This window comes from Mesorhizobium tamadayense (genome assembly GCF_003863365.1).
In the GTDB taxonomy this organism is placed as follows: Bacteria; Pseudomonadota; Alphaproteobacteria; order Rhizobiales; family Rhizobiaceae; genus Mesorhizobium; species Mesorhizobium tamadayense.
Genome location: NZ_RQXT01000060.1, coordinates 1 through 40,511 on the forward strand (window position 1 = coordinate 1; position 40,511 = coordinate 40,511).

The 40,511-nt window shown below is 63.0% G+C and carries 33 protein-coding genes and 2 pseudogenes; 17 read left to right on the plus strand and 18 right to left on the minus strand.

Translation table 11 applies throughout. From position 1 onward, the window contains the following. The 4 genes from EH240_RS31475 to EH240_RS31490 form a co-directional block, all read left to right on the plus strand. The coding region (locus EH240_RS31475; protein WP_281035188.1) for a TCP-1/cpn60 chaperonin family protein at positions 1 to 322 on the plus strand (322 nt) is incomplete at its 5' end. Between the two features lie 27 nt (positions 323 to 349). Next, positions 350 to 565 (plus strand): hypothetical protein, encoded by a 216-nt coding sequence (locus EH240_RS31480; RefSeq protein WP_125005870.1) that lies wholly within the window; start codon positions 350 to 352, stop codon positions 563 to 565. 46 nt (positions 566 to 611) lie between these two features. Then, positions 612 to 797: a hypothetical protein gene (locus EH240_RS31485; protein WP_125005872.1), complete on the plus strand. Its 186-nt coding sequence runs from the start codon at positions 612 to 614 to the stop codon at positions 795 to 797. A gap of 235 nt (positions 798 to 1,032) precedes the next feature. Further along, positions 1,033 to 1,215, plus strand: a complete 183-nt coding sequence (locus EH240_RS31490; RefSeq protein WP_125005874.1) for a hypothetical protein — start codon at positions 1,033 to 1,035, stop codon at positions 1,213 to 1,215. A 95-nt stretch (positions 1,216 to 1,310) separates the two neighbouring features. Here the strand turns inward: EH240_RS31490 and EH240_RS31495 are convergent. Continuing rightward, positions 1,311 to 1,526: pseudogene (locus EH240_RS31495) on the minus strand (HNH endonuclease); the annotation flags it as partial. A gap of 169 nt (positions 1,527 to 1,695) precedes the next feature. Beyond that, entirely contained in the window at positions 1,696 to 3,078 is a 1,383-nt protein-coding gene (locus EH240_RS31500; protein ID WP_125005876.1) for an FAD-binding oxidoreductase, read from the minus strand. A gap of 220 nt (positions 3,079 to 3,298) precedes the next feature. On the opposite strand from EH240_RS31500, the gene EH240_RS31505 reads away from it, so the two are divergent. From EH240_RS31505 to EH240_RS31520, 4 genes are all read left to right on the plus strand, one after another. After that, entirely contained in the window at positions 3,299 to 4,306 is a 1,008-nt protein-coding gene (locus EH240_RS31505; protein ID WP_125005878.1) for an AraC family transcriptional regulator, read from the plus strand. 531 nt (positions 4,307 to 4,837) lie between these two features. Continuing rightward, entirely contained in the window at positions 4,838 to 6,238 is a 1,401-nt protein-coding gene (locus tag EH240_RS31510; RefSeq protein WP_125005880.1) for a selenium-binding protein SBP56-related protein, read from the plus strand. 24 nt (positions 6,239 to 6,262) lie between these two features. Next, positions 6,263 to 6,928 carry a hypothetical protein gene (locus EH240_RS31515; protein ID WP_125005882.1) on the plus strand — a complete coding sequence of 222 codons (666 nt, stop codon included), beginning with the start codon at positions 6,263 to 6,265 and terminating at the stop codon, positions 6,926 to 6,928. A 218-nt stretch (positions 6,929 to 7,146) separates the two neighbouring features. Further along, entirely contained in the window at positions 7,147 to 7,701 is a 555-nt protein-coding gene (locus EH240_RS31520; protein ID WP_125005884.1) for a dihydrofolate reductase family protein, read from the plus strand. Positions 7,702 to 7,704: 3 nt separating this feature from the next. Here the strand turns inward: EH240_RS31520 and EH240_RS31525 are convergent, their stop codons facing one another. The 8 genes from EH240_RS31525 to EH240_RS31565 all read right to left on the minus strand — a co-directional run bounded on the left by EH240_RS31525 (position 7,705) and on the right by EH240_RS31565 (position 21,267). After that, entirely contained in the window at positions 7,705 to 9,045 is a 1,341-nt protein-coding gene (locus EH240_RS31525; protein WP_125005886.1) for an HlyD family type I secretion periplasmic adaptor subunit, read from the minus strand. Then, positions 9,042 to 10,736: a type I secretion system permease/ATPase gene (locus tag EH240_RS31530; RefSeq protein ID WP_125005888.1), complete on the minus strand. Its 1,695-nt coding sequence runs from the start codon at positions 10,734 to 10,736 to the stop codon at positions 9,042 to 9,044. The genes EH240_RS31525 and EH240_RS31530 overlap by 4 nt, the downstream gene beginning before the upstream one ends. Positions 10,737 to 10,820: 84 nt before the next feature. Beyond that, complete coding sequence (locus EH240_RS31535) at positions 10,821 to 14,585, minus strand: beta strand repeat-containing protein (protein WP_167484246.1); 3,765 nt, start codon at positions 14,583 to 14,585, stop codon at positions 10,821 to 10,823. Positions 14,586 to 15,026: 441 nt separating this feature from the next. Continuing rightward, positions 15,027 to 15,881: a patatin-like phospholipase family protein gene (locus EH240_RS31545; protein ID WP_125005890.1), complete on the minus strand. Its 855-nt coding sequence runs from the start codon at positions 15,879 to 15,881 to the stop codon at positions 15,027 to 15,029. Beyond that, positions 15,878 to 17,272 (minus strand): M16 family metallopeptidase, encoded by a 1,395-nt coding sequence (locus EH240_RS31550; protein WP_167484247.1) that lies wholly within the window; start codon positions 17,270 to 17,272, stop codon positions 15,878 to 15,880. The genes EH240_RS31545 and EH240_RS31550 overlap by 4 nt, the downstream gene beginning before the upstream one ends. 2 nt (positions 17,273 to 17,274) lie before the next feature. Continuing rightward, entirely contained in the window at positions 17,275 to 18,636 is a 1,362-nt protein-coding gene (locus tag EH240_RS31555; RefSeq protein WP_125005894.1) for a M16 family metallopeptidase, read from the minus strand. 119 nt (positions 18,637 to 18,755) lie between these two features. Continuing rightward, positions 18,756 to 19,310 carry a 16S rRNA (guanine(966)-N(2))-methyltransferase RsmD gene (gene rsmD / locus EH240_RS31560; protein WP_125005896.1) on the minus strand — a complete coding sequence of 185 codons (555 nt, stop codon included), beginning with the start codon at positions 19,308 to 19,310 and terminating at the stop codon, positions 18,756 to 18,758. Further along, positions 19,291 to 21,267, minus strand: a complete 1,977-nt coding sequence (locus tag EH240_RS31565; protein WP_125005898.1) for a pseudouridine synthase — start codon at positions 21,265 to 21,267, stop codon at positions 19,291 to 19,293. Before EH240_RS31565 ends, rsmD begins: the two co-directional genes overlap by 20 nt. A 182-nt stretch (positions 21,268 to 21,449) precedes the next feature. Here EH240_RS31565 and EH240_RS31570 point away from each other — a divergent pair, with 182 nt between their 5' ends. Further along, positions 21,450 to 21,902: a nucleoside deaminase gene (locus tag EH240_RS31570; RefSeq protein WP_125005900.1), complete on the plus strand. Its 453-nt coding sequence runs from the start codon at positions 21,450 to 21,452 to the stop codon at positions 21,900 to 21,902. 30 nt (positions 21,903 to 21,932) lie between these two features. On the opposite strand, the gene EH240_RS31575 is transcribed toward EH240_RS31570, so the two are convergent. From EH240_RS31575 to EH240_RS31585, 3 genes are all read right to left on the minus strand, one after another. Continuing rightward, positions 21,933 to 22,610: a hypothetical protein gene (locus tag EH240_RS31575; RefSeq protein WP_125005902.1), complete on the minus strand. Its 678-nt coding sequence runs from the start codon at positions 22,608 to 22,610 to the stop codon at positions 21,933 to 21,935. Positions 22,611 to 22,915: 305 nt separating this feature from the next. Further along, positions 22,916 to 25,900, minus strand: coding sequence for an isoleucine--tRNA ligase (gene ileS / locus EH240_RS31580; protein WP_206075354.1), 2,985 nt, complete (start codon positions 25,898 to 25,900; stop codon positions 22,916 to 22,918). Positions 25,901 to 26,204: 304 nt separating this feature from the next. Beyond that, positions 26,205 to 27,002: a MipA/OmpV family protein gene (locus EH240_RS31585; protein ID WP_125005904.1), complete on the minus strand. Its 798-nt coding sequence runs from the start codon at positions 27,000 to 27,002 to the stop codon at positions 26,205 to 26,207. Between the two features lie 363 nt (positions 27,003 to 27,365). Here EH240_RS31585 and EH240_RS31590 point away from each other — a divergent pair, with 363 nt between their 5' ends. After that, complete coding sequence (locus EH240_RS31590) at positions 27,366 to 27,818, plus strand: phasin (protein WP_125005906.1); 453 nt, start codon at positions 27,366 to 27,368, stop codon at positions 27,816 to 27,818. A gap of 184 nt (positions 27,819 to 28,002) precedes the next feature. Here EH240_RS31590 and EH240_RS31595 read toward each other — a convergent pair whose 3' ends face one another. Continuing rightward, positions 28,003 to 28,236, minus strand: a complete 234-nt coding sequence (locus EH240_RS31595; protein ID WP_125005908.1) for a hypothetical protein — start codon at positions 28,234 to 28,236, stop codon at positions 28,003 to 28,005. A gap of 202 nt (positions 28,237 to 28,438) precedes the next feature. Continuing rightward, the gene (locus EH240_RS31600; RefSeq protein WP_125005910.1) at positions 28,439 to 28,618 is read right to left on the minus strand and encodes a hypothetical protein; all 180 of its coding nucleotides are present in this window, start codon (positions 28,616 to 28,618) and stop codon (positions 28,439 to 28,441) included. Positions 28,619 to 28,797: 179 nt separating this feature from the next. Here EH240_RS31600 and EH240_RS31605 point away from each other — a divergent pair, with 179 nt between their 5' ends. Beyond that, positions 28,798 to 30,246 carry a CYTH and CHAD domain-containing protein gene (locus EH240_RS31605; RefSeq protein WP_125005912.1) on the plus strand — a complete coding sequence of 483 codons (1,449 nt, stop codon included), beginning with the start codon at positions 28,798 to 28,800 and terminating at the stop codon, positions 30,244 to 30,246. A gap of 334 nt (positions 30,247 to 30,580) precedes the next feature. Beyond that, a complete protein-coding gene (locus EH240_RS31610; protein ID WP_125005914.1) occupies positions 30,581 to 31,135 on the plus strand; it encodes an HdeD family acid-resistance protein in 555 nt (184 codons plus the stop codon). 127 nt (positions 31,136 to 31,262) lie between these two features. Here EH240_RS31610 and EH240_RS31615 read toward each other — a convergent pair whose 3' ends face one another. Continuing rightward, positions 31,263 to 32,246: a bifunctional riboflavin kinase/FAD synthetase gene (locus tag EH240_RS31615; RefSeq protein ID WP_125005916.1), complete on the minus strand. Its 984-nt coding sequence runs from the start codon at positions 32,244 to 32,246 to the stop codon at positions 31,263 to 31,265. A gap of 32 nt (positions 32,247 to 32,278) precedes the next feature. Next, entirely contained in the window at positions 32,279 to 33,139 is an 861-nt protein-coding gene (locus EH240_RS31620) for a TIGR01459 family HAD-type hydrolase (protein ID WP_125005918.1), read from the minus strand. Between the two features lie 304 nt (positions 33,140 to 33,443). Here EH240_RS31620 and EH240_RS31625 point away from each other — a divergent pair, with 304 nt between their 5' ends. The 4 genes from EH240_RS31625 to EH240_RS31640 all read left to right on the plus strand — a co-directional run bounded on the left by EH240_RS31625 (position 33,444) and on the right by EH240_RS31640 (position 38,699). Continuing rightward, positions 33,444 to 35,315, plus strand: a complete 1,872-nt coding sequence (locus EH240_RS31625) for a TadE/TadG family type IV pilus assembly protein (RefSeq protein WP_125005921.1) — start codon at positions 33,444 to 33,446, stop codon at positions 35,313 to 35,315. Between the two features lie 26 nt (positions 35,316 to 35,341). Beyond that, positions 35,342 to 37,303 (plus strand): TadE/TadG family type IV pilus assembly protein, encoded by a 1,962-nt coding sequence (locus EH240_RS31630; RefSeq protein WP_167484250.1) that lies wholly within the window; start codon positions 35,342 to 35,344, stop codon positions 37,301 to 37,303. 100 nt (positions 37,304 to 37,403) lie between these two features. Beyond that, the gene (locus EH240_RS31635; RefSeq protein ID WP_125005923.1) at positions 37,404 to 37,832 is read left to right on the plus strand and encodes a YybH family protein; all 429 of its coding nucleotides are present in this window, start codon (positions 37,404 to 37,406) and stop codon (positions 37,830 to 37,832) included. A 234-nt stretch (positions 37,833 to 38,066) separates the two neighbouring features. Beyond that, positions 38,067 to 38,699 (plus strand): LysE family translocator, encoded by a 633-nt coding sequence (locus EH240_RS31640; protein WP_125005925.1) that lies wholly within the window; start codon positions 38,067 to 38,069, stop codon positions 38,697 to 38,699. Between the two features lie 21 nt (positions 38,700 to 38,720). Here the strand turns inward: EH240_RS31640 and EH240_RS31645 are convergent, their stop codons facing one another. Beyond that, on the minus strand, positions 38,721 to 39,545 hold the full coding sequence (locus EH240_RS31645) for a DUF2189 domain-containing protein (RefSeq protein WP_125005927.1): 825 nt from the start codon (positions 39,543 to 39,545) through the stop codon (positions 38,721 to 38,723). 266 nt (positions 39,546 to 39,811) lie between these two features. Here EH240_RS31645 and EH240_RS31650 point away from each other — a divergent pair. Beyond that, positions 39,812 to 40,326, plus strand: a pseudogene (locus EH240_RS31650) (CAP domain-containing protein). Positions 40,327 to 40,511 lie beyond the last annotated feature (185 nt).

Genomic DNA, 40,511 nt, shown 5'->3' on the forward strand with positions numbered 1-40,511 from the left:
CGCCGGCATCTCCATCGTACTCAGGGCGCTCGAGGCTCCAATCCGGCAGATCGCCGAAAATGCCGGCGTCGAGGGGTCGGTCGTCGTCGGCAAGCTCTCCGACAGCAAGGATCACAATCGAGGTTTCGATGCCCAGAACGAGGTCTATGTCGACATGATCAAGGCCGGCATCGTCGACCCGGCCAAGGTGGTGCGCACGGCGCTGCAGGATGCCGGCTCGATCGCTGCGCTCTTGATCACCGCCGAAGCCATGATCACCGACATTCCGGCCAAGGATACCGCGCCTTCACCCGGCGGCGGCATGGGCGGAATGGGATACTGAGACCGACCGTGGCGTCAGGAGCAGCCCGTGCGTGAGCCCACGCTGCTTCCGGTATTCGGCAGGCTTGGGGTCAAGCCGCCGGTCGCCATTGCGGCGACGCCGGCCATATCCAGAAGAATGAAGAACGTGGTAGCTCGCATACGGGAGGGCCTCTCGGCGCACGGGGGCCTGGCTTTGAAGCTGGGCGTGGTGCTGTGGACAGTTGTTGTCCTGGCGGCGGTGTTTTTCATTCTGCAGGCCTGAACCGATCGATATCGTCGGTGGCGGGCGAAAACGAAAGGACGCGAATATGGCAAACCGCTACGCGCTTCGCATGGACCATCCGGACAGTTGGACCGTTTTCGATGTCTTCACCGGCCAGCCCGCCGAGTCCGATCACAAGATCATGGTCGGTATCAATGCCGGCGAAGCGGACGAGATGGTCGGCCGGCTGAACGATCAAGACGCCAAGCGGCGGGAAGAAGCCGGCCGCTGACTTGCATATCCTGCGCGACGCCTTCAGAACATCGGTCATCGAAAATCAGATCCCTGAGGATCCGTGGCAAGTATACGACCGCGCTTTTGATCCGCGACTATACCGGCAATTCCGATTTTGAATTGGCACTGCTGGCCTGGATCGTACGAAACTAACTTTATCGCCGTGCATAAGTTGCCGGAGCGGACATCCCCTCCGCGCCTGCCTTCATCTTTACCTGAAAGGGACAATGTCCATGAGATTTATGAAAACCCCGGACGCTCCGGTCGTAACGATCGAGCCGATCGTCAAGTCTCCGAAAGTCCTTTCAACGCGGCTGGCGATCAGAAGCGACGAAGCCGCAAGACGAAAGATCGCCGATACCGACGGCACAGTGCGGCGGGCGCGTCAACTTGCGGAAAGCAACCGCCTGATTTGATGCGCCTACGTCCGCTTTGTTGGCTATTATCGACCGCATCATCCGTTGCGCGGCGCCGAACATTGGGGTCGACCTAGGTCGGGTGCCGGGCTACCTCATTGCTTAAAGCAGTACTCGCGGTGCCATTGCAGGAAACGAGGGTGCGGGCGCTCAAACTGTCGGTTCGGCGAGAGCGCGCGGCGCGTCTTGTTTATGAACCCCTGCACGCTGTCGAGGTCGTTGACCTGTCGCGAGATCAGGATTTCCAGGTCGTCGGAAAGGCTGATCAATCCGCGATCGTACATCCAGTGCGCTGTGCCGGACAACGCAATCCTTAGCGAGCGCAGATTTTGCCGGCGCGTTCGCAACGAGAACAGCTCCCGCTCTTTGGAGTTGGCTGCTGCCCTAGGATCTAGAACGCGCCGAAGACATAAGATACTCCTAATATTACGGAGGGTCACTTAGGATGTGACGCCGGTCCGCCTGACGAGCGGCCGCCCGTCAGGCAGCCGGCCGGATGTTTTGGTTCACCCGGAAGAGGTTGTTCGGGTCGTATGTCTTCTTCAACGTAGCCAGGCGCTCGTAGTTGTCGCCATAAGCCGCCTTGAGCCTTGCATCGCCCTCGTCATCCATCATGAAGTTCAGGTAGGCGCCACCCAGATCGAACGGATGCACCGCCTCCCAATAGGCCTTGGTCCACCGCGTCACCGGCCCCGCTTTCTGTGGGTCCGGATCGATCCCTGCGATAACCATCGACCAGGTCGCATCACGGCAATTCCAAGCTGTCTCGTCTTTGCCGATGCGATGGACGGCGCCATCGATCGGGTAGAGATGCATGAGCGATAGCTCGCTCGGCGTCTTCGCCGCCTGCTTGAGATGAGCGTCAATCGCCGCGTCAGACAGTGTCTTGACGAAATCGCCCCGCCAATACCACTGCATCCCCTTCGGGTAGAGGCCGTCGAACATGCTCTGCACGGCGGGATAGGGCATCGTTCCCATCCAATTGAACCAAGGCGCGGGGAGCGCATCGATGAGCGGGGCTAGAGCCTCCCTCCCCTTTTCCTCCGGACCGCTATAGCAACACATCAGGAGACACATCCGCTTTCCCCAAAACTCTTCCGGAAACGGCGCGCTCGAGAGGATCGTCTTGAGCCCGAGGAAGATCCCGAGTTCCTCGGGCGCGTCCGGCAGGAACTCGCGATAACGCTGCATGATGGTGCGGGCGTTTTGTTGATCAAATGCGATCGGCCCCGCAAAGACCATGTTGACCCGGTGAAGCTGGAACACAAAACTGGTGACGACGCCGAAATTGCCGCCACCGCCACGCAGCGCCCAGAACAGATTGGGGTCCCGTTCCTTGCTGGCGGTGACGAAGCTGCCGTCGGCAAGCACGACATCGGCCTCGATCAGATTGTCGATGGTCAGGCCGTATTTGCGCGTCAGATAGCCGTGGCCGCCACTCAGCGTCAGTCCGGCGATCCCGGTGGTCGAGATGATGCCCGCCGGTACAGCCAACCCAAAGGCATGGGTGGCGTGGTCGACGTCGCCCTGAGTGCAGCCCGCGCCTACCCGCGCCGTACAGGCGTCCGGATCGACGCGCACGCCGTTCATCGCCGACAGGTCGATCACCAGACCGTCGTCGCAGCTTCCTAATCCCGGTCCGTTATGGCCGCCGCCACGTACCGCAACCAGCAACTTGTTGTCGCGGCCGAAATTCACCGCTGTTATCACGTCGGCGACGTCGGCACAGCGAGCGATAATGAGCGGCCGCTTGTCGATCATGCCGTTGTACAGCTTGCGGACCTCGTCATAGCTGGCGTCGCCGGTGCGGATGACTTCTCCCCGCAGGCTTGCCGCGAACTTGGTGATGTCTTCGTCGTTCATGATATTCCTCCCTACCGAACCTGTCGGCCGGTCGATGAACGCTAGTTCCCTGGGGTGTTCCCGCAAATGCCACATCGTCCAATTCTATTGCCCGATCGTTCAGAGTAGGATCACGCATATGCGCGCTTGCTCATATGGCCATATTGCTGGATAGTTGGAGATGTGCGGCCGAAAAACTCGTCATTAAGGGAGTAGTCGATCGTTTCCGGAGGTGTAGTGCATGGATGTCCTATCCGATGTGCTCCGAGCCGTTCGCCTGACGGGTGCGATCTATTTCGATATCGACGCCAGTTCTCCCTGGGTCGGTGAATCGCCGGGGACCGCCGAGATTGCCGCCGCCATCATGCCGGAGGCTGAGCACGTCATTTCCTTTCATGCCGTGATGTCTGGATCGTGCTGGGCCGCGCTGGGAGACGATTCTGTGTCCGCAGTACGCGTGAACGCCGGTGATGTTGTCGTCTTTCCTGGGGGCGCTCCGAATGTCATGAGTTCCTCGCCTGGGGCGCGGGGCGAACCCAACATGGCGATGTATTATCGGCCAATAGATGAGCACCTGCCGTTCGCAGTGGTTCATGGCGGTGGTGGAGACGAGCGGACCCGGTTCATTTGCGGGTACCTTGGCTGCGATGCGCGTCCATTCAATCCCCTGCTCGCCGCGTTGCCGGCCATATTGTGCGCCCGCAAACCTGCCGACGGCAGCAGCTGGGTTACTGACCTGTTTCGCCAGGCGCTGGCTGAGGGTGGCAGCGGGCGCGCCGGTGGCGAAACGGTCCTCGCCAAGTTGAGCGAATTGATGTTTGTCGAGGTCATCCGCGGCTATCTTGAGACCCTGCCAGAGGACTCGCGTGGGTGGCTGTCCGGCCTTCGCGATCCGCACGTCGGCGAGGCGCTCCGACTCATTCACGCACGCCCTACGGAGGAATGGACATTGGACCGTCTCGCCCGCGACGTAGGGCTCTCGCGCACTGCATTTGCGAGCCGCTTTAGCCACTACGTCGAGGTCTCGCCCATGCAGTATCTTGCTCGCTGGCGTCTGCAGCTGGCGGGACGCCTGCTCGAACGGCCCGATGTCAGCATCGCGCAGGTGGGAGCTGAGGTCGGCTACGAGTCGGAGGCCGCGTTCAATCGCGCCTTCAAAAAGTTCGTCGGCATTCCACCTGGTACCTGGCGCAAGGGACGTTCGGCTTTGCTGAAAGCTCAAAGGTTGCCCCCTGTCGTCGTTCAGTAGGCAAAAATGGCATGTGTTCACGCCTCAGGCTGCGTGCCGAGCCGACGTCGACGCAGAGCTCGAATGCCCGCTTGGCGGCAACCGCGACCTTTTGTCTAGCGTGATTGCGGGCAATGTCCGCTCTCGTGCAGAGGTAAAGTTGACCTCAACGGCCGACATCGGCGCAAAACCGCCGATCGCGGTTTGTCCTCTGACCATATGCGATTAGCAACCCTGACCCGCTGTTCCAACCCGCCCCGCTTCCTGCTTGGATCCAAGCCGCGCCACAATCGCCGGGTGCGTTGCCGACACCAATGTTGACGGCAGTCCCGTCCGCGGCTCGTCCATCCTCGGGCAACGCGCTCTTCACCCAGAGAGGCGTCGCGGAAGTCGAGATTGCAGTTCTCCAGAATCCGTGAGATTCTTCAAAAAGCCGCACCAAACAGCGTGCGAAAAACAAGGCGCCCCGACGATTTCGGCGGGCATCCAAGCGCATCACAGGTCTGCCCCTGATTGTCGGACGGGTTGCTCAATCCGCCAAGGGAGGACGACATGACCGTACGGCCAGACCCGACTTTTCACGCGACTGCCAAGCTCGCAATGCAAGCGCCAGTCGAAAACTTTGCCTACGCTTTGATGTTGAGTGCCGACTTCTCTCAGCCCGATGGACTAGCAATCGTTGACGTAAACCCGAAGTCGAAGGACTACGGCAAGGTCGTCCACAGCGTGATCATGCCGAACAAGGGCGACGAGTTTCACCATTTCGGCTGGAACGCCTGCTCTTCGGCCCTTTCGCCGCTGAGCGGCCACGCGTTTCTCGAGCGCCGCTTTCTGATCATTCCCGGCATGCGGTCCTCGCGCATCTACATAATCGACACCAAGGGCGGAGCGACCAAGGCCAAGATCCACAAGATCATCGAGCCGGAGGAAGTGTTCGCCAAGACGGGCTATTCCAGGCCGCATACGATTCACTGCGGGCCGGAAGGTATTTATGTTTCGACGCTCGGCGGCGGTGGCCCCGACGGCACCATTGGGCCTCCCGGCATTTTCGTCATGGATTGCCAGACGTTCGATGTCATCGGGCGCTACGAGATCGATCGCGGACCGCAGGACAAGCAGTATGATTTCTGGTGGAACCTGCCACGCGACTACATGGTGTCGAGCGAGTGGGCACTTCCGCCCCAGTTCGAGAACGGCATCGTCCCGGAAGACCTCCTGTCGAACAAATACGGACACCGGGTGCATTTCTGGAATTTGCGCGAACGCAGGAACGTGCAGACCATTGATCTGGGAGCCAATCACCAGATGGCACTGGAAGTCCGGCCCGCCCATGACCCGGTAAAGGAATACGGTTTCATTGGAGTGGTCGTCGACACGACAAACCTCGAAGGATCGATCTGGACATGGTGGCGCGAGGACGGCAAATTCCATTCCGAAAAGACGGCGACCATCCCGCCCGAGGCAGCTGTGAAAGATGACCTGCCCCCGCTTCTGCAGGGTTTTGAGGCGGTCCCGCCGCTGGTGACCGACATCGACCTGTCGCTCGATGACCGCTTCCTCTACGTATCCTGCTGGGGCACCGGCGAAATGCGCCAATATGATGTGACCGATCCGATGAAGCCCAAGCTTGCAGGGTCCGTCCATATCGGCGGCATCACGCGCAAGACCAGGCATCCCGGCGGCGGCGACTACAGGGGCGGACCGCAGATGGTCGAGATCAGCCGCGACGGCAAACGCGTTTACTGGACCAACTCGCTCTATTCGACCTGGGACGGTCAGTTCTATCCCGATGGCATCCCGGCAGCCATGGTCAAGGCCGATGTCGGCGAGAACGGTGGGATCACCCTGGACAAGGACTTTTATGTCAAGTTCCCCGAGGGGTATCGATCGCACCAGATTCGTCTGGAAGGCGGCGATTGCTCGACGGATTCATTCTGCTATCCGTCGGTGTAGCCGACGGCTCGGGTGAATGAAGCGATGAGCGAGTGGACGACGGCCGGCCTCTGGCTGGCCGTCATCGCCAGCGGCATTTATCACGGCGTCAATCCCGGCATGGGCTGGCCGTTGGCCGTCTCGGCCGGACTGTTGGACAGACGTACCGGCGCATTGTTCCGGGCGCTCGGCCTTCTGGCGACGGGACACTTTGCAGCAATGATCGGCATCCTGCTGCCCTTCGGCGCGATGCTGACGCTGATTGTCTGGGAACGACAGATCCGCATCGCGGCGGGGTTGATCGTGATCGCAGCCGGGATCTATCTCCTGATCAACCGGCGCCACCCGCGTGTTCTTGCCCGTATCCCGCCGGCGCAACTGGCCTTGTGGTCCTTTGCGGCCGCCACCGCGCATGGCGCCGGGCTGATGCTGGTGCCGATCTATCTGGGTCTGTGCCAGGCGGGGGAACCTGACGCTGGACACCAGGCGGCCGCCACGCTCATGACCGGCAATCTGATCACCGCCGGCACCGTCTCCGTGGTCCACACGGTCGCCATGATTGCAAGTGGCGGCATCCTCGCCATTGCCGTCTATCGATGGCTCGGACCCAAGTTCATCTCACAAAGCTGGTTCAATCTCGACATTGCGTGGGCCGTGAGCCTGATCCTGGTGGGGGGAATTGGGATCGCGAGTGTCGGATTCGCTCGGTGAGCTGTACGCATTTGGCAAAGGAATCCTCCTTTCTGCGAAGGTCTGGAAAAGGCCCAAAGGCGGCAGTTGTTGGCGATGATCGACACGATCATCAATTGGCGCATCAGGTCGACGCTCACCTCCGACATCGACCAACCAAAAACGCGGCGCGCTATTTTTCACGGAGCGTGTCGCAGAAGGCCCGCGCGGTTCGTCCTCTGACAAAGAAGGAGACCGCCATGGGAAAGCTTATCGTCACCGAATTCATCAGCGTCGACGGCATCGCCGAGGTCGAGAAGCTGCCGGGCGTGACCTGGAACGACGAGATGAACGCGTTCAAGGCGGACGAGCTTGCCGACAGCGGCGCCATGCTTCTCGGCCGCACGACCTACGAGATCTTTGCCGGCTCATGGCCCTCCGAAACCGGGGACTTCGCCGACCGCTTCAACGCGCTGCCGAAATATGTCGCCTCGACCAGCCTGAAGGCGCTCGACTGGCAGCCGGCGGAATTGCTTGCCGGCCCCCTGCCCGAAGCGGTCGCCAAGCTGAAGCAGGAGAGCGGCGGAAGCATCTATGTGCACGGCAGCTTGAGCATTGCCCGGCAGTTGCTCAGCCACGGCCTCGTCGACCGCCTGAGGCTGCTTGTCTATCCCGGCGCCGTCGGCCAGGGCAAACCGTTGTTCCCGTCCGACAAGCCGCTTGCGCTGGAGCTGGTCTCCGCCGCGCCGTTCAGCAATGGCGTGGTGGCGCTGGAGTATGCGCCTAAGAGGGCCGAAGATCTGGCTCGGGAATAACGGCTACTTCTGCCGGAACGCCGTATGCAGTGACGTTGTCAGCGGCCCCAGAATGTAATCCAGCGCGGTGCGTTCCTCGGTCACGATCATGACCTGCGCCGGCATGCCGGGATAGAGCTGGATCTGCGGAGCGGCGGCGAGTTCCTGCTGATCCACCGCAATGTCGGCGACATAATAGGGAAAGCCGGTCTTGGCATCGGTGACGCGGTCCGCGGAGATATGGGTAACCCGGCCGTGGATGACCGGCGTCGTGCGCTGCTTGTAGGAGGTGAAGCGGACCTCGGAAGTCATGTCGGCGCGCAGGCTGGATATGTCCTCGACCTTGACCTGCGCCTGGACGATCAGCGAATTCCTGGTCGGCACGATATCGAGGATGGTCTGGCCGGGGGCGACGATCGCGCCGGTCGAAAAGACCGTGAGGTCCATCACCTGGCCGTCATAGGGCGCGCGCACCTCGGCGCGGTCCACCGTGGCCTGCGCTGCAAACATTTTTGGCACCAGATCGGCAAGGCTTGACTGGGTCTCGATCAGCATGGCGGACAATTTTGCACGGCGCTCGTTGGTGAGCTGCGCAATCTGGCTTTCGAGCTCCGCCTTGCTCTGGCGGTTTCCGGCGATCTCGCCGAGCGCCTGGTCGATCAGGCCCTGCAGATCGGACGCCGAGCGGTCGAGTTCCAGGATGCGAGGTTTCGTCGTCAGGCCGGCCTTCAGCAACTTGTTGAGGCCCGCCTTTTCGTCGATCGTCGACTTGAGCTGCGCGCGGAACGATTCGACGCGCGCCTGCTTGCCGTCGATCTGCTCTTCCAGTTCGGCAATCCGCTTCTGCAGGATCTGCCTGGCGCCGGCCATCGAGGCGCGCTGGCTCTCGAGGTCGGCAATCTGGTTGGCCATCGCGTCCTGCAGATAGGCCTGGTGCTCGGCGGTGATATCCTTCGGAAAGGCGACCGCCTCATGGCCGTCGAGCTCCGCACGGATGCGGGCATCGGTGGCGCGCAGGAGCGCATATTGCTGGGAGTAGAGATTGAATTCGGAACGGGCGCGGGTGTCGTCGAGCACCACCAGCACATCGCCAGCCTTGACGATGTCGCCGTCCTTGATCCGGATTTCCTTCACCGTGCCGCCGTCGAAATGCTGGACGCTCTTGCGGTTGCCCTCGACCTTCACAATCGCGTCCGCGAGCACCGCTCCGTTGAGCGGCGCGATCGCCGCCCAGCCGCCGAACGCGCCGAAGAAGGCAGCGATGATGAGCACGCCGACCCAGACCGGTCCCCGGATCGAATCCGGGTTGGCGCCCGCGTCTTCGGTGCCGGACAGGCTGCGGTAAGTGGCGGCGATGTCGGTCATTGGGTTGCCACCGCCATGGGTGCTGCCCGCTGGTTGAGCAGCGCCACGATCTCGTTCCGCATGCCGAAGGCTTCGACCGCGCCATCCCTCAAGAGCAGGATCTTGTCGACATTGGCCAAAGTCGAGGGCCGATGCGAGACGATGATGACCGTGCTGCCGCAGCGCTTGAGCTCCAGCGCGCATTCGGCCAGCGCGCGATCGCCATCGGCATCGAGGTTGGAGCTCGGCTCGTCGAGCACGATGAGGTTCGGCATGCCGAACACGGCGCGCGCAAGCGCGATGCGCTGCCGGTAACCGCCGGACAGCACCGCCCCGCCCTCGCCGATCTGCGTCTCATAGCCCTGCGGCAGGCGGATGACCATCTCATGCACACCGGCAAGCCGGGCGGCCTCGATCACCTCGCGGTCGACATCGGTCTTGAAGCGGCCGATGTTGGCGGCGACCGTATCCGAAAACAGCTCGATATCCTGCGGCAGGTAGCCGATATGGTCGCCGAGCGCTTCCCTGCCCCATTGTGTCAGGTCGGCACCGTCCAGCCTGACCGTGCCGCGGCTCGGCTGCATGATGCCGGCGAGATGACGCGCGAGTGTCGACTTGCCGGCGCCGGAAGGCCCGACGATGCCCAACGCCTCGCCGGCCTCGAGCCGGAACGAGACATCGCGCAGCAGCACCTTCTGCAGGTTGGGAATGGCGAAGCTGAGCTGCTCCACGGCGATCTTGCCGGTGGGCTTCGGCAGGTTGAACAAACGTTCGCCTTGCGCGCCGCCATCGAGGAGCTTCTCGACCCTGCCAAGGGCGGCCCGCGCCAGGATCAGGCTGCGCCAAAGGCCGACGATCTGCTCGACCGGCTGCAGTCCCCTGCCCAAAAGAAGGCTCGCCGCGAACATCGAGCCGCCGGAGATCTGCCGCTCGATCACCAGATAGGCACCGAGGCCGAGGATCAGCGACTGCATGGTGAGGCGCATGAAGCGGATCAGCCCGGACATCAGCGCTGCCCGGTCGCTGGCCTGCCCCTGCTGGCGCAGCGCCAGGCCCCGGTCACGCCCCCACCGGCGGACGAGGCCGTCGATCATGCCCATGGCGCGGACAACTTCCGCGTTCCTGAGGCTCATCTCGGTGAAATTGTAGTTGGCCGTGGCAAGGTCGTTGGCCTGCTTCAGCGGCGCGCGAACGATGTATTCGTTGAGCACCGCCATGGCGATGAGAAGCAGCGATGAGCCCAGGGCGAAGAAGCCAAGCCAGGGATGCAGGAGGAAGATGATGCCGATGTAGATCGGCGACCATGGCAGGTCGAACAGCGCATGGATGCCGCTGCCGGTGATCACCTGCCGGAACGTGTCGAAATCGCGGATCGGCTGGCTTTGCGAGGCACCCTGCGACGGGGTCTCGACCGAAGCCGCGAGGATCTTCGCCGAAAGCAGCCGGTCGAGCCGCGCGCTGGCCCGCGTCAGTATCGCGGCGCGCACCAGGTCGAGACCGGCCAGCGCCAGAAAAGCGGCGAGCAGCACCAGCGTCAGCATGACCAGCGTCGTCTCGCTGCCGCTGGTGACCACCCGGTCGTATATCTGCAGCATGTAGAGCGGAGACGCGAGGTAGAGCAGATTGATCGCCAGGCTGAATGCCGCCGCAAAGAGGAAATAGCGGCGGCAGGCGCGAAGCGCTTCCTTCACAATTCTAGGCTTGGCGTTCAATTCCAAAACCCCACTCGATACTCGTCAGGTCATCAGGTCACAGAAGTAGGCGGGCCGCCGCTGCCGGCGGCCCGCCTGTCGGTTTCAGGCGAACTCGCTCGTTCCGCTGCCGATGCCCGTCAGCGTGAAGTCCGCCGGATTGTAGGTCACGACCGTATGGCCTTCGCCGTCATCGGCGAGCTTGAAGCCATTCGCATCGTAGGCGCCGAGCAAATGCAGCATGGCATTGTGCGCGCCGTCCGAGACGGTCAGCGTGCCGCCACTGCCATCCTGGCTCGCCTGGTAGCTGACCGTCGTGCCGGCGCCGAAAGAGATGTCGTTCAGGTCCAGCTTGTCGTCATTGGTAATGCCGCCGATCCGCCCGCGGTAGTCGAAGGAATCGTCGAGTTCCAGCGTGCCGGCCGCATCCTGCGCAAAGGTGACGTCCGTCGACGAGGCGCCGCCGAATTCGAGCTTAGACAGATTGCCGATCGTGGCATCGCCCTCGCCGGTAACTTCACCTTGAACGGCGATGTTGCCGCCATTGGCCCACAGCATGCCGGAGTTCGCCAGCCCGCCGGCGACGACCAGGCCGCCCGAGCCGGTCGCCTCCAGCATGCCGGAATTGGCGACGACGCTGCCGCCGGTGTCGATGACCAGTGCATTGGTGCCCGAGGCGATGATGGTGCCCCTGTTGTCGAGACTGAGCATGCCATCGCCCAGCTGGCCGGCGCCCGAGATGGTGTTGTCGACATTGGTCAGCGTGACACCCGGACCGGTGCCGGAGATGATGTTGAAGCCACTGTCGGAGAGGACAACCTGCCCGCCGCCCTGCAGCGTCACGCCATGCTGGATGACCTGCAGCAGGGTTTCGCTGCCGGTCGAATTCAGCGAGATGAGGCCGCTGTTGTTGACGGTGCCGCTCAGCGGCAGCAGCGCGCCGTCGCCGATCGTCATCGTGCCGGTGTTGTTCACCACTGGCGTCTGGTCGAAGGCGAAATTGCCGGCGCCGAGCGCTGAGGAATGCACGCCGTCCATCGTGATCGACTGTCCGTCGCCGAGCGTGATCACCGCGTTGCCGTTGGCGTCGTCGGCGGTATGCGCCTGGACGTCGGCGAAGCTCTGGAAGCCGGAGTAGCCGACGAGGTCGATCTGGTCGGCCGCCGCATCGAAGCTGTGCACGGTATCGTTGCCGATCGGCTGCGAGAACACGAACAGATCGTTGCCGCTGGAGCCGGTCAGCACGTCGTCGCCCGACCAGGCGAAGATCGGCGAACCCGGCGCATAGGCCTCGACATTGTCGGCGATCGAGACGCTGCCTGTCGTGCCGTCAGCATTGGTCCAGGTCATCGAGACATCGAGCACCACCGCGCCGGCGAAACTGGCGGGCGTGGTGACGGTTAGTTCGTGGACGGCATTGGTCTGCACCGTCCAGGATCCGTCGGCATTCTGCGTCGCGCCATCAATGGTCCAGCCGGAAGGCACGTCCTTTACCGTGACTGTGACGAGCGCACCGTCCGAGGGGTCGGTCAGCGCAAGATTGATCGGCTCGCCGGCCGTGCCGGCGGGCTTGAGGCCGCTTGTAGTTTTCACAGCGTTTGTGTGTCCTGCCGAATCCGAAAAGGCCCCACTGTCGATCGTAAGTGTATAGGATGAGCCGTTGTTGCTCCCGGCACCTTTATCCACCTGAAAGGTGTATTGGGTATGGGCTGCGTTGAAGGTTCCCGACCCGTCTATGACGCTGACATTCGGGAGGCCGGAAACGTGCATCACGTCTGAGAGGTTAACAAAGTTTGTGTTGACGGCCGAAGTGAACGTTATCGTTACGGTGCTTGGTGTAGCGTTATTTCCCTGCCTGCCGTCTACGACAGAGGAGATCAGCGTTGAACTGACATCGTCGGTGCCATTCACCGTGATCGTCACGGTTTGAGTGTCCGATGCGCCGTGGTTGTCAGTGCTTTGGACGGTATAGGTAAGCGTCAGGGACTGGCCTGCAGCAAGGTAATCGAAGGCCTGGGTGCCGGAGTTGAAAGTCCAGTTGAGGTTGTGGGTATCGGTCGGGTTGGCGGCCAAGCCCGATGTTGGTGCGACAGCCAGCATTGCGAGAAGCTGGGCGTTGGTCAGGCCGAGGCCAGCTGTCGTCCCCGATGCCACGACGGTTGTGACCGAGGAATTGACCGTGTCGGCAAGATCGGCGTCGGTTACCGTCAAGGTACCGTTGGCCGTCAATCCAGCGTTTGTCTCCGTCAGTGTCGTCGACGCGGTGTCCGGCGTCCCAGTTGCTACAACATGAACATCCGGCGCGTCGTTGGTGCCGGTCAGCGTGATGGTCAGCGTCGAGCTTGCCGATGCGCCGTGCTCGTCGGTGACGGTGTAGCTGGCGACCACGGGCAGCGTGGCGCCCTCGGCCAGGTGCTGATAGGCGGCATTGGAGGCGTCGAAGCTGTAGGAGCCGTCGGCATTGATGGTCAGGCCGGCGACCGAGCCGACCTGCGCATAAGTCAGCAGCGCGCCGTCATCGACATCGCCGTCGTTGGCGGCGACGCTGCCGGTGATGGTGCTGTCCTCAAGGCCGGCATTGGTGTCGGCGACCGCGGTCGGCGCGTCGTTGGTGCCGGTCAGCGTGATGGTCAGCGTCGAGCTTGCCGATGCGCCGTGCTCGTCGGTGACGGTGTAGCTGGCGACCACGGGCAGCGTGGCGCCCTCGGCCAGGTGCTGATAGGCGGCATTGGAGGCGTCGAAGCTGTAGGAGCCGTCGGCATTGATGGTCAGGCCGGCGACCGAGCCGACCTGCGCATAAGTCAGCAGCGCGCCGTCATCGACATCGCCGTCGTTGGCGGCGACGCTGCCGGTGATGGTGCTGTCCTCAAGGCCGGCATTGGTGTCGGCGACCGCGGTCGGCGCGTCGTTGGTGCCGGTCAGCGTGATGGTCAGTTGCGCGGTATCCGTCAGCCCGTGAGGGTCACGTACAGTATATGTAAACACCTCGGTGACAGTGACGCCCTGCGCAAGCGCGTTGGTGTCCGCATCGGTGTTGTCGAGCGTATAGGTATAGGTTCCGTCCGCATGCAGGATCAATGAGCCATAGGTGCCCACCAGTGCAGATCCGACTGTGCCCGCATTTCCAGATCCGGATTCAGTACCTGTCCGGACCGCCGACACGACGAGTGACGCCTGGCCGTCGTCGGCATCCGTATCGTTGGACAGCACATTGCCTATGGCTGTGGGATCCCCTGCAACGGGTGTATTGCCCGGGCCAACGCCGGCCTCGCGCACCTCGTCCGTGCCGTTGGTGTCATTAACACCGACAGGCGAGCCTGGATCGCACGCGACGAAGACCTGCTCGATCGCGGAGACTTTCAGATTGATGCTGGTGAAGGTGAATTCTGCCTGACCCGCTTGGCCGGTATTTGCGTTTGAATTGGCCACAATAAAAGCTTGAAACTGAGCTATTTCATTATTTAACGCCGTCATGAACGACGCATTATTCAGCTGATCATTGCTTAGATAGATGACAAGTTTATCGATCTCCGCGGTGCCTTTGGCAGCACTTCCGTTCCCGCCGTCATAGACATCGTAGCCGGAAAAGGTCGTTTGTCCGGCCGTTGTGCCCGTGCCGTAAACCTGGCCACCAATTTGGTACTGATTTTCCCATGCTCGATAGATCAGCGTGTCCGCCCCGGATCCGCCCAGGACTGTATCGAAACCACTGCCTCCATCGAGCGTATCTGCGCCTGATCCGCCATTCAGGCGGTCGCTTCCATCGCCCCCGGACAGCACATCGGCTCCGCTGCCGCCAACCAGATTATCGTTGCTGCTTGTGCCAACAGTCGTGGCCATCTTTTTTCCCCCGGCAGACGCACGCGGCACCTGCTCATTGGCCGTCCGACAGACGGCTGACTACCCCATGCCGAAACCTGGTTGGCATTCGGCGCTCAGTTACGTGAGGTGAGAGTGATCAGTGCACCAAGCCGCAACCCCTCGCTCCCGGCCGCGAATGGCCAGCGCAAGCGCGGCGATTCACAGACAGGTGGTGGCTCAATGATGATGGCTACGACGGCTATCGCCGCGTTGCGTTTCCCCTACCCCAGTAGCGCTGTGACTCGTTGTTGCCGGTCGGGAGACTGTTCACGCTACTCTTATATTAGGACATTATTAACTCTACCGCAGTGCGTCAACATCGAATTCGAAGAAGAGTTAATGACAATACGCGTACTTGTACGTGCATGTGGATAAATTGCATCCGCATAGAAATGCGGCCAACCAAGACCGACGCCTTTTTTGAAACGATCTGCCATGTTGGCTGTTCCCTCACACCGCCTTCTCGCCGGCGTTGGCGCCATGCACTTCCACCGCCTTCTCGACAGCGCGCTTCAGCTCGTCCTTGATCTCGACGGTGTCGGCCATCAGCGTCTCGATCTTCAGGAAATCGAGCACGCGATATTTCGAGACGGCCGGGCGGATCAGGATAGCCGGCGGGTGCTGCCGCAGCTTGTTGGCGGTGATCGACTGCATCATCAGTTGCGTGGCGCCATACATCAGGTCGATCGTGGTCGGGTGCTTGCGCTCGACGTCGCTCGGTGCCCCGACCACATCGATGGCGATGACGATGTCGGCGTCCCTCGCCACGAGATCGAAGGGCACGGGGTTGTAGATGCCGCCGTCGATCAGCACGCGGCCGTCGCGCGTCACCGGGCGGAACACCGCCGGAATGGCGGCCGAAGCCGCCAGCGCCGATTGCAGGTCGCCCTGGGTGAAGACCGCGAGCTTGTGGCCGAAATAGTCGGTCGCCGTCACCTTGAGCGGGACCTTCAGCTCCTCGAAGGTCGCGGGGATGGCCTCTGGCAGGAAGGCCTTCAAGATGCGCTCGATGTTGAACTGGCCGACGCGGATGCCGCCCTGCATGGCCTCCGCGATCGTGCCCGGCCGCGAGCGCCACATGCGCGCGGCCACCTCGGCGCGGCTGCCGAGGACCGAGCGAGCATAGTCGTGGATCTCCGCCCCTCGCATGCCGGCGGCCATGCCGGCGCCCATGATGGCGCCGATCGAGGAGCCGGCAATCGCCACCGGCCTGATGCCGAGCTCGTCCAGCGCTTCGATGGCATGGATATGCGCCAGTCCCCGCGCGCCGCCGCCGCCGAAGGCAACCGCGAAGGTCGGGCTCATCCCTTGTGGGCCCCCGCCACCTGCACCAGCGGCGGACCGATCACCATAACCGCCGGGTCTACCGACAGGAGCTTCCTTGCCGCCGCCTTGACGTCCGCAAGCGTCACCGCGTCGATCAGCGCGGCGCGGCGCTTGATGTAGTCGATGCCGAGATTGTCGAGCTGCAGCTCGACCAGCGTCGCAGCAATGGAACTGGAAGAGTCCAGGTTGTTGATAGCGTAGGCGCCGATCATGTATTTCTTGGTCGCCGCGAGCTCTTCCTCGGTCGGCCCTATCTCCGCCATCTCCTTCACCACCTGGCGCACGATCGCGAGCGTCTCGGCGGCGCGGTCGGAGCGCGTCGCGGTGGTCACCAGCAGCGCGTTGGAATGCTCGTGATCGACGAGATCGGAACTGACGCCATAGGCTAGGCCGCGCTTCTCGCGCACCTCCTCGTAAAGCCGCGAAGTGAATGTCGAGCCGCCCAGGATCTCGTTCATCAGCACCGCGGCATAGAAATCGGGATCGCTCCGTTTCACGCCAGGCCAGGCAAGCTGCAGTGAGGTCTGCGGCAGGTCGTAATTCACCTCCAGCTGCTGGCCGAGCTTCGGCGTCACGTCCGCCACCCGCGTCAGCGTCTGCTGCTGCGGCAGGTCGCCGAACACCTCGTCCAGCTTGCCGCTCAGCGTCGCGGCGTCGATGTCGCCCACCACCGTCACGTGCAGGCCGGCGCGGGCGAAATTCGCTTTGTGGAAGGCCTTGATATCCGCGGCCGTTATGGTGGCCAGGCTCTCCTTGGTGCCCTGGTCCGGTCGCGCATAGGGATGTTCGCCATAGATCGCGCGCAGCCAGCGCTGCTGGCCGATCGTGTTGGGATCGCGCTCATTGGCGAGGATGCCGGACAGTGTCTGGGCGCGGATGCGGTCGATAGGCGCCGGGTCGAAGCGCGGGCTGTTCACCGCCAGCTTCAGCAGGCCGAAAGCCTCGTCCTTCTGGTCGGACAGCATGCGCATCGAGCCATAGGTGCCGTCGCGCGCCGCCTGAAAACTCATCTCGGCGCCGGCATCGTCGAGGTTCATCTGGAAGGCCTCGCTGTCGAGGTCGCCGGCGCCCTCATCGAACAGGCCGGTCATCAAACTGACCAGCCCTTCCTTGCCGGCGGGGTCCTGCGCGGTGCCGCCGTCGAAGACGAAGCGGATGGCGATGAGCGGGATCGAATGGTCCTCCACCAGCCAGGCGGTGATGCCCTTCTTCGACTTCACCTCCTGTATGTTCATCTCGGCGCGGGCAGCCAGCGCCGGCAGCAGCAGGAAGAAGAGCGCAAAGCAGAGGGTGGCGAAGGCGCGGTAGACCTTCCCTTCCCCCCTTGCGGGAGAAGGGAAGGCGCTCGTCCGTCCAAGAAGCAAGCTCATCATCAATTCCCCGCCTGTTGCTGCGGCAAGAGATAGCCGGTCGTGGAACGGTCGAGCACCAGGTAGCGGGCGGCTGCAGCCTCGACCTCCGCGGCGGTGACCTTACGGATGCGATCCGGCCATTCCTCAACATCCTTCACATTGCCGCCGGTGGCGAGCGTCGAGCCGTACATATTGGCCATGTCGTCCTGCTTGTCGCGGGCAAAGATCATCGAGCGGACGTAGCGGGTCTTGGCCCGCTCCAGCTCGTCATCGGTCACGCCGTCCTTGGCGATGCGCGCGATCTCGGCATCGACAGCCGCCTCGACGTCGCCGAGCCTGGCGTCGCCGCGCGGCGAACCATAGACGGTGAAGTTGGTAGCGTCGAGCATGGTGCCCTGGAAGAACGCACCGGCCTCCGAAGCGATGCCCTGCTTGACCACCAGCTGCTGGTAGAGACGGCTGCGGTTGCCGCCGCCCAGGATCTCGGCCAGAAGGTCGAGCGCCTCGGCCTCGCCGGGCTTGGCGGTATGATAGGACGGCACCACCCATTGCGTGGAAAAGCTCGGCACCGAGACGCGCGCGTCGGTCAGCGTCACGGTGCGCCGTGTGTTTTGCTCCGGCTCGACCGGGCGGATACGCGGCCGCAGATACGGCCCGCGCGCGACCTTCCCGTAAGTCCTTTCGGCCATCGCCTTCACCGCGTCCGGATCGACGTCGCCGGCGACAATCACCACGGCGTTGTTCGGCCGGTAAAAGGTGTCGTAAAATGCCTTGGCGTCCTCGCGGTTCAGCTGTTCCATCTCCTGCATCCAACCGATCACCGGAATGCGGTAGGGCTGGTTTTGCCAGAGCGTCGCGTCGACCTCCTCGTCGAGCACGGCTTGAGGATCGCCGTCGATGCGCGAGCGGCGCTCCTCCAAGATCACGTCGCGCTCGGTCTTGATGACGTCGTCGGTGAGGACGAGGTTGCGCATGCGGTCGGCCTCGAACCCCATCATCTGCTCGAGCGCCGAGGGCGGTACCGTCTCATGGAAGGCGGTGTAGTCGTAGGACGTGAAGGCGTTGTTCGAGCCGCCGATGTCGGCCACGGCGCGGTCGAACTCGCCGGCGGCGTGGTTGCTTGTCGCCTTGAACATCAGATGCTCGAAGAAATGCGCGATGCCGGATTTGCCGGGCGGCTCGTCGGCGCTGCCGATCTTGTACCAGACCATATGGGTGACGATCGGGGCGCGGTGATCTGGAATGACGACCACTTCCATGCCGTTGTCGAGCAGGAAATCCTTGACCTCGGCTTCGTCAGCGGCCCGTGCCGGAGCCTGCGCCGCGAGCGCCAGCGCGCCGGCAAGAAGTGCTGCGCGCAGCCCTCTGGTGTTCAATGTCATCGAATGCTCCGGTTCGGTCGCCACGATAGGAAAGCTTCGCTGGCGAGGCAAAGTGATTTGTTCGTCATTTTCGAGGCGGTCTCTTTCCTTCTCCCCTGTGGGAGAAGGGAAGTGCGCCCTCACCCGACCTCGATAAACCGGATCACCGTCTCGCCATAGCCGCGCTCGTCCACCACCGCGAATCCCTCGCCCGCCTCGAACGCCGCGGAAGCCGCCTCCTCGACCACGCAGAGCGCGCCGGGCAGCAGCCAGCCGCCGGCCTTGGCCGAGCGCAGCGCGCACTCGCCGAGGCCGTTGCCATAGGGTGGATCGGCGAAGACCAGGCCGAAGGGCGAGAGCGTCCCGGCCTCGCCGAGATGAGCGGCGTCGCGGCGGAAGATCTTGGTGCGGCCGGTGAGCCCGAAGGCCTCGACATTGTCGCGGATCAGCCCACGCCCTTCCGCCGTCTCCTCGATGAAGACGCAGTAGGAGGCGCCGCGCGACAGCGCTTCCAGTCCGAGCGCGCCGGTGCCGGCAAAGAGATCGAGCACGCGGCCGCCTTCGAGCTTTTCTGCGTAGCGATGCGCAAGCACGTTGAACACCGCCTCGCGGGTGCGGTCGGTGGTCGGGCGGATGGCATTCGAACGGGGCGTCGCCAGCGGACGCCCGCGAAACTCACCGCCGACGATCCGCATTGCCACCCCTTGGACCCTTCGGACCGCGCGGCCCGTCGCCGCGGCTTCCCTCGGGCCGATCGCCTCTTGGTTTGCCGAACGGCTTGCCCTTGCCGCCCGGCTTGAACGATGCCTTGCGCGCTTTCGCCTCTGCGGCCTTCGCGGCGTCGGCCTCCGCCCTGCCCTTGCCGATGGGGCGCGCGCCCGGCGCCATCCAGACATTGGCCTTGCGCTGGCCGGGCGGTTCGATCGGGCGGGGCTCGCCTTTCTTGCCGCCAGACTTGCCGCCGAAGTCGCGGTAAGGCTTGCCGAAGCCGCGCTCGGATTTGTCGAAGCCAGACTTGGGGCCGTGCTCGCCGAAAGCCCTTTCCGGCTTCGTCGAAAGCTTGCTCAGCGCCTCGTCGCGGCTGCCTTCGCGGCGCTTGCGGGCCTTGATCAGCCCGCCTTCGCCGATCGGCCGGCGATCGCCGTCGCGCGAGAATTTCGGCTGATCGGCCTCCTCATGGCGCGGTTCGGTGCGGCGCACCGGCTTGTTGGAAAAGGGCTTTGTGATCTCGGCATCGAAATTGGCGCCGGACTCCTCGATCAGCCGTTCGCCGAGTTGGTCGCGCAGCACGCGTCCCTTGATCTCCAGCACATGACCCTCGGGCAGGTCCTCGAGCTGGAACGGCCCGTAGGAGATGCGGATCAGCCGCGTCACGTCCAGCCCAAGCGCGCCAAGAATGTTCTTGACCTCGCGGTTCTTGCCTTCGCGCAAGCCGATGGTCAGCCAGGCGTTACTGCCCTGCTCGCGATCGAGCGAGGCTTCGATCGAACCGTAGAAGACGCCGTCGACGGCGATGCCTTCGCGCAGACCGGCGAGCGCGCTTTCCTCGACCTTGCCGTGGACGCGCACACGGTAGCGCCGCAGCCAGCCGGTGGCCGGCAGTTCAAGCACCCGCGACAGGCCGCCATCATTGGTAAGCAGCAGCAACCCTTCGGTGTTGATGTCGAGGCGGCCGATGGTCATCAGCCGCGGCAAGTCGGCCGGCAGCACGTCGAAGACGGTCTTGCGGCCTTCCGGATCGCGGTTGGTGGTGACCACCCCCGCCGGCTTGTGGAACAGGAACAGCCGCGTGCGCTCGATCGGCGGGATCTCCGTTCCGTCGAGATGGATAATGTCGTCCGGCATGACATTGAAGGCCGGCGACGACAGCACCTTGCCATTGACCTTGACGCGGCCGGCGGCGATCAGTTCCTCGGCGTCGCGGCGCGAGGCGATGCCGGCGCGCGCCAGCCGCTTGGCGATGCGCTCGCCGGCTTCCGGCGCTGCCTCCGAGGGACGCGGGCGCGGCCTGAAGCCGCCCTGCCCGGGCGCGGCGTCGCGCTGCGGACGATCGCTGAAATCGCGCTTTGGCCGCTCCGCGAAATCACGTTTGGGACGATCGGCGAAGTCGCGCTTGGGACGGTCGAAGCGCCTTTCGCCGCGCTCGCCTTCAGCGGCCATCGGCCGGTAGGGTTTGCGGCCGTCGCGCTTCTCGAATGGCTTGCCGTCGCGCGGCGGGCCTTTGCGGAACGGCTTTTGCTCGGCACCCTCGCCCCCTTCACGCGGCTTGTAGCTCCGCTTGAAATCCCGGCGCTCCCCGTCGGCAGCCACCGGCCGATCGCCACGTGGCGTATAGGGTTTGCGCGCGCCATCGCGCTTCTCGAACGGCTTGCCCTCGGGGCGCGGTCCTTTGCGGAACGGCCTCTCGCCGCCTTCGTTGCCCTCGCCCGCTTCGCGCGGCTTGTAGGCGCGCTTGAACTGGGGCCTCTCGCCGTCGGCGGCCACCGGCCGATCGCCACCTGGCGTATAGGGCTTGCGCGCGCCATCGCGCTTCTCGAAGGGCTTGCCCTCGGAGCGCGGCCCCTTGCGGAACGGCTTGTCGCCGCGCGGCGTCGGCTTCGATCCGCCTTTGCGCGGTCCCTTTTGTCGTGGTGATTTCTTATCGTCGTCCATATGGATCTTGCTCGTCTTGGGCTGCTACAGCGCATGCGCCCGTTCGGACGCGCAACGCAGGCAGTGTCATCTTGATTTTGCGCATGCGGCTGCGCGGCAAAAACCGATTCCGGTTTTCAGGGTCACGCGCTAGATAACAGGATCACCGTCGGGTGGCGAGGAGTAATCGGAATGGAACGCGCGTGAAGCGGCCGGATTTCATGGCTTTGGCGCTCGAGGAAGCCGAGGCGGCCGCAAGCCGCGGCGAAGTGCCGGTCGGCGCGGTGATCGCCAACGGCAACATAGTGGTGGCGAAGGCCGGCAACCGCACGCGCGAGCTCGCCGACCCGACCGCGCATGCCGAGATGCTGGCGATCCGCGAAGCCTGTCGGAAACTCGCCAGCGAGCGGCTTACCGGTCACGACCTCTATGTGACGCTGGAACCCTGCGCCATGTGCGCCGGCGCCATCTCGTTCGCCAGGTTGCGGCGGCTTTATTTCGGCGCCGCCGACGAAAAAGGCGGCGCGGTGGTCAACGGCGTGCGCTTCTTCGCCTCACCCACCTGTCACCACACGCCAGACATCTATTCGGGGCTGGGCGAAAGCGAAGCGGCCCTCATCCTTAAGGACTTTTTCCGGGACAAGCGGGAAATGTAGAGCCGCTGCGCGGTCGACGACGGCGGAAGCTTACAGGCCCAGCCAGTCGAACCAGCCGCCACCCTTCTTGCCTTCCGCCTGCGCCTTGAGCCGGCGCTCCTTCTTGTACTCGTCCTCGCCGAGTTCGTTCTGCGGCGCGGTCCCGGCCGGAGCGCGATAGGCGAGCGGCGGCTCGCTCAGATATTTGCGGGCATTGGGGCTGCCCTGCTTCTGCTCGGCGAGGCGGCGCTGGATCTCGGCGGTGCGCGTCGCGCTGGAATCGTCCGGCGACCAGCGCGGCGGGTGGCTGGACGCTGAATCGGCCATCGCCTTCTTCACAGCCACCGGATCGGTCTGCACGTCCTCGACGGCCTCCGGCTGGTAGTTCGGATCATTCTGGTGAGCTGTCGCATCGGCGCGGATGCGGGCGCGGCGCGCCTCGGGCGATTCGGGCCAGTCGGCGCTCGCCGTCTGGATGCTCTCCTGCGGCGCCGGCAGCGCTTCCTTCTGTCCCGGCGCCGGCTTCACCAGATCGGGGCGTGGCTTGTAGTCGATCGGATCGCGATGCTTCGGCGTGATCGCGATGGCGCCGGAAACGTCATCCGCCAGTTGTTCGGCGGCGGTCTTATCCGTTCCGTAGGTCGGCGAACCGACACAGCCGGACATGGCGATGGCCGATGCCACGAGCGGCGCCAGCAGCGCGGCGCGCGCATAAGTTTTCCCGGTCATGCCAAAAAGTCCCACTCTAGCTTGCCTCTGATCGCCACCGGCCAACGGCACGGCCCCCGTCATTCCCGCACTTGCGATGAAAATCCGGCGACAATTTGTCTGCCGGAGTGTCGCGTGTTTACCTCAACCACTTATTAAGGGCAACGCGCGGCCGGATATGGGCCGCCCGGCGTGGCACTTTTGCACTTATTTGATGGGTGCATGTCGTTAGCCCAAAACCGCTCCACACTTTTGGACGACATGCACTTTTTGCCTGGTGCATGTCGTTATCCCAAAACCGCGGCACACTTTTGGGCGACATGCACCTAGAAACGCCCGAGCGCCCTCAGCTCATGCAGCACCGCGGCGTCGCGGGCCGAGACATCCGGGAATTCCGGGTCCTGCCCGACATCGGCCGTGTAGCGCCAGGAGCGCGCGCATTTGACCAGACCGCGATCCTCGGCCTTCTCGACCACGACCGCCACGCCCTTGACGTCATCCAGGGTGAATGCGCCTTGCGGCGCCTTGCCGTGCGTGATGACCAGGTCGCTTGTGATCGCCATCTCGGCCATGTCGACATCGGCGATCGCCGCTTCCAGCGCGGCATCGTCGATGGTCACCACCGGAACGGCCTCCAGCGAGGAACCGATCAGCTTCTCGGCGCGGGCGATCTCCAGCGCGCCGGTGACGACGCGACGCACCTGCCGCACCTTGCGCCATTTCTCGGCCAGCGCCTCGTTCCTCCAGTTTTCCGGGATTTCCGGGAACTGGTCGAGATGCACCGAGACGGCATCCGGGTGACGCTCGAGCCAGGCCTCCTCCATGGTGAAGGGCAGCATCGGCGCCAGCCACTTCACCAGGCATTCGAAGAGGTGGCGCACGACCTGCACCGCCGCCTTGCGGCGCAGGCTGGAGGGCGCGTCGCAGTAGAGCGCGTCCTTGCGGATGTCGAAATAGAAGGCCGAGAGCTCGACCACCATGAAGTCGAGCAGCGCGCGGGTGATGCGTTTGAACTCGAAGGCATCGTAGCCCTGGCGCACCACCTCGTCGAGCTCGGACAGCCGGTGCAGCATCAGCCGCTCCAGCTCCGGCATCGTCTCCAGCGGAACGTCCTCGCCATCATCATGGGCCAGCGTGCCCAGCATCCAGCGGATGGTGTTCCTAAGCTTGCGGTAGGCGTCGATGTTGGTCTGCAGCACGTTCTTGCCGAGCCGCTGGTCTTCCCAATAGTCGGTCGTCACCACCCAGAGCCTGAGGATATCGGCGCCGGACTGCTTGATGACGTCCTGCGGCACGACGGTGTTGCCGAGCGACTTCGACATCTTGCGGCCTTCCTCGTCCATGGTGAAGCCATGGGTGATGACCGTGTCGTAGGGCGCCCTGCCCCTGGTGCCGCAGCTTTCGAGCAGCGAGGAGTGGAACCAGCCGCGATGCTGGTCTGAGCCTTCGAGATAGACGTCGGCCGGCCATTTGAGATCGGGACGGTCCTCCAGCGTGAAGACATGCGTCGAGCCGGAATCGAACCAGACGTCGAGGATGTCCATCACCTGGTGCCATTTCGAGGCATCGTGGTTGCCGAGGAAGCGCTCCTTGGCGCCGGGCGCGAACCAGGCGTCGGCGCCCTCCTTCTCGAAGGCGTCCATGATGCGCTGGTTGACGGCTTCGTCCTTCAGCACATTGCCGTCGGCGTCGGCGAAGACGGCGATCGGCACACCCCAGGCGCGCTGGCGCGACAGCACCCAGTCGGGGCGCTCCTCGATCATGGCGCGGATACGGTTCTGGCCCGCTGCGGGCACGAAGCGGGTGTCGTCGATCGCCTTCAGCGCGCGGCTGCGCAGCGTCGTGCCGTCGCCGAGCTCCTTGTCCATATAGACGAACCATTGCGGTGTGTTGCGGAAGATGACCGGCTTCTTCGAGCGCCAGGAATGCGGATAGCTGTGCTTCAGCCGGCCGCGCGCGAACAGCGCGTTGCGCTTGATCAGCTCCTCGATGACCGCCTGATTGGCATTGCCCTTCTTGCCGTTGTCGTCGATGACGCGCGCTGGCCCGCCCTCGCGGTCCGGACCGAAGCCCGGCGCGTCCTTGGTGAAGAAGCCGGCATCGTCGACCGGGAACGGGATCGCAGTGTCGACGCCGCGCTTGAGCAGCTCGGCAACTGCGTCCATCCAGGCGTCGAAGTCCTCGCGGCCGTGGCTGGGCGCGGTGTGCACGAAGCCGGTGCCGGCATCGTCGGTGACATGCTCGCCGGCGACCATGGGCACGGGGAACTCGTAGCCGCCGCCGAGGCCCTTGAAGGGATGCGAAAGCGTAAGGCTTCCAAGCTGTTCGGGCGAGACGCTGTGAAGCCTGTTCAAGGTGACCTTGGCCTTGGCCGCGGATTCCTCGGCGAGCGCGTCGGCGAAGATCAGCTTCTCGCCGGGCTGCGGGCCAAAGGCGTTCTCGGCCGCTGTGACCTGGTAGAGGCCGTAGGCGACGCGCGGCGAATAGCTGACGGCGCGATTGCCGGGGATGGTCCAGGGCGTGGTCGTCCAGATGACGACATGCGCCTCGACGAGATCGAGCGCCGCCTCATCCAGTGCCGGCGCCGCATCCGGACCGGCAACCGGCTGGGCGAGGCTCGCCACCGGGAACTTCGCCCAGATCGTATCGCTCTCATAGTCCTGGTATTCGACCTCGGCCTCGGCAAGCGCGGTGCGCTCGACCACGCTCCACATCACCGGCTTGGAGCCGCGATAGAGCTGGCCCGACATGGCGAATTTCAACAGCTCGCCGGCGATGCGCGCCTCGGCATGGTAGGCCATCGTCGTGTAGGGATTGTCGAAATCGCCGATGACGCCGAGGCGCTGGAACTCCGAGCCCTGCACCTTGATCCAGTGCTGAGCGAAGTCACGGCATTCCCTGCGGAACTCGTTGACCGGCACCTCGTCCTTGTTCTTGCCCTTGGCGCGATACTGCTCCTCGATCTTCCATTCGATCGGCAGGCCGTGGCAGTCCCAGCCCGGCACGTAATTGGCGTCGTAACCGCGCATCTGGAAGGAGCGGTTGATGACGTCCTTGAGGATCTTGTTCAGCGCATGGCCGATATGGATGTTGCCGTTGGCGTAGGGCGGGCCGTCATGCAGCACGAATTTCTCGCGGCTGGCGGCGTCCTCACGCAGCTTGCGGTAAAGCTCCATCTCCTGCCAGCGCTGGACCAGCGCCGGCTCCTTCTCGGGCAGGCCGGCGCGCATCGGGAAATCCGTCTGCGGCAGGTAAAGCGTCTTGGAATAGTCGATCGTTTCAGCAGTATCAGTCACAGGGGTGTCGGTCATTGGTCTGCCATGTGCATTGCCCGTTGGCAAAAGAGCTCGGGCGTCGAAGTCTTAATTGACGCATATCGTTTCCCAAAACCGGAGCCCACTTTTGGGCGATATGCGTTGATGTCCTGAAAAAGCGCGAGGGGCGCGCGCGAAAATTCCCGGCGGTTCCAGCGGCGCTCAGGCCGCCCGGAACACCGGGCCCGTAATTCGTATCGCGATCGCGAGAAGGCGCGAAAAGCTCGTCATGGCGTGGCTTTTAGCGGATGCGGCGGCAGGAATAAAGCGCGGATTTCAAGGCAGAGCGCTGGTTTCTTGCCTACATCGAGAAATCGAAGCGGTAGGTGGTCGACACGCCGACGGTCCACTGGTTGCGGTCGCCGCGCTCCTTGACCAGGCTGGAATCGGCCGCCGGGCCCATCAGGCGCGAATATTCGGTGAAGACGCTGGCCGTCATCGGCTCGGTCACTTTCCAGGTGATCGCGCCGCCGAGGCCGGTCGACTTCAGGCCGCCGCCCGGATGGTATTCGCTGAGGCCCGAGGCCGCCGCTTCCTTGGCGTTGACGCCGTAATAGGCGTCGAAATAGTCGGACGAAGCGAAGGACACGCGCGGGCCGCCGGAGATGCGGACCGTCGGCGTGATGTCGTAGAAGCCGTCCGCCGCGATGTCGGCGACGAAGCCGTTGTGGGCCCGAATGCCATGCCTAAGTTCCGCCCGCGCCCTTACCCAATCCAGCGGATAGAATTCGAAGAAGCCGCCGGCCTCGCCGCCCCAGCGTACCGGGTCGAGCCCTTTCAGTTCATCCTTGCTGTCGCGCGAGAACAGGAGCTTGCCGGTGAGGCCGGCGCGCACGCTGCCGTCGTCGATCAGCGCCAGCGAGATGTTGTCGTTGCGCGAGATGAAGCGCGCCTCCGGCCCGGCCTTGCCGAGCGAGATGATCGGCTGGGCGCTGATCATGTATTTCTTGCCGCCCTCGAAATTCGGGGCAACCAGGCCGGTGGCGCCTAGCGTCAGGTACCAGTCGCCGGAAATCCAGCTCCCCTCGCCGGCCCGGGCGGCGGAGACGGCCATCAGGCCAAAGGCGAGAACCAACGGAATCGTTGCGGCAATACGCATCGTCACCCCTTACGCGAAACACACCGGAAGGAACACCCGGCTGCGCTCAAGCCAAGCTCAAGCCATGGCGCGAGTTCGGTAAAATTTGACTTAAAATCTGTAATATCAGGAGCGGCCTGGACTGCTTGAGTCCCACCTAATTCAATGGCTTTCAATGGCTCGCCTTGTCGCGAACTCAAGACGTCCGGAATGCGCCAGGAAGCGGACGTTCGCTACCAGTTTTCTGACGACCGGTGTGGGTTCGCAACGGGACATTCGGTGTCGCACGCAAATTCATGTGGGTTACATAAATCCGTTGCGACGATTTCGTACATTATGGGGACGGCGTCGTTTTGAGCCGTCCCTGGAAAAAAGGATGGAATAATGTCCAAGCTCCCCGGCAAGACTGAAACGATCGAAAACGTCGAATCCCCTGCCTTCGACCCGTCCAAAGCTACCGAGCAAGTTGGCGCTGTTGTCGACCAGGGCGTTGAGCAGTCGAAGCAAGCGTTTTCCAAATTGAGTTCGGACGCCGAAACCACACAAAAGGCTCTTGAGTCGACCTTCGAAATGGCCAAGACCACCGGCAACGAGGTGTCCCTGACGATGATTGCGGCTCTCAGAGACAATACCGAAGCCGGCTTCACGCACCTTGAGGCACTGGTTGCCGCGAAGTCGCTGTCCGAGTGCATCGAACTGCAGACCGTTTTCCTTCACAAGCAGATCGAAAAATCCGCCGAGCAGGCCAGAGGCCTCCAGGCCGCGATGATGAGAGCTGGCGAGGACATGTCCAAGCCGATCAAGGATGCCTTTGAGAAGGTTTTGAAGGCTGCCTGATTGCCTCAGGCATCCGAGACCGAAGGTCGTGCCTAGTCTGTGGGCGCATTGCAACGGTCTTGGTCGGACGGCTTTTGTCCGCCCGACCGCATCGGAGTGATATCGCTTGTTTCGAGGTTTCTTGGTCCGTCCGCAATAAGTTGCAGAGTGATCGGCAATCATTAGGACGCAAGGGCTCACCTCACTAAGCGTCGCCGCTCACTCGGCCTGCGATGGCGAATGCCTGTAGGTTTTTGACCTTTCCGTGGTCCTGGTCGGCGTTAGCGATAATCGAAAAGAACGCAGCGCGGGCGATGTCTTTCTTTGACGCGTCCGGGTGTTCCTTCCTTGCCGCCTTCAATAGTTTTTTCGGCGTCATATCTGGCGTCACAATCCGCATCAGAGTGTCGCTGATCGTCTGTAATTCCGTTGCATCCATTGGAAAACTCCGTCCCGCCCTGCTAGCAAGTTTAGCAGAGCGCCATTGTTAGCTGAAACAAAATTCACGTTACAATGAGAGACGCGCCAGCGCGCGCTCCGGCTGGGTCGGCTGTCTCATAGGGTGGAAGCGCTTTCGCCACAACGCCGGCAACCAGCTGCCGGTTAGTGCCGTTCGGAAATGGGGAAGTCGTGCCGACGGTTCAGTCTTCCTTCAAATCTTCGGCTTCGTCCTTAAGCTTGGTCCAGTCGGCACCATGCTTCCGCAACAAAGCGCGCGCCTGTTTCGGCGTGACGTCGGCAATTTCCGTCAGATGCTCTACCTCCAGCTCTTGCCCCTCCACCACCCGGCTCGCCTTCTTCTTTTTTTCTTTGGTAGCCATCTCTTGTGTCCTTCTCTTGCATCATCGGATGAACGAGGACCGAGAAGAGTGGTTCCGGGTCGCGCATCGTCGCCTGCCGGCTTGAAGTCCGGCCACGCGGTTGTCTGTGACAGCTCTTAGACGCACCATGTGGGTGGGTTCCCTTCGATTACTGTGGAGCGACACGACGCGAGGACGTCATGCAGGAAACGGAACTGAAGCTCGAGCTTTCGCGGTCGGGTGCGGGATCGCTCCTCAAGAAAAATCCGTTCGGGTCTTCGCCCACCATTCTTCAGCAGAGATCCATCTATTTCGATACCCACGGATGGGATTTGTCCAAGCGCGGCCTATCGCTTCGCATTCGGCAATCGGGAAATGAAAGGATCCAAACCCTCAAAGCCGGCGATGGCGCCGCGGCCGGATCGTTCACACGCGAGGAATGGGAGCGCCCGGTCGCCGGCGATATACCGATACTTGATGATCCGCAGGTCCGAGACCTGCTTGCAGGGGATGCCCCAAAGCTCGCGCCCTTGTTCGAGGTTCATATCAAACGGCATTCTTGGAATGTGTTGGATGGCGACGCCACGATCGAAGTCGCTCTGGATCTTGGCAAGGTCGTCGCAGCCGATCGCGAGGCGCCGCTCTGCGAGATCGAGTTGGAAAAGAAGGCGGGCTCGCCGGCAGCACTGTTTGCGCTCGCTCGGAAAGTCGACCTGATCACGCCGGCGCATCTCGGGGTGCTGAGCAAAGCGGAACGGGGCTATCGTCTGCTTGGCTCGGTACAGGGCGCTGTGAAATCGGCTGCGACCCCGCTCACTTCCGAGATGAGCGCGGCAACGGCTTTCGCGCGCATCGCGGCGGCCTGTCTCAAACAGTTTCGTCTCAATGAGACGGCGCTGGGCTGGTCGCGCGATGCCGACTCCTTGCACCAGGCTCGCGTGTCGCTGCGACGGCTGCGCTCTCTGTGCTCGATCTGCAAGTCGTTATTCGACGATAGCCGTTTTGACTACCTGCGAGAAGAATTGAAATGGCTCGCCTCGGAACTTGGCGATGCACGCAATATCGACGTGATGATCGATCGCGCTTCCAGCAGGGCTCTTTCAAGCCGTCTTCAAGAAGCGCGCGACGACGCCTATGCAGCGGTCGAAGCATCGTTCTCCTCAATACGCGCCCGCTCCTTGATGATCGATGTGACCGAGTGGATTTCCATAAGGGAATGGCGAACCCAATCGGACGAAATGTTGCACGAACAGTCGTCAAGGGATTTCGCCTCGGATGTACTTGATAAACTTTGGAAAAAGGTGGCGAAAGGCGGCAGCAATCTCATCGACGCCGATGACGAGACCCGCCATAAAGTGCGGATCGCCGCGAAGAAACTGCGCTACGCGGCCGAGTTCTTCGAGCCGCTTTACAACAGCAAGGCGGAAGCCAAACGCCATCGGCGGTTCATCGAGGCGATGAAGAGCCTGCAGGATCACCTCGGCAGCCTCAACGATATGGCCACCGCCCCCGATATGCTGGCAGCATTGGAGCTTTCTGACGTGGCTGGTGCGAAGGATCTCTTCAGCGCCGACGACAAGTCCAAGCTTCTCAAGGACGCCGCGGAAGCACACGACGTCTTTGTCAACACAAGGCGCTTCTGGCGTTGAGGCAGCATGCAGAGGGAGCGACTAAGCTCCAATGCCCGTTTCTGGTGCAACCTCAGCGTAATCCCTGCAATGTCCGCTTTCGGCGAATGGAGAAGTCCGCGGTAATGCCTGACGTCAGGCGCGAAGCTGCCGTTCGCGCCACAGAAGACGGATGTCGGCTCCGGGTCAAGAAGCGGACGTCTTGCAGGCGGATCGCTCGTGCTGGGGTGTGTCCATAGCGGGCTGCTCGCTGGACGGGCAGAGCCATCGGCGTTACCCTCGCCCCGCTGTTTCTGGGAAAGAACCTCGTCCGGTGCACACGTCGCATCCGGCGACCTTTGAGGGAGACGAGACCATGACCTTCCAAGGCGATGCCCTGAACGACGCGATCGGACGGACGCGCGACAAATGGGGATGGTTCGTGGCTCTCGGCGTGCTGCTCTTGATTTTCGGCGGCATCGCCTTCGGCAATCTGTTCATCGCCACCGTCGCCTCGGTCTATGTCGTCGGCTGGCTGATGCTGATGGCCGGCGCCATCGAGATCATCCACGCCTTCGGCGTCAAGACCTGGGGGCGCTTCTTCTACTGGCTGGCGAGCGGCCTGCTCTACGCCATCGCCGGCTTCTTCGCCTTCGACAACCCGGCGCTGGCCTCGGCGGTGTTGACGTTGCTCCTGGCTGTCGCCCTCGTCGCTTCCGGATTGCTGCGGGCCTGGGTCGCCTTCGATCACCGGCCGGAGCAAGGCTGGGGATGGCTGCTCGCGGCCGCCACCATCACCATCCTGTTTGGTCTGATCATCGCCATGGGCTGGCCGGTCAACAGCCTGTGGGTGCTCGGCATGTTCCTGGCCATCGACCTGATCTTCCAGGGCTGGAGTTTTATTGCCATCGGACTGGCGCTGAAGCGGTAGTTCTTGGGCACAGCCTTTTGACGCTGGCGGGACAGCACCCCCCTCTGTCCTGCCGGACATCCGGCAGGACAGAGGGGGGTGGGAAGGATCGCTACGGCCAACGACATGGTCGGTTCCAGCGAACCCCTCAAAAACAGATCGCGACGTCCAACTCTGAAAGCGGCCTGACCCCGCCGAGCAGCGCCCTAGCCTCGGCCTCGTCCCGCTTCATTTGCGCCACCAGCGCATCGAGCCCGTCGAACTTCAGCTCGGGGCGCAGGTAGCCGAAGAACGACACCTGGCAGGTCTCGCCGTAGAGATCGCCGGAGAAGTCGAAGACATAAGTTTCGAGCAGCGGCACGCCGTTGTCGTCGACGGTCGGGCGGCGGCCGAAGCTGGCGACGCCACCGTGAAGCGTGCCGTCGGCGCGGCGAAAGCGGACGGCGTAAATGCCTTCCTTCAGAGTGGCTTCCGGCGAAAGCCTCATATTGGCCGTTGGGAAGCCGAGCGTGCGGCCGAGCCGCTGGCCGCCGATCACCTCGCTCTCGACGGTGAAGCGGTAGCCGAGCAGGCCGGCGGCCTCCTCGACCTTGCCGTCGCAAAGCAGCGCGCGGATACGGCTCGACGAGACCACCTCGGCGCCCTCGTCGCGGAAGGCGTCGACCAGCGTGACGCCGAAGCCGTGGCGCTCGCCGGCCGCCATCAGGAAGGCTGGGCCGCCCTGGCGGTCCTTGCCGAAATGGAAGTCGAAGCCGGTGACGGTATGGCTGATACCGAGGTTCCTCTCCAGCACGTCGGTCACGAAAGCCTCGGCCGAGAGCGCGGCGAAGTCGCGCGTGAACGGCTGCTCGACCATGGCGGCGAAGCCGAGCTTGGCCAGAAGCCGGGCCTTCATCGGCGGCGGCGTCAGCACGAACAGCGGCACCTCCGGCCTGAACACCTTGCGCGGATGCGGCTCGAAGGTGAGCACCAGGGCCGGTACGCCGCGGCGGCTGGCCTCGGCCAGCGCCCTCTCCAGCACCGAGAGGTGGCCGCGGTGGACGCCGTCGAAATTGCCGATCGCCACGACGCCACCGCGCAGATGGGCAGGCAACGGCGAGACTGCCGAAATGCGTTCGAAAGCTTGCGTCATGTCAGAGCGCCCGTCATGGCCACGCTACCAGCCTATTGCAGCCGCGGGATGACGGCGACCGGCCGATAGCCGTGCTTGGCGAGGAACCCCGCCAGCCTTTCGGGATCGGGCCGCAGCGGGTCGCCATAGTCGCGCGCATGGATGCCGCCGGAGACATAGAGCACGTCGAAGCCGTTGTCGGCGGCGCCCTTGACGTCGGTCATCATGCCGTCGCCAATGGCGAGCACCGCCGGGCGCTCGACCGCGTGGCCGAGCAGGCCGGCGACCTCCTTCATGGCGAGGTTGTAGATCGGCGCGAAAGGCTTGCCGGCGATCAGCGTGCGGCCGCCGAGCTGCGCATAGTCGCGCGCGAGCGCGCCGGCGCACCAGATGGTGCGCTCGCCGCGCTCGACCAGGATGTCGGGGTTGGCGCAGATGAAAGGCAGGTTGCGGGCACGTAGCCGCTGCAGCAGCTCCGCATAGTCTGCGGGCTTCTCGACCTCGTCGTCATAGAGCCCGGTGCAGACGATGCCGGAGGCTTCGAACTCCTCCACCAGCTCGATGCCCAGGCCGTCATAGAGGGTGACGTCGCGATCAGGCCCGATATGGAAGATCTTGCCTGGACCTTCGGCGATGAGGTCGCGCGTGACGTCGCCCGAGGTGACGACGCGGTCATAGGCATCGGCGGGCACGCCGATTATGTTCATCTGCGCGACGACGTCGGCGCTGCGGCGCGGCGAATTGGTGATCAGCACCACCGGCACTTTTGCGGCGCGCGCCCGCGCCAGCGCCTCCGCGGCGACGGGAAAGTGCCATTCGCCGTTGTGCACCACGCCCCAAACGTCGCACAGAATGGCCGCGTAGCTTCCTGTCAGATCGGCGAGCGAAGCGATGATGTCGGGCGAATCCGCCATGCCGTTTCCTGATCCTGATCCCTGGCAAAGCCGCGGCCGCCATCCTTCAATTCCGGGGCCGCCGCGGACCGGTCCCGCATAACCGAACCGCTCCATCCTGTCACCAGCTTTCGCCATCGCCGTGAAGCTGCCGGAAGGGCGCGGCGTCGCCCGTTCGCGAGGACAGGGTTAACGGGCCATCAAAAGGCGATGCGCTCTTGATGCCTTCGCGCAAGCCGAAATTTAACGATTTATGACCATGGTTGCAGCTCAATTACGACCTTGGTCGTACGTCAACATAGGTCTTTAGCGGTGGCTAGGCGCAATGGTCCGACGATTTCTGGGCGACAGACGGGGTAACTTTGCCCTGCTGACGGTTATCACGATGGTGCCGCTGATGGGCGCCGTGGCGCTCGCCGTCGACTATACCGAACTGGTGCGGGAGAAGCAGGAAACGCTGAACGCGCTGGATGCGGCCGGCATAGCGGCGGCGCAGCAGATCGTGTCGGGCGCAAGCGACACCGACACCAAGGCCTTTGCGAAAAACTTCTTCGAAGCCAATCTGACTCACGTCAGTCCGGCCGACACGCTGCTGAACGTCACCTTGCCCAACAGCGGCGGCACGCTGAAGCTTTGCGCCCACCTCCACTATCATCCCTATTTCCTGCCGGCCGCCGCGATGCTCATCGGCAAGACGGCCAGCGACACTAACTTCACGGCGTGCTCGGAAGTCCGCCTCAAGAACACGCTGGAAGTGGCGCTGGTGCTGGATAATTCGGGCTCGATGGACGAGACCGGGTTCGGGACCAGCAAGAAACGGCTGACAGTGTTAAAGGATTTCGCCAAAGGACTCATCGACCTTGTCGCAGCGCAGGCGAGGACGATTTCCCAGCTCAACGAGCCGGTGCAGTTCGCGCTGGTCCCGTTCGCAGCCTCAGTCAATGTCGGGCCGGACTATTATTATGATCCGACGAAACGAGCCGACTGGCTGGATTTGCAAGGCCTCTCGCCGATCCACCACGAAAATTTCAACTGGAAATCGTTTCCTCAAACTACCACGAGCACGTGCTCGGACGCTTCGGACAAATGTGTCCAATCACTAAACGGTATGTGGATCGCTCGCGGGAACAATTGGGGAACTCAGAAAGATCAGCCGCTCACCCGATTCACCTTGTTCGAGCAGACCAAGTATAGGATCAACAGCACCACCACTGCACCTTTAACCAAATGGGGTGGCTGCATCGAGTCCCGGCCTTACCCTTGCAATATCGACGACACGCAGCCGAACGCCGGTAACCCTGCAACCCTGTTCGTGCCTATGTTCGCGCCCGACGAAGCGGGAGAGGCATGGACAACGTCAGCCATCGCCAGCAATCAGTTGAATTTGTTCAACGCTCCTAACAGTTGGTGGAACGACGACACCAGCCAAACGGGCGCGGCCAAGGCTCGTCAAATGAACATGACGAAATACTTCAAGCTTCGCCCTGCCAATAAATCCACGCCCTCTGGAAAAGGTCCCAATTACAGCTGCACGACAACGCCAATAACGCCGCTGACCGACGTTACCGTCGACGCCCAGCGGGACGCGCTGAAGACGGCGATCGTCAGCATGGTCGCGAACGGCGCAACCAATGTACCAGAGGCCATGGCTTGGGGCTGGAGGGTTCTTTCGAGCAGTCCACCGTTCACCAAGGGACGTTCCGAAGCTGAGCGAGGTAATGACAAGGTTATTATCGTCCTCACCGACGGCGCCAACACTTACTACACACCCGGCTCTCTCAGACTAAGCGACGACGCAAGCAACCAGTCGACCTACTCTGCTTACGGTTACGCCAGCACTGACTACGACGGCCAACCCGGGGTGAAACGAATATTCAAGGGCACAACCGGTTCCGTCTCTTATGACAACAGCAGCTATACAGCCGCGATGAACCAGCACTTCGTTCGAGACAGCAAGAGCGTTTCCACCGTCTGCCAGAATGCTGTCGACCATAATCTCATAGTCATGACTATTGCTCTCGATTTGAATGAGAACGACACGACGGAAAAAAAGCAGATCCAGGCGTTGAAAGACTGCGCCTCGGAATCACGTTTCACCTCCGGCAAGAAACTGTTCTGGAATACCCGAAGCGATGAAATGGAGGAAGTCAAAAAAGAAATCGCCGACGAATTGTCGAACCTGCGCATCGTCAGCTAATCCAAAAGAGGGGCCGTTTGCCAAAGATGCGCGAATTCTGGCGTCGAATTTGCCGCGACCGGCGCGGCAATTATGCCCTCGTGACGGCGATCGCCATGGTGCCCCTGATGGGTGCCTTGGCAGTGGCTGTCGATTTCACGGAACTCAACCGCCAAAAGCAGATGGTGCTGAATGCGCTCGACGCCGCGAACTTTGCCGCCGCGAGGCGGTTGGCGGAAGGCGCCACCGACGACCAGATCAAGGCCTATGCGGTCGACTTCTTCAACGCCAACCTCAACAACATTGCCCCGGCCGATATCTCGCTTGACGTCACGCTGCCCAGCAGCCAGGCCGGCGGCGGCCTGGTGACGTTGTGCGCGACACTCCACTACCACCCCTATTTCCATCCGGTGACGGCCCTGCTCAACGGCGCGTCCGAAGGCGACGCGAACAAGCCGATCACGCTCGCGCCGTGCTCGCATGTGCGGCTGAAGAACACGCTGGAAGTTGCAATGGTGCTCGACAATTCGGGCTCGATGAGCACAAAGGGATCCGGCTCGGGGCAGAAGCGCATCGACCTGCTCAAGCAGGCCGCCAAGCAGCTCGTCGACACGCTGGCGCAGCAGGCGGCACAGATCAAGCAGATCGACAAGCCGGTCCAGTTCAGCCTTGTGCCCTTCGCCGCCTCGGTCAATGTCGGGCCGGGCAACGACAACGCTTCATGGATGGACACCTACGGGCTGTCGCCGATAGCCAACGAGAATTTCGACTGGTCGACACTCAGCGCCTCCGACAAATACGCGCAGAAGATCAATGGCATCTGGTACAAGAAGGGCGCCGGCTGGGGCACAGAGGAAGGCCAGACCCTGACCCGCTTCGAGCTCTATCGCGACATGAAGGTGGTCACCAGCCACGAGCGCATCGTCGGTAGCGCGCGCACGGTCTGCGACACATATCGCTCGAACCACACATGCTCGTACAGCCATACGGAATATGACTACAACGACACTTACGGGCCCTTCGCCAGCTGGCAGGGATGCGTGGAGGTCCGGCCATACCCCTACAATGTCGACGACACGCCGGCGTCCGGCGGCCCGAACAACACCGGCATCGGTGTCGGCGATGCCGCCACCATGTTCGCGCCGGACGAGCCTGGCAACCACTGGAAGGTGACGCAGAATCCCCTTGAGCCGAATCCGACGACCTATGGCGCCGCCAACAGCTGGTGGAACGACGATCCGTCGAGCACTACCGGCAAGACGCGACAATCCAACATGGCCAAATATTTCCAGCCGCGGCCGATCAACGCGCCGGTGCTCAGCGCTGGGGCAGGCCCGAACTACAGTTGCACAACGACGCCGATCACGCCGCTCACCGACGTCACCAATGCCGATGGGCTGGCAGCCGTCAAAGCAGCGATCGACCTGATGCAGCCCAACGGCAACACCAACGTGCCGGAAGGCAAGGCCTGGGGCTGGCGCACCGTTTCCAGCACGGAGCCCTTCACCGAGGGACGGCCGGAGACCGAGCGCGGCAACGACAAGGTCGTCATCGTGCTCACCGACGGCGAGAACACCTATTCGACGGTGAGCTCCGACCCGGCCGGCAACAAGTCGACCTACGCGGCCTACGGCTATACCGGCGTCGGCTACAACGGCACCTCGGTCACCCGCCTGTTCGGCGGCACGTCCAGCGCCATCGGCCAGTTCAACTATTCCTCGAGCAACTACACCAGCGCCCTCAACGAGCAGATGGCCAAGCTCTGCGACAACGCCAAGGCGGCCAACATCATGGTGATGACGGTTGCGCTCGACATGTCCTCGACCGACGCCGGCGACAAGAAGGCGATGGAGGCGCTGAAGACCTGCTCGTCCGACTCCCGCTTCCGCAAGGATCCGACCGACCCCAGCAAGCCGGCCAAGCTGTTCTGGAACGCTACCGGCGCGAAGCTCTCCGACAATTTCAAGGAGATTGCGAACGAGTTGTCGAATTTGCGCGTGGTGGGGTAAGGCACATCAACGGATGCTGGCGCGCCAAGAGGCGAAAAGGCAGGATTAGGGGCTGGTTTTCGGATAGTATCCTCTTTCCCCATCATCTGAGGATACTGAGATGTTGTCCGACCTCGCGAAACTCATTGAGCAGGATCATTTAGCCGTGGATGCCTTCGTCAAGGGCGATCCCGAGCCTTTGAAAAGTCTCTATTCACAACGGGATGACGTCGTCATCGCCAATCCGTTCGGCCCGCCGGCCAAAGGATGGAGGAAAGCTGCCGAAACGATGGACCGTGCCGCTACCAACTACCGGGACGGAGAGGTTATCGGCTTTGAGCGCATTTCCGAGTACGCAACGACGGATTTGGGTTACATCATTGAAATCGAGCGGGTCCGATCCAAGGTCGGCGGCAGCGACAAGCTGGTGCCGATTGCACTTCGAACAACCACTATATTTCGGCGGGAGGAAGGCGCATGGAAGATCGTCCTTCGTCATGCCGATCCTATAACCTCGCCTCGTCCGGCGGCCTCGGTCGTCGGTGAGTAGAAGGCTACCAACGCCTGGAGACGACATCCTCCGTTTGGCGCTGCGCAGCGCAGCGACGTCCATATGGACGTGGCCAAGGAAGCAGGCCGAGACTACCCACCACCTGCGGGCATCTGGCCGCTCTGGCGCAACGGCCGGCGCCGGCAAGCCCTTGTGCGCGTTCGCGGCACAAGGCACATGTCGGATGCTCGCCGGCATCGGACCGTCCGTGCCGCAGGCGCTGGAGATCAAGCCATGCCCGACGCCGCCAATCATCTGACCTTCGCGCTGATCTGCCTCGGCATGGTGCTCACACCGGGGCCAAACATGATCTACTTGATCTCGCGCTCGCTGTCGCAAGGGCCGAGGGCCGGACTGATCTCGCTGGGCGGCGTGGCGCTGGGCTTCCTGTTCTATGTGCTGTCGGCCGCTTTCGGCATCACGGCGCTCTTGCTTGCCGTCCCCTTCGCCTATGACGCGCTGCGCTTCGCCGGCGCGCTTTACTTGCTGTGGCTCGCCTGGCAGGCGCTGAGGCCCGGCGGGCGCTCGCCCTTCCAGGTGCGCGAGCTGCCGAGGGACAGGCCGCGCAAGCTGTTCGCCATGGGGCTGATGACCAACCTGCTCAACCCGAAAGTGGCGGTGCTCTATCTGTCGCTGCTGCCGCAGTTCATCAACCCGGCCAAGGGCCATGTGCTCTCGCAGCTTCTGGTTCTGGGCGTCACGCAGATCTCGATCAGCCTCACCGTCAACGCCATGATCGCGGTGACAGCCGGCTCGATCGCCACGTTCCTTGCCGGACGGCCGTTCTGGCTGGTCGTCCAGCGCTGGATGATGGGCACGGTGCTGACGGCGCTCGCCGTCAAAATGGCAACCGAAGCCCAAAGGTAGTTGCGCCCTTCGCGGGGCTGCTCACATCGGCCGGCGGGCTGGCCGGATCTGCTCGGGCTCCACCACCTTGCGGTAGAGATGCCAGGTCGAGTGGCCGAGGATCGGCATGACCACTGCAAGGCCGGCAAACAGCGGGATCGAGCCGATCACCAGCAGCACCGCGACGGTCAAGCCCCAGAGCGCCATCTGCAGCGGATTGGCCATCACCGCGCGCGCCGAGGTCTCGATCGCCGAGACGGCGCCGACATCGCGGTCGAGCAGCAGCGGGAAGGCAATGACTGTGGTGGCCAGCACGATCACCGCGAAGACGAAGCCGGCGGCATTGCCGAGCAGGATGAGCGTCCAGCCCTTGCTGGTCGTCAGCACGTCACGCAGGAAGGCGCCGACCGAGGCCGGCGGCTGGGCGCCGAACAGGCTGGTGTAGATCGACTGCGCGGTGAACAGCCACAGAAGGAAGAGCGCGAAGAGCAGGATGCCGATCACCGCGATCGAGGGCAGCGCCGGCGAACGGCGCACGTCGAGCGCATGTTGCCAGTGGCTGTCCATGCCGAGCTCGCGCCGGCGGCTGATCTCATAGAGACCGATCGCCGCGAAGGGGCCGATCAGCGCGAAGCCCGACATCAGCGGATAGACGAGTTGGATGGCGCTGGAGCCAGACGTCCACCGCGTCAGGATCAGACCGACGACCGGATAGATCAGGCAGAGGAACACATAATGCGAGGGCTTGGCCCAGAAATCCTCGGCGCCGAGCCGCAACGCATCCCACAGATCCGATGTGGTGATGTGGCGCACCTTGGGCTGCACATGCATCCCCCGCGCGTCCGCCATGACATGAAAACCGGCCATTACCGTCCTCCGTTTTTTCGCGCATGACCCCCGAAAACCGCGAACCGGCTTTCGATCATGCGCCAAACCAAAGTTTTACAGCGTCGTTTGCATCCGGGCGCACGGCGCTGTACTGGGCGGTCACTGCCTGGGTGGCCGCCCATGGCTGCCACTTGTACCTGTGGCAATATAACGCATTTGCCAAGGGCTGTCGCCGCATGGATCGCATTGCGTTCCATCATCTCCTTGCCCGGCAAAAGCCATGTTCTGCGGTATCAAGAGGCCGCATGGCCAACCTGACCGTCGATTCTCCCTTGCTCAATCTCAACAGACGCACACTGCTCAGGGCCGCCGGCCTGGTAGCGCTCGGCGGCATCGCCGCCTGCGGCAGCGTTTCGCTGCCGACCGGCGAAGGCGCCGGCGTGTCATCCTCCGCCACGGGCACATTGAGCACAATCCGCACATCCGCCGGCCTGCCTGCGCTGATCCCGGATACACAACTGGAGCAGGCGGCGCTGCAGCAGGCCGGCTATATGGCGTCGCGCGCCCGCATGAGCCACACGACCGGCTGGGGCAAGGATTTTGCCTCGCGCATGAAGGACAACGCAGTACACGGCGCCGCGGGCGAGAACATCGCCGAGGGACGCTTTGACCTCGAAAAACTGTTCGATATCTGGATGCATTCGGACGGCCACCGCCGCAACATGCTCGATCCGGACTTCAGCCGCTTCGGGCTGGCTTACGTGCGCGACGGCCGCGACCCCCCAGCCTGCGCTACTGGGCGCTGGTGCTGGGCAGGTAGCAAGTGGCGGTAGCGATCCTTCGCGCCCCGCTCTGGCCGCGCCAAATCTCCCCCCTTGAGGGGGAGATCTCGCCGAAGGCGACAGAGGGGTCGCCGCGCACAGGACGCCAACCTCATCTGCACAAGCAAGCCGAGCCCAGTCGGACCGACCCCCTCTTGCCTGCCGGCCATCTCCCCCTCAAGGG

Excerpts from the sequence above, each read along its gene's own strand:
- EH240_RS31485 (WP_125005872.1), top strand. The coding sequence starts at position 612 with ATGGCAAACCGCTACGCGCTTCGCATGGACCATCCGGACAGTTGGACC.
- EH240_RS31490 (WP_125005874.1), top strand. The coding sequence starts at position 1,033 with ATGAGATTTATGAAAACCCCGGACGCTCCGGTCGTAACGATCGAGCCG.
- EH240_RS31500 (WP_125005876.1), bottom strand. The coding sequence starts at position 3,078 with ATGAACGACGAAGACATCACCAAGTTCGCGGCAAGCCTGCGGGGAGAA.
- EH240_RS31505 (WP_125005878.1), top strand. The coding sequence starts at position 3,299 with ATGGATGTCCTATCCGATGTGCTCCGAGCCGTTCGCCTGACGGGTGCG.
- EH240_RS31510 (WP_125005880.1), top strand. The coding sequence starts at position 4,838 with ATGACCGTACGGCCAGACCCGACTTTTCACGCGACTGCCAAGCTCGCA.
- EH240_RS31515 (WP_125005882.1), top strand. The coding sequence starts at position 6,263 with ATGAGCGAGTGGACGACGGCCGGCCTCTGGCTGGCCGTCATCGCCAGC.
- EH240_RS31520 (WP_125005884.1), top strand. The coding sequence starts at position 7,147 with ATGGGAAAGCTTATCGTCACCGAATTCATCAGCGTCGACGGCATCGCC.
- EH240_RS31525 (WP_125005886.1), bottom strand. The coding sequence starts at position 9,045 with ATGACCGACATCGCCGCCACTTACCGCAGCCTGTCCGGCACCGAAGAC.
- EH240_RS31545 (WP_125005890.1), bottom strand. The coding sequence starts at position 15,881 with ATGAGCCCGACCTTCGCGGTTGCCTTCGGCGGCGGCGGCGCGCGGGGA.
- EH240_RS31550 (WP_167484247.1), bottom strand. The coding sequence starts at position 17,272 with ATGAGCTTGCTTCTTGGACGGACGAGCGCCTTCCCTTCTCCCGCAAGG.
- EH240_RS31555 (WP_125005894.1), bottom strand. The coding sequence starts at position 18,636 with ATGACATTGAACACCAGAGGGCTGCGCGCAGCACTTCTTGCCGGCGCG.
- rsmD (WP_125005896.1), bottom strand. The coding sequence starts at position 19,310 with ATGCGGATCGTCGGCGGTGAGTTTCGCGGGCGTCCGCTGGCGACGCCC.
- EH240_RS31565 (WP_125005898.1), bottom strand. The coding sequence starts at position 21,267 with ATGGACGACGATAAGAAATCACCACGACAAAAGGGACCGCGCAAAGGC.
- EH240_RS31575 (WP_125005902.1), bottom strand. The coding sequence starts at position 22,610 with ATGACCGGGAAAACTTATGCGCGCGCCGCGCTGCTGGCGCCGCTCGTG.
- ileS (WP_206075354.1), bottom strand. The coding sequence starts at position 25,900 with ATGACCGACACCCCTGTGACTGATACTGCTGAAACGATCGACTATTCC.
- EH240_RS31585 (WP_125005904.1), bottom strand. The coding sequence starts at position 27,002 with ATGCGTATTGCCGCAACGATTCCGTTGGTTCTCGCCTTTGGCCTGATG.
- EH240_RS31590 (WP_125005906.1), top strand. The coding sequence starts at position 27,366 with ATGTCCAAGCTCCCCGGCAAGACTGAAACGATCGAAAACGTCGAATCC.
- EH240_RS31595 (WP_125005908.1), bottom strand. The coding sequence starts at position 28,236 with ATGGATGCAACGGAATTACAGACGATCAGCGACACTCTGATGCGGATT.
- EH240_RS31600 (WP_125005910.1), bottom strand. The coding sequence starts at position 28,618 with ATGGCTACCAAAGAAAAAAAGAAGAAGGCGAGCCGGGTGGTGGAGGGG.
- EH240_RS31605 (WP_125005912.1), top strand. The coding sequence starts at position 28,798 with ATGCAGGAAACGGAACTGAAGCTCGAGCTTTCGCGGTCGGGTGCGGGA.
- EH240_RS31610 (WP_125005914.1), top strand. The coding sequence starts at position 30,581 with ATGACCTTCCAAGGCGATGCCCTGAACGACGCGATCGGACGGACGCGC.
- EH240_RS31615 (WP_125005916.1), bottom strand. The coding sequence starts at position 32,246 with ATGACGCAAGCTTTCGAACGCATTTCGGCAGTCTCGCCGTTGCCTGCC.
- EH240_RS31620 (WP_125005918.1), bottom strand. The coding sequence starts at position 33,139 with ATGGCGGATTCGCCCGACATCATCGCTTCGCTCGCCGATCTGACAGGA.
- EH240_RS31625 (WP_125005921.1), top strand. The coding sequence starts at position 33,444 with ATGGTCCGACGATTTCTGGGCGACAGACGGGGTAACTTTGCCCTGCTG.
- EH240_RS31630 (WP_167484250.1), top strand. The coding sequence starts at position 35,342 with ATGCGCGAATTCTGGCGTCGAATTTGCCGCGACCGGCGCGGCAATTAT.
- EH240_RS31635 (WP_125005923.1), top strand. The coding sequence starts at position 37,404 with ATGTTGTCCGACCTCGCGAAACTCATTGAGCAGGATCATTTAGCCGTG.
- EH240_RS31640 (WP_125005925.1), top strand. The coding sequence starts at position 38,067 with ATGCCCGACGCCGCCAATCATCTGACCTTCGCGCTGATCTGCCTCGGC.
- EH240_RS31645 (WP_125005927.1), bottom strand. The coding sequence starts at position 39,545 with ATGGCCGGTTTTCATGTCATGGCGGACGCGCGGGGGATGCATGTGCAG.